This is a genomic window from Limnohabitans lacus (assembly GCF_030053395.1).
Lineage (GTDB): Bacteria > Pseudomonadota > Gammaproteobacteria > Burkholderiales > Burkholderiaceae_C > Limnohabitans_A > Limnohabitans_A lacus.
Genome location: NZ_JASGBH010000004.1, coordinates 1 through 51,971 on the forward strand (window position 1 = coordinate 1; position 51,971 = coordinate 51,971).

Annotated in this window: 69 protein-coding genes (1 of these 69 running past the window's edge); 12 read left to right on the plus strand and 57 right to left on the minus strand. The window is 54.7% G+C overall.

The window, feature by feature from the left end:
- Positions 1–152: 152 nt before the first annotated feature.
- From QLQ16_RS06500 to QLQ16_RS06560, 14 genes are all read right to left on the minus strand, one after another.
- Positions 153–1,250 (minus strand): restriction endonuclease subunit S, encoded by a 1,098-nt coding sequence (locus QLQ16_RS06500; protein WP_283223882.1) that lies wholly within the window; start codon positions 1,248–1,250, stop codon positions 153–155.
- Positions 1,201–3,117: an HsdM family class I SAM-dependent methyltransferase gene (locus QLQ16_RS06505; protein ID WP_283223883.1), complete on the minus strand. Its 1,917-nt coding sequence runs from the start codon at positions 3,115–3,117 to the stop codon at positions 1,201–1,203. The genes QLQ16_RS06500 and QLQ16_RS06505 overlap by 50 nt, the downstream gene beginning before the upstream one ends.
- Positions 3,118–3,337: 220 nt before the next feature.
- Positions 3,338–3,700, minus strand: a complete 363-nt coding sequence (locus QLQ16_RS06510; RefSeq protein WP_283223884.1) for an SGNH/GDSL hydrolase family protein — start codon at positions 3,698–3,700, stop codon at positions 3,338–3,340.
- 166 nt (positions 3,701–3,866) lie between these two features.
- Entirely contained in the window at positions 3,867–5,090 is a 1,224-nt protein-coding gene (locus tag QLQ16_RS06515) for a DUF1173 family protein (RefSeq protein ID WP_283223885.1), read from the minus strand.
- Positions 5,091–5,116: 26 nt separating this feature from the next.
- Positions 5,117–5,686 (minus strand): TrbM/KikA/MpfK family conjugal transfer protein, encoded by a 570-nt coding sequence (locus QLQ16_RS06520; RefSeq protein ID WP_283223886.1) that lies wholly within the window; start codon positions 5,684–5,686, stop codon positions 5,117–5,119.
- A gap of 22 nt (positions 5,687–5,708) precedes the next feature.
- Positions 5,709–6,128, minus strand: coding sequence for a hypothetical protein (locus QLQ16_RS06525; RefSeq protein ID WP_283223887.1), 420 nt, complete (start codon positions 6,126–6,128; stop codon positions 5,709–5,711).
- 146 nt (positions 6,129–6,274) lie between these two features.
- Positions 6,275–6,985: a StbB family protein gene (stbB, locus tag QLQ16_RS06530; protein WP_283223888.1), complete on the minus strand. Its 711-nt coding sequence runs from the start codon at positions 6,983–6,985 to the stop codon at positions 6,275–6,277.
- Between the two features lie 15 nt (positions 6,986–7,000).
- Positions 7,001–7,549, minus strand: coding sequence for a hypothetical protein (locus tag QLQ16_RS06535; protein ID WP_283223889.1), 549 nt, complete (start codon positions 7,547–7,549; stop codon positions 7,001–7,003).
- Positions 7,546–8,064 (minus strand): lytic transglycosylase domain-containing protein, encoded by a 519-nt coding sequence (locus tag QLQ16_RS06540; RefSeq protein WP_283223890.1) that lies wholly within the window; start codon positions 8,062–8,064, stop codon positions 7,546–7,548. Before QLQ16_RS06540 ends, QLQ16_RS06535 begins: the two co-directional genes overlap by 4 nt.
- Positions 8,065–8,075: 11 nt before the next feature.
- Positions 8,076–9,107, minus strand: a complete 1,032-nt coding sequence (locus tag QLQ16_RS06545) for a relaxase/mobilization nuclease domain-containing protein (protein ID WP_283224118.1) — start codon at positions 9,105–9,107, stop codon at positions 8,076–8,078.
- Positions 9,108–9,109: 2 nt separating this feature from the next.
- A complete protein-coding gene (gene mobC, locus QLQ16_RS06550) occupies positions 9,110–9,796 on the minus strand; it encodes a plasmid mobilization relaxosome protein MobC (RefSeq protein WP_283223891.1) in 687 nt (228 codons plus the stop codon).
- 115 nt (positions 9,797–9,911) lie between these two features.
- The gene (locus QLQ16_RS15810) at positions 9,912–10,487 is read right to left on the minus strand and encodes a phospholipase D family nuclease (RefSeq protein ID WP_431310389.1); all 576 of its coding nucleotides are present in this window, start codon (positions 10,485–10,487) and stop codon (positions 9,912–9,914) included.
- Complete coding sequence (locus QLQ16_RS15815) at positions 10,484–10,807, minus strand: VirB3 family type IV secretion system protein (protein ID WP_431310390.1); 324 nt, start codon at positions 10,805–10,807, stop codon at positions 10,484–10,486. The genes QLQ16_RS15810 and QLQ16_RS15815 overlap by 4 nt, the downstream gene beginning before the upstream one ends.
- A gap of 9 nt (positions 10,808–10,816) precedes the next feature.
- Positions 10,817–11,134 (minus strand): TrbC/VirB2 family protein, encoded by a 318-nt coding sequence (locus QLQ16_RS06560; protein WP_283223893.1) that lies wholly within the window; start codon positions 11,132–11,134, stop codon positions 10,817–10,819.
- 620 nt (positions 11,135–11,754) lie between these two features.
- On the opposite strand from QLQ16_RS06560, the gene QLQ16_RS06565 reads away from it, so the two are divergent.
- The 3 genes from QLQ16_RS06565 (at position 11,755) to QLQ16_RS06575 (ending at position 12,796) form a co-directional block, all read left to right on the plus strand.
- Entirely contained in the window at positions 11,755–11,985 is a 231-nt protein-coding gene (locus tag QLQ16_RS06565) for a DUF8778 family protein (protein ID WP_283223894.1), read from the plus strand.
- Positions 11,972–12,298, plus strand: coding sequence for a type II toxin-antitoxin system PemK/MazF family toxin (locus tag QLQ16_RS06570; protein WP_283223895.1), 327 nt, complete (start codon positions 11,972–11,974; stop codon positions 12,296–12,298). Before QLQ16_RS06565 ends, QLQ16_RS06570 begins: the two co-directional genes overlap by 14 nt.
- Before the next feature lie 300 nt (positions 12,299–12,598).
- Positions 12,599–12,796 (plus strand): hypothetical protein, encoded by a 198-nt coding sequence (locus tag QLQ16_RS06575; protein WP_283223896.1) that lies wholly within the window; start codon positions 12,599–12,601, stop codon positions 12,794–12,796.
- Between the two features lie 623 nt (positions 12,797–13,419).
- Here the strand turns inward: QLQ16_RS06575 and QLQ16_RS06580 are convergent.
- The 5 genes from QLQ16_RS06580 to QLQ16_RS06600 are packed head-to-tail and all read right to left on the minus strand — an operon-like array spanning position 13,420 to position 15,253.
- On the minus strand, positions 13,420–13,725 hold the full coding sequence (locus QLQ16_RS06580; RefSeq protein WP_283223897.1) for a hypothetical protein: 306 nt from the start codon (positions 13,723–13,725) through the stop codon (positions 13,420–13,422).
- Between the two features lie 21 nt (positions 13,726–13,746).
- On the minus strand, positions 13,747–14,028 hold the full coding sequence (locus QLQ16_RS06585; protein ID WP_283223898.1) for a hypothetical protein: 282 nt from the start codon (positions 14,026–14,028) through the stop codon (positions 13,747–13,749).
- Positions 14,029–14,063: 35 nt separating this feature from the next.
- Positions 14,064–14,606: a hypothetical protein gene (locus tag QLQ16_RS06590; protein WP_283223899.1), complete on the minus strand. Its 543-nt coding sequence runs from the start codon at positions 14,604–14,606 to the stop codon at positions 14,064–14,066.
- Positions 14,607–14,624: 18 nt separating this feature from the next.
- Positions 14,625–14,993, minus strand: coding sequence for a type II toxin-antitoxin system PemK/MazF family toxin (locus tag QLQ16_RS06595; RefSeq protein ID WP_283223900.1), 369 nt, complete (start codon positions 14,991–14,993; stop codon positions 14,625–14,627).
- Positions 14,993–15,253 carry an AbrB/MazE/SpoVT family DNA-binding domain-containing protein gene (locus QLQ16_RS06600; RefSeq protein WP_283223901.1) on the minus strand — a complete coding sequence of 87 codons (261 nt, stop codon included), beginning with the start codon at positions 15,251–15,253 and terminating at the stop codon, positions 14,993–14,995. The genes QLQ16_RS06595 and QLQ16_RS06600 overlap by 1 nt, the downstream gene beginning before the upstream one ends.
- A gap of 454 nt (positions 15,254–15,707) precedes the next feature.
- Here QLQ16_RS06600 and QLQ16_RS06605 point away from each other — a divergent pair, with 454 nt between their 5' ends.
- From QLQ16_RS06605 to QLQ16_RS06615, 3 genes are all read left to right on the plus strand, one after another.
- Positions 15,708–16,181 carry a hypothetical protein gene (locus tag QLQ16_RS06605; protein WP_283223902.1) on the plus strand — a complete coding sequence of 158 codons (474 nt, stop codon included), beginning with the start codon at positions 15,708–15,710 and terminating at the stop codon, positions 16,179–16,181.
- Positions 16,182–16,298: 117 nt separating this feature from the next.
- On the plus strand, positions 16,299–16,595 hold the full coding sequence (locus QLQ16_RS06610) for a type II toxin-antitoxin system MqsR family toxin (RefSeq protein ID WP_283223903.1): 297 nt from the start codon (positions 16,299–16,301) through the stop codon (positions 16,593–16,595).
- Between the two features lie 2 nt (positions 16,596–16,597).
- Positions 16,598–16,999, plus strand: coding sequence for a type II toxin-antitoxin system MqsA family antitoxin (locus QLQ16_RS06615; RefSeq protein WP_283223904.1), 402 nt, complete (start codon positions 16,598–16,600; stop codon positions 16,997–16,999).
- Between the two features lie 191 nt (positions 17,000–17,190).
- On the opposite strand, the gene QLQ16_RS06620 is transcribed toward QLQ16_RS06615, so the two are convergent.
- From QLQ16_RS06620 to QLQ16_RS06645, 6 genes are read right to left on the minus strand one after another with little or no spacing between them, the layout of a single operon-like run.
- Entirely contained in the window at positions 17,191–17,688 is a 498-nt protein-coding gene (locus tag QLQ16_RS06620) for a GNAT family N-acetyltransferase (RefSeq protein ID WP_283223905.1), read from the minus strand.
- Positions 17,685–17,966 (minus strand): type II toxin-antitoxin system TacA family antitoxin, encoded by a 282-nt coding sequence (locus tag QLQ16_RS06625; RefSeq protein ID WP_283223906.1) that lies wholly within the window; start codon positions 17,964–17,966, stop codon positions 17,685–17,687. Before QLQ16_RS06625 ends, QLQ16_RS06620 begins: the two co-directional genes overlap by 4 nt.
- Before the next feature lie 22 nt (positions 17,967–17,988).
- A complete protein-coding gene (locus QLQ16_RS06630) occupies positions 17,989–18,330 on the minus strand; it encodes a DUF6900 domain-containing protein (protein WP_283223907.1) in 342 nt (113 codons plus the stop codon).
- Positions 18,327–18,716, minus strand: a complete 390-nt coding sequence (locus QLQ16_RS06635; RefSeq protein WP_283223908.1) for a hypothetical protein — start codon at positions 18,714–18,716, stop codon at positions 18,327–18,329. The genes QLQ16_RS06630 and QLQ16_RS06635 overlap by 4 nt, the downstream gene beginning before the upstream one ends.
- Positions 18,713–18,964 carry a hypothetical protein gene (locus tag QLQ16_RS06640; RefSeq protein WP_283223909.1) on the minus strand — a complete coding sequence of 84 codons (252 nt, stop codon included), beginning with the start codon at positions 18,962–18,964 and terminating at the stop codon, positions 18,713–18,715. Before QLQ16_RS06640 ends, QLQ16_RS06635 begins: the two co-directional genes overlap by 4 nt.
- Positions 18,961–19,668 (minus strand): DNA methyltransferase, encoded by a 708-nt coding sequence (locus QLQ16_RS06645; protein ID WP_283223910.1) that lies wholly within the window; start codon positions 19,666–19,668, stop codon positions 18,961–18,963. Before QLQ16_RS06645 ends, QLQ16_RS06640 begins: the two co-directional genes overlap by 4 nt.
- Positions 19,669–20,341: 673 nt before the next feature.
- Between QLQ16_RS06645 and QLQ16_RS06650 the strand changes: the two genes are divergently transcribed.
- Together QLQ16_RS06650 and QLQ16_RS06655 are read left to right on the plus strand one after the other, a co-directional pair.
- The gene (locus QLQ16_RS06650; RefSeq protein WP_283223911.1) at positions 20,342–20,641 is read left to right on the plus strand and encodes an H-NS histone family protein; all 300 of its coding nucleotides are present in this window, start codon (positions 20,342–20,344) and stop codon (positions 20,639–20,641) included.
- Positions 20,642–20,889: 248 nt separating this feature from the next.
- The gene (locus QLQ16_RS06655) at positions 20,890–21,369 is read left to right on the plus strand and encodes a hypothetical protein (RefSeq protein ID WP_283223912.1); all 480 of its coding nucleotides are present in this window, start codon (positions 20,890–20,892) and stop codon (positions 21,367–21,369) included.
- A 260-nt stretch (positions 21,370–21,629) separates the two neighbouring features.
- Here the strand turns inward: QLQ16_RS06655 and QLQ16_RS06660 are convergent, their stop codons facing one another.
- The 7 genes from QLQ16_RS06660 to QLQ16_RS06690 form a co-directional block, all read right to left on the minus strand.
- Complete coding sequence (locus QLQ16_RS06660; protein ID WP_283223913.1) at positions 21,630–22,106, minus strand: hypothetical protein; 477 nt, start codon at positions 22,104–22,106, stop codon at positions 21,630–21,632.
- Positions 22,107–22,172: 66 nt separating this feature from the next.
- Entirely contained in the window at positions 22,173–22,454 is a 282-nt protein-coding gene (locus QLQ16_RS06665) for a hypothetical protein (RefSeq protein WP_283223914.1), read from the minus strand.
- Positions 22,455–22,601: 147 nt separating this feature from the next.
- On the minus strand, positions 22,602–22,937 hold the full coding sequence (locus QLQ16_RS06670) for a BRO-N domain-containing protein (protein WP_283223915.1): 336 nt from the start codon (positions 22,935–22,937) through the stop codon (positions 22,602–22,604).
- 2 nt (positions 22,938–22,939) lie between these two features.
- Positions 22,940–23,680 carry a hypothetical protein gene (locus QLQ16_RS06675; RefSeq protein WP_283223916.1) on the minus strand — a complete coding sequence of 247 codons (741 nt, stop codon included), beginning with the start codon at positions 23,678–23,680 and terminating at the stop codon, positions 22,940–22,942.
- Complete coding sequence (locus QLQ16_RS06680) at positions 23,677–25,455, minus strand: hypothetical protein (RefSeq protein WP_283223917.1); 1,779 nt, start codon at positions 25,453–25,455, stop codon at positions 23,677–23,679. The genes QLQ16_RS06675 and QLQ16_RS06680 overlap by 4 nt, the downstream gene beginning before the upstream one ends.
- A gap of 74 nt (positions 25,456–25,529) precedes the next feature.
- Complete coding sequence (locus QLQ16_RS06685) at positions 25,530–25,985, minus strand: hypothetical protein (protein WP_283223918.1); 456 nt, start codon at positions 25,983–25,985, stop codon at positions 25,530–25,532.
- 198 nt (positions 25,986–26,183) lie between these two features.
- On the minus strand, positions 26,184–27,470 hold the full coding sequence (locus tag QLQ16_RS06690) for a hypothetical protein (protein WP_283223919.1): 1,287 nt from the start codon (positions 27,468–27,470) through the stop codon (positions 26,184–26,186).
- Positions 27,471–27,496: 26 nt separating this feature from the next.
- Between QLQ16_RS06690 and QLQ16_RS06695 the strand changes: the two genes are divergently transcribed.
- Positions 27,497–27,880, plus strand: coding sequence for a zinc ribbon domain-containing protein (locus QLQ16_RS06695; protein ID WP_283223920.1), 384 nt, complete (start codon positions 27,497–27,499; stop codon positions 27,878–27,880).
- Here QLQ16_RS06695 and QLQ16_RS06700 read toward each other — a convergent pair.
- The 16 genes from QLQ16_RS06700 to mltG form a co-directional block, all read right to left on the minus strand.
- On the minus strand, positions 27,836–28,681 hold the full coding sequence (locus QLQ16_RS06700; RefSeq protein ID WP_283223921.1) for a hypothetical protein: 846 nt from the start codon (positions 28,679–28,681) through the stop codon (positions 27,836–27,838). The genes QLQ16_RS06695 and QLQ16_RS06700 overlap by 45 nt on opposite strands.
- Entirely contained in the window at positions 28,678–29,673 is a 996-nt protein-coding gene (locus tag QLQ16_RS06705) for a phage Gp37/Gp68 family protein (RefSeq protein WP_283223922.1), read from the minus strand. Before QLQ16_RS06705 ends, QLQ16_RS06700 begins: the two co-directional genes overlap by 4 nt.
- Complete coding sequence (locus QLQ16_RS06710; RefSeq protein ID WP_283223923.1) at positions 29,666–29,905, minus strand: hypothetical protein; 240 nt, start codon at positions 29,903–29,905, stop codon at positions 29,666–29,668. The genes QLQ16_RS06705 and QLQ16_RS06710 overlap by 8 nt, the downstream gene beginning before the upstream one ends.
- A 13-nt stretch (positions 29,906–29,918) precedes the next feature.
- Positions 29,919–30,167 carry a hypothetical protein gene (locus QLQ16_RS06715; protein ID WP_283223924.1) on the minus strand — a complete coding sequence of 83 codons (249 nt, stop codon included), beginning with the start codon at positions 30,165–30,167 and terminating at the stop codon, positions 29,919–29,921.
- A gap of 65 nt (positions 30,168–30,232) precedes the next feature.
- Positions 30,233–30,466, minus strand: coding sequence for a hypothetical protein (locus QLQ16_RS06720; protein WP_283223925.1), 234 nt, complete (start codon positions 30,464–30,466; stop codon positions 30,233–30,235).
- A gap of 214 nt (positions 30,467–30,680) precedes the next feature.
- Positions 30,681–31,385, minus strand: coding sequence for a DUF2786 domain-containing protein (locus QLQ16_RS06725; RefSeq protein ID WP_283223926.1), 705 nt, complete (start codon positions 31,383–31,385; stop codon positions 30,681–30,683).
- Between the two features lie 2 nt (positions 31,386–31,387).
- Positions 31,388–32,026 (minus strand): H-NS histone family protein, encoded by a 639-nt coding sequence (locus QLQ16_RS06730; RefSeq protein ID WP_283223927.1) that lies wholly within the window; start codon positions 32,024–32,026, stop codon positions 31,388–31,390.
- 267 nt (positions 32,027–32,293) lie between these two features.
- Complete coding sequence (locus QLQ16_RS06735) at positions 32,294–32,884, minus strand: STY4526/YPO1902 family pathogenicity island replication protein (protein ID WP_283223928.1); 591 nt, start codon at positions 32,882–32,884, stop codon at positions 32,294–32,296.
- Positions 32,881–34,617 (minus strand): hypothetical protein, encoded by a 1,737-nt coding sequence (locus tag QLQ16_RS06740; protein WP_283223929.1) that lies wholly within the window; start codon positions 34,615–34,617, stop codon positions 32,881–32,883. Before QLQ16_RS06740 ends, QLQ16_RS06735 begins: the two co-directional genes overlap by 4 nt.
- Positions 34,614–34,817, minus strand: coding sequence for a hypothetical protein (locus QLQ16_RS06745; RefSeq protein WP_283223930.1), 204 nt, complete (start codon positions 34,815–34,817; stop codon positions 34,614–34,616). Before QLQ16_RS06745 ends, QLQ16_RS06740 begins: the two co-directional genes overlap by 4 nt.
- 1 nt (position 34,818) lies before the next feature.
- The gene (locus QLQ16_RS06750) at positions 34,819–35,685 is read right to left on the minus strand and encodes a ParA family protein (protein WP_283223931.1); all 867 of its coding nucleotides are present in this window, start codon (positions 35,683–35,685) and stop codon (positions 34,819–34,821) included.
- A 169-nt stretch (positions 35,686–35,854) separates the two neighbouring features.
- Positions 35,855–36,589: an ankyrin repeat domain-containing protein gene (locus tag QLQ16_RS06755; protein ID WP_283223932.1), complete on the minus strand. Its 735-nt coding sequence runs from the start codon at positions 36,587–36,589 to the stop codon at positions 35,855–35,857.
- Positions 36,590–36,593: 4 nt separating this feature from the next.
- Positions 36,594–37,403 carry a TatD family hydrolase gene (locus tag QLQ16_RS06760; protein WP_283223933.1) on the minus strand — a complete coding sequence of 270 codons (810 nt, stop codon included), beginning with the start codon at positions 37,401–37,403 and terminating at the stop codon, positions 36,594–36,596.
- Between the two features lie 4 nt (positions 37,404–37,407).
- Positions 37,408–38,412: a DNA polymerase III subunit delta' gene (locus QLQ16_RS06765; protein WP_283223934.1), complete on the minus strand. Its 1,005-nt coding sequence runs from the start codon at positions 38,410–38,412 to the stop codon at positions 37,408–37,410.
- Positions 38,409–39,050, minus strand: a complete 642-nt coding sequence (gene tmk, locus QLQ16_RS06770) for a dTMP kinase (protein ID WP_283223935.1) — start codon at positions 39,048–39,050, stop codon at positions 38,409–38,411. The genes QLQ16_RS06765 and tmk overlap by 4 nt, the downstream gene beginning before the upstream one ends.
- Before the next feature lie 39 nt (positions 39,051–39,089).
- A complete protein-coding gene (gene mltG, locus QLQ16_RS06775; protein ID WP_283224119.1) occupies positions 39,090–40,106 on the minus strand; it encodes an endolytic transglycosylase MltG in 1,017 nt (338 codons plus the stop codon).
- A 118-nt stretch (positions 40,107–40,224) separates the two neighbouring features.
- Between mltG and ygfZ the strand changes: the two genes are divergently transcribed.
- Positions 40,225–41,178, plus strand: a complete 954-nt coding sequence (gene ygfZ / locus QLQ16_RS06780) for a CAF17-like 4Fe-4S cluster assembly/insertion protein YgfZ (protein WP_283223936.1) — start codon at positions 40,225–40,227, stop codon at positions 41,176–41,178.
- Between the two features lie 19 nt (positions 41,179–41,197).
- Here ygfZ and QLQ16_RS06785 read toward each other — a convergent pair whose 3' ends face one another.
- Positions 41,198–42,055, minus strand: coding sequence for a YbgC/FadM family acyl-CoA thioesterase (locus QLQ16_RS06785; protein ID WP_283223937.1), 858 nt, complete (start codon positions 42,053–42,055; stop codon positions 41,198–41,200).
- A gap of 4 nt (positions 42,056–42,059) precedes the next feature.
- Entirely contained in the window at positions 42,060–43,022 is a 963-nt protein-coding gene (locus QLQ16_RS06790; RefSeq protein WP_283223938.1) for an alpha/beta hydrolase, read from the minus strand.
- 155 nt (positions 43,023–43,177) lie between these two features.
- On the opposite strand from QLQ16_RS06790, the gene QLQ16_RS06795 reads away from it, so the two are divergent.
- Positions 43,178–44,314 (plus strand): iron-containing alcohol dehydrogenase, encoded by a 1,137-nt coding sequence (locus QLQ16_RS06795; RefSeq protein ID WP_283223939.1) that lies wholly within the window; start codon positions 43,178–43,180, stop codon positions 44,312–44,314.
- A gap of 13 nt (positions 44,315–44,327) precedes the next feature.
- Here QLQ16_RS06795 and QLQ16_RS06800 read toward each other — a convergent pair whose 3' ends face one another.
- The 5 genes from QLQ16_RS06800 to QLQ16_RS06820 all read right to left on the minus strand — a co-directional run bounded on the left by QLQ16_RS06800 (position 44,328) and on the right by QLQ16_RS06820 (position 49,780).
- On the minus strand, positions 44,328–44,762 hold the full coding sequence (locus QLQ16_RS06800; protein WP_283223940.1) for a hypothetical protein: 435 nt from the start codon (positions 44,760–44,762) through the stop codon (positions 44,328–44,330).
- A 184-nt stretch (positions 44,763–44,946) separates the two neighbouring features.
- A complete protein-coding gene (locus tag QLQ16_RS06805) occupies positions 44,947–45,336 on the minus strand; it encodes a TfoX/Sxy family protein (protein ID WP_283223941.1) in 390 nt (129 codons plus the stop codon).
- Positions 45,337–45,350: 14 nt separating this feature from the next.
- On the minus strand, positions 45,351–46,298 hold the full coding sequence (gene trhO, locus QLQ16_RS06810; protein WP_283223942.1) for an oxygen-dependent tRNA uridine(34) hydroxylase TrhO: 948 nt from the start codon (positions 46,296–46,298) through the stop codon (positions 45,351–45,353).
- A gap of 21 nt (positions 46,299–46,319) precedes the next feature.
- Positions 46,320–47,405, minus strand: a complete 1,086-nt coding sequence (locus QLQ16_RS06815; RefSeq protein WP_283223943.1) for a patatin-like phospholipase domain-containing protein — start codon at positions 47,403–47,405, stop codon at positions 46,320–46,322.
- Positions 47,406–47,410: 5 nt separating this feature from the next.
- Entirely contained in the window at positions 47,411–49,780 is a 2,370-nt protein-coding gene (locus QLQ16_RS06820) for a Tex family protein (RefSeq protein ID WP_283223944.1), read from the minus strand.
- Positions 49,781–50,169: 389 nt separating this feature from the next.
- Between QLQ16_RS06820 and QLQ16_RS06825 the strand changes: the two genes are divergently transcribed.
- A complete protein-coding gene (locus tag QLQ16_RS06825) occupies positions 50,170–50,391 on the plus strand; it encodes a hypothetical protein (protein WP_283223945.1) in 222 nt (73 codons plus the stop codon).
- Between the two features lie 22 nt (positions 50,392–50,413).
- Here the strand turns inward: QLQ16_RS06825 and QLQ16_RS06830 are convergent, their stop codons facing one another.
- Both QLQ16_RS06830 and QLQ16_RS06835 read right to left on the minus strand, forming a co-directional pair.
- Complete coding sequence (locus QLQ16_RS06830) at positions 50,414–51,316, minus strand: SDR family oxidoreductase (protein WP_283223946.1); 903 nt, start codon at positions 51,314–51,316, stop codon at positions 50,414–50,416.
- Positions 51,313–51,971, minus strand: partial view of a glutathione S-transferase family protein gene (locus tag QLQ16_RS06835; protein WP_283223947.1) — the 3' portion only. It continues 277 nt past the right edge of the window; 659 of the gene's 936 nt are visible here — the last part of the coding sequence; its start codon lies off the right edge, out of view — the gene reads right to left on this strand; it ends in the stop codon at positions 51,313–51,315. The genes QLQ16_RS06830 and QLQ16_RS06835 overlap by 4 nt, the downstream gene beginning before the upstream one ends.

The following is a 51,971-nucleotide window of genomic DNA, read 5'->3' on the forward strand; positions in this document are numbered from 1 at the left end:
CTATAGGCTCAAGGAGGCGGCGGCGCGCTTGGTCATCCAAGCTGACGCGTCATAATCTGAGGGCGCTGCCTGGGGGAATTTGGGGTGGCCACGGGTGGGGGAATTTGGACTGACCATCAGGGGTATGGAAACCGAGTTGGCCAAGACAAAACTCATGCCCGGCCTTCTGCAATCCACTCAGCCAAGTCAACACCATCACCAATAAATTTATCTGAAGGTGCCAGAATGACTGCTTGTAGCGTTTCTGCGGTAAGCACCTTGATCTTCACAGAGACACGCTCGAAGGCACCATTGACCCATGCAGGAACACACTCAATAGCCGGGAGTTTCAGATCACGCAGAGTCTTGTTCGCCTGCCTGCCATAGCTGTATTTGTAGCGGTTGGCCTTAATGCATGTTGCGTAAAAGAGCATGACATCAACAGACATCTTCGTTTTAGGGCGAAGGTAAAAAAGGTCTCTTCCACTGTAAAAAGGTTCAACTTGCAGGAAGGTTTCAAGAACAGAACCTCCCCCAGCTACCGATAAAACACCGCCCTCAGTAGGCTCCATTTCTGAGAGTTTTTGGACCTTAGCGCTCACACCGTTATTTTGCGATGTTCTGGCCACAAAGTTGATGCCATGCGGATTGACATCCATAGCATTGAGTTCCAGATTCGTCCCGTAATTGACCTCGAACAACTCACACAGGCTCACAGTAGATGTGCCAGCTTTGAGGTGACGCCGTTGAATTGCCTTAACCGGAAAATTCGGAAGACCCCCAAAAGTTGAATCGAAATCAATTGGATTTTTAACCCAATCAGGCGGGGTGTTTGGCAGCTCTATGGATTTAAGGCGCTCCCCTTTTGGTTTGCGTCCATAAGAAAATTTGCCTCGATTGAGCGTTATCGCTTTGGCGTAGAAAATCTTTTCCGCCAGAGACATTTCCCGCTTGGGTAGGAGAACGCAAACATTACTGTTGGCAACAAACTCAAAGGTGGAAACATAGGCATACGTGTGACTACCTTCACCATCCGTCGATACAAAGAGCGTATAGATCGGATGCCTGTGTTCGCTGGGCACCGAACTGCGCTCAACCCATCCAGCCAGTGTTCTTTGCTGGGTTTTTGCTGGTCTCAAATAAGCAATGCTGGATTTGGTTTTGGTATTGGATACCGTGACGCGACTGCTGACCAATCCCGCTTTGATCAAGAATAGATCATCAAGCCTTGTCATGGAGTGCCTCAGAACTTCCCGGACTTTGAATTTCAAGCATGAGGTTGTAGAGGGCAAAACGCATCACATCACGTTCAAAATCTGCTTGCGTTATGGTGCTGTAATCTGTTTCCAGATAGGCTTCGCACAACCATTCGTCCTCAGCTGTAACCGAGTGCAAAAGACTGGAGCCCGTGACAACGGTTCTGTTGAGGAAAGCATCTAGCCATTGCTCTCGAATTGCCTGCCATCTTCCCGCGCTGTCCTCACGCCTGCGTTTGGATTTAACAAAGCCATCTTCGCGCCAGTAGCCAAACCAAGTTTTTTTCTTTGGGTCGTGTGCAACATGTGCGCGAAACACCAATGCACACGTGTTTGCGCCTTTGTCGTTGAAGAGTTGATTTGGCAACGACATAGAGGCTTCAAGTGAGTGAAGCTTTAAAAGATTTTGTTTGACCGCCAGCCCCTGACCACTGTCATACATGGCACAGCTCATAGGCACAATCGCAATCGCTATGCCATTGGGCTCCAAACATCCAAGGGCCTGCCCGACAAACTGCAACTCATCTATGCCACTGCCATCGTTGAATGGGGGGTTAAGCAACGCAACAGTGGGCCTGAATGGTTTAACAAGATTCGTGGACTTGAAGCAGTCCTCATGGAAAATATTGGATTTCCCATCCCCATGAATAATCATGTTGGAGACGGCGAGGTTAAAAATGTGTGGTTGGTACTCCACACCCACCAATTGCTGCTTTTTGATACGATCAATTTTGTCTTTATCGCCATTGGCGGCTGCCACCATCTTGCCCATGGCCGCCACCAAAAATCCACCCGTACCGCAGCAATTGTCCAGTACAACAGAGTCTTTACCGACGCCCGCCAAGTCGCACATCAGCTGGGTAATGTGAGCCGGTGTCAACACAATACCAAGGCTGCCGTCATCGTTGGCGTACTTGAGAAACTCTACATAACAGCGACTGACGATGTCATGGTACTCATTGCCCTTGACGAATGCGTAAACATGCTCTTCAACTTCTTGCACCAACTCTTTGAAATAACCATCACGAATCAAAGCTGGACTGCGACGAATAGAAGAAAATTCGTCACGCAGACCGGCAAATTTGTCCATCGATTTCGATGCGGCTTTCTCTAAAATTTTGGACAGTTGCTGGATCATCGTATCCAACACGTCTTCAGAATTGGCGTGAAGCCGGTAGGACCTTCTGAAAGTGGCATCCTCCAAGGCTAACAAGATGCCGCTGAACAGGATGGCTCTTTGTTTTTCTGGAATGCGTTTGCCGTGCAGCTGTTTATTGAGTCCACCCACGTATTCAAGCAAAGCGGAATAGTCAACCCTGAACCGCTGATTTTTAAGCTGTTCGAGGTAAGTCGGGAATGCCTGCAGACCGCACCCCTTAAGAATTTCTTTGTGATCCTTTTCACCTCGTAGCTTGACGTAGTGGGAGACCGTGAGCTCTTCCTGAGTTTGCCCGCTGACCCCGATATACAACACGTCAAATGCTTTGGAAATACAGTCGGCATACAGTCGAGCGCCATCAACGGCGTAGTCCGCATACCGATCCAGACTGTCACTGACATGCTTTGTGATGTCCGCCTTGCATTCGATAACGACCACAACATCTTCTTGACTTTCGTCTCTGATGATGTAGTCGGGATAGCCAGGACCCGTTCCACCGCTGCGTTTACTTGCAGCAGTTAAGAGTTTTTGGATCTGGGGTTTGGCTGACTTTTTAGGCTCGACAATGATCGCTTGACCCCCATCGTAATAGCCCAGCCTGTTCATGGCTTTAAAAACAAGTTGCTCTGTCAGCCCTTCATTTTTCGATTGACCAGATCGACGCGGTTTTGACTTTGGACCTACCACTTTGTGCTTTCTTTGAGTGTGTATTTCGACTTGCATCGCAAGCCCAGTACAGATCAAGTGACCATTTTTGCACCTGCGAGATTATCGGGTATACCACCTCTTTCTGACTGACTTTGAAAAAAATAACGACAAAATACGCCACACCACGGGAAACTACCTGGCTCGTTATTTAACCAGGAATCGGATCAGACTAAACATTGCCGTCAGCCTTCGTGGGCAACTCCGGCATTTCGACAACAATGCGCAGCGCCGCAGATCACTGTTTGAAAACAAGGCTGGCAATCCGCTGGTAACCGGCCTTAGAAAAATGCACGCTGTCAGCGTGCAGCTGCTCCACTGGCCGCTCGTAAACCACATCACCGTGCATCATGGCCACGGCTTGAACTTGCGCTCGAGCCGGAAACTGGGGACCAGGCGCAATCCAGATTACGCGCTTGGCGTGCGCCACCGACTTTCTGGCACGGGCAAGGTACTGGTATGTCATTGGGTCTGGTAATTTTCCATCGTTTGAGCCAAGAGAGATCAGTACCACCTCAAACGCAGAGGCGATAGGCTCAACAGTTGCCGAGAACTGTCGCACCCATTGCTTGGTACTGATTCCATTGAGTGCGGCCACCATGCATCTTGCCTGTTGTGCGGTCCCGACTGCGATCGAATCTCCCAAGATCAAACAATTGGGACCAGCATCGACTTTTGAGTGATCCGCGCCTTGCGCAAAGACTAAAGACGAACACAGGGCTGTCAGACCGGCAACCACAGTGGCCGTACTCCGAAAACGGATCGGGCTAAGCATTGCTGTCAGCCTTTTTCGGCAACTCAGGCATCTCTTGTTCTCCCGCCCGCCAAAACCACAACGGCATATCGTCCGAACCGATCTGTTTGACCAGCTCATCTTGGTCTTCCTCTGTGCCTCCTGGTGGCAAAACGCACAGCGCTGTAGCAACGCTTGTGTCGGTGAGCACCGCATTGGCCATGTGCGCACTGATGGGCAAATTGAACCTCAGACATTTCCAAAATACGCGCTTTTGTTCCGTCAGGCGGTCGATCAGGCTTTTCTCGTAAATCGACTCAAAGGGTATCCAGTTCTGCGTCACATTCATGGCTGCCACCTCGTTGAGCAATGGCATACCTGCCGAGTCAACCGTGAACGTTCCAATCAAGATCAAGTGGCTGTCCGTCAGGTTTTGATCCCACATGGAAAGTGCCGTTTTGAAGTGCTTGATCATGCGTTTGTACAAGTCTTCATTGACCCTGAATGGGCAATCCATGGCCCCTTTGAAGACCGCCTGATACCCAAATTGAGCAGGACGCAGCTCGTACAGCTCGCCGACCACCAGACCTAGGCGCGTGGTTGTGCCCGAACTGCTAGCCAGTTGAGCCAGTCGAAGCATCCGGCGACTGCGAATATCCGCCTCTCTCGCTGGGTCATGGGGCTCTGGCACATACAACATGTCGCCCAAGGGCTGTGACTTGGCCACTTTGCCGGTCGCGGCCTGGTTGATGTATTTGTACATCGTGCCGTAGGTCCGTTTGCCCTGCATGGCCGGGTACCACTTATCCAATCCAGCCGTGTGCCAAAGGTAGTGCAAAAGACCTCTGAGCGTCAGTTTGGTCCCATCACTTTTGACGCTGTCGGCCGGCGTGTCTTTAGGTGTGGGGAGCGTGCGACCGCTGATTTTTGACAGGGCGAAATCCAGTTTCAGTTCCACCGTGTCTGTCAGGGCGTCCTCCAAGATTGCGTGGCCCTGCACTTGCGCCAAGCCACTCAAACCCGGTGGCGGCTCGTAGTGGTCGCAATCACTGGCATGTTTTGAACCAGCTTTGGGCATTCTACGTAATTCGTAGATTGCACGGCTGGCGATTTTGGCCACGTACAGCTCAACCGGCGAGATCCGGTTGCATCCACACAGTGGCCTTGTCCCATTGGCATACGCATGCGCGAGAATTTGCTGAAAATCTTCGTCCCCTGGGTAAAACTCCCTGGAGCCAATCCGATAAACGCGCTTCATGGAGCCCCCTTGAATGAAGTGATCGATCAGTTGCTTTGTTGCGCAGCGGCCGCAGCAGCTGCTGCTTTGGCCAACATGTCGTTGTGTGCCTGTAAGGCTTGCGGGTAGTCTTGAGCCTCAACCCAATGGCCGCCTTGCATGGGGGTGCCCACGTACACGGGTGCGACTGCTTGTTGCAAGCCATTTCCGTAATAAGCCACGCAATACGTTGGCATGACATTCCCGATATAGGACTCGCCATCACCCATGCTCGTGAAATTGGCCTGATTGATGTTGGCAGCATCGCAGCGCCCTGCCCCATGGATGATGGAGTTTTTGTAAGCAGTCATGTGGGGCTGCGAAACGATCGGGCACATGTTCAGGAAATTCAGACGACCGCGCAGCGTGTCACCAAATCGCCTGAAACTGATAGAAAAATACCTTCTAATCGACGGCAAGCATTCTGACGGGCGGGCGCTTGCAGCCAAGCACAACAATGCCTCGCAGGCGAGTTTTGCGTCCCCATCCAGTTGCCCTTGTGCCTGTGCAGGCGCCGCGGCTAAGTGAGCCAGCAAAGCCGCCGCCAACCCCATGCGAAGAATTGGTTTGTGTTTCATACGATGTAACCTTTCATGATTTTCAAGCCATATGGGCCAGTAAGGCGCCCACAAATGCCGCAATAAAGGACGTAGCACCAATTCCCCCCAACCTGAGCAACCAATCCCGATTGAGCTTGTCAAACAACTGGTTAAACGCCAAGGTATCGGCCACAGCTCGTTTGGCCTGCAAAGTCACCATGGTGTTGGTTTCGCGCGAGAGTTGTTCAATGTAGGCCTGCGCAAAGGAGCCCAACCGTTTGGCCGACTGTTCGGACAAATTGACATCGGCCAATTCGCTCATCTTGAGATCCAAGGTGTTTCGCCAGCGTACAAAATCGTTGGCACTCAACGCTTGCCCAAGGGCTTGAACTTGTCCTGCCACCTGCTTGACCTGGTCAGACAAATCAACGACATCGCCCAAGATTTCGGCGATCAATTCATCGCGTTGACTTTGTGTCAAGGTTGATTTGCTTGGGATGGCCGGTGCAGTCGTTTGCGATCCCAGCGCCCGCGCCGCAGATGCCGCGTAAGCATCGCCACGAGCATCCACGCCCCCTGCCTCAGGGTAGCCACTGCCCGAGTCATCCTCACCCTGTTCATGCCCCCTTACCCAGCCTGGCATGACAGCATCACTCGCTCAAACACGGCATCCAAATTCTGATTGACACCCACAGCCAGTCTCCGAACGGACAAGCGCTCGGCCAAGGCCAATTTTTCTGCTGGATCACTGGCGTTTTTGATGGCAGCTTTGAAATCGGTGGGATCATTGACCACGTCCGACAATGAATCGCCAGAATTCCTGATCAACGCGAAGACATCGTTTTTGTAGATGACCGCCTGTGGATCTGTCATGCACAGGTGCATGGCATCCACAAAGTTAAAAATAGGCTCAAACGTGGTTTGCACATCCAGCCCCGGCTCGACCAGGTTGAACACCACAAAGATTTTGTGAGCAGGCACGCCCAGATTGGCCAGCTCCACAATGCATTCGGTGGTGTCGCGCTGCTGCTTCAAAGCCGGTACCGCAGGCACCAGGTACAAATCAAAGTCCTCGTGGCTTTCATGGTACTGGCGCATGAGCGCCAAGAACTGCTCCACGTTGCTTGCCCCCACATCGACAATGGCATCGTCCTCGAGCTGGAGATCACGCTGCAGCTTTCCGAAATCGGCACCACGGATCGTGTTGTCGCTGGCACTGTCTGCGTTGATGGTCTCAACAGCAACAATGCCCGCACCGGGCATACGGGGGCTGAGCAAATGCCTGGCAATGGTGGATTTGCCCACATTGCCAGAGAAGTTCAAAACAGCGATTTTCATGAGAGACCTTTCAGATCAAGTTTTGGCGAACACAGATTTCGGTTTGAAAAATTGGTCAAGATCCGCACGCCGTGCGTCTGGAGCCGATTTGGTACGTGGCGCTTGGGCCCGCGCAGCATCAATTGCATCCGTTGCAGGCTGTGGCTGCGGTTTGCGCAAATCAGGCGAAGCGCTTGTGACCGTCAACTGATGAGCAGCTGGTAGGGGTGATGGGCCGCTGAGGCCTGTTTCTGGTTGCGTTTTGCTTGGGTGATCTGGCAAGGCACTGCTTTGCACTTTCGCAGGGCACCACACCGCCTTGCCGTCCATCTGAATGAACAGTTGTCTGCGCCACCAGATCCTTGCACGGGACAAACTTTTTCTGAAAGTTCCCATAGACGCGCTCATGCCTGCTTGCTGCATGCGCAGCATGATGACCTCGTGCCTCTGGCCAGATTGAACGGCTCGCTCAATTTCAAGCAAACGTTGGCGCACCGCTCCTGCGTAGCTTTGCCGCAAAAGTCCAGATGGGCCGTCAAATAGGCCATCGAATGGGCTGTCGAAGGAGTCATCTGTCGTATTCATGGCTCTCCTTGGGTTTGCACATGAATTGATTTTTCAGGCCACCGGCTTACCGGGGGAACACGGGTTCGAAACACCGACGCGACATAGCCATTTCGAACGCCACGCTCTGGATGCCCGGTGTTGTAAGAGCTGAGTGCGGCCACCAGAGCTTGCTGCCCGGGACCGTAGGTCTTGGAGGCCTTTTGATAACCTTGCAGCAATACAGCTTGCATGGCTCGCAAATTGAGACAGGGGTCAAAGACGGTTTCCACCGTTAATCCAAGCCATGACAAATTGCGCGAGTTGATTTGCCCCAAGCCCATGTCAATCGACAGGCCTGCGGCCACCAGCATCTTGGCTGTGGCCACCGCTTGCTCGCGGGATGTGGGTTGAGGGGAAAGTCTGTATGGGCCGTTGATGCCGATGGCAAACGGATTGTTGCCACTTTCATGTTTGACCAGACGCAGTGCAGTGTCAGGATGCACCATGGGCGCACAAGCAAGCGCAAGAGAAAGCATGAGTTCGGGCATCAGCATGGCGTGTGCTTTCAACGAATGCCTGGCTGCCTGCGCAAACGCACCTGAACGCCGTGTTGCTCCAAATAGCCTTGCAGGCCTTTGGCCAACTGACGGTCCTCGGTCTGCTCGCTGGTGGCCAGTGCCTTGGCCATCTCAACATAGGCGTGAGAGACCGTTTTTTCGTTTTCTTGCGCCCTGAATTTGTGAGCCGCCTGAGTTTGGGAAGTCAGCTCGCGCATCGGCTCTTCACCCCGATCTTTGATTTGACGGACCGCTTGGCTTTCTCCTTTTTTGCGCTGGAGCCGAACGCGCCGTCTGGTGGCCACCGCATCAATCCCTCGGCTGTTGAGGTGCTTGGCAAAAATCAGCCGCCAGTTTTCCAGATCCGCTTTTTTGGGGTTCAGTCGCTTGCCGTCGTGTCCCGCCATCTTGACCGCTACGTGGGTATGCTGGTGATCGGTGTCCTCGTGGTGAACCATGACGTACAAGTGGTTGTCCCCAAAAAGCTCTTTGACAGTTGCCCGTGCTGCCGCCTTGACTTGCTCCCGATTGATTCCATGCGGCATCGACAAAATCATGTTTAAGGCCTCACGACGCTGCCGACGCACGAGCGTGGTGTCACCCTTGAAATCCTGGACTTCAGCGGGGATGGGCGTGCCGCTGAAAGCAAACAACTCTTTGAGACGACGGCGAGCGTCTTCACCCTGGACCGTTTGGCCATCGTCCGTTTCGATCTCCAGTTCGTCCTCGCCCTTTTTTTTGTAACGTCCGCCTCGAGCGATGTAGTCAATATGGGCACCAATGCGCCGCATATCCGCGCCACCACCCGTGATTTTGACCATCACCTGCGGTGCCTGGCGAACCATGGCAGCCACGTGAGCACGGACCCTTGCAGCGGTCGCTGCGGACGCGGCCGCTCCAGCGCCCCCAGAATGAGCACTGCTTGCTCGAAAGGGGTTGGAAAGGACTGCTTTCTTTTGCACGCTGCGATGGTTGTCGTCCCAGAGCAACTCTTCACCCCAATGCACCAAAACGCGGTCGACATACACTTTGCTGGCCATGGTCAATCCTTGAGCTCGATGCGCCAGCGCTCACGCGAGAGTGCCAAGGCGTTGGCGCACGTTTTGACATGGCAGTCGAGCTGCGCAAGGCACTGGCGAATCTCCAAATGGGTCGCCTCAAACTCCGAATAAGCGCCCTCACCTGGTCGACTGGTACTGACTGCTTGCGCGTTCAGTTGCTTGGCAATCTGGTTGAGGTTGTTTCCAATGCGCATGAGCGACAAATTCACAGCCCCCATATCCACCGTCTCTTGTTCGCTAAAAACCGCAGACTTGAGCAAAAAGGCCCTCAACAACTGAGTGACCAGGCGCTGAGGACTGACCCGTCTTTGCTCAGCCAACCGCGTGACCGCCTCCAATTCACTGGCTTTGAGCCTTAGGCGCAGTCTGGATGGCTCGTGAGCCTCTTCTTGGATGCCAACAATGGCTTGACCTGGCGGAGAGATAAGTCCAATTTCTGCCGGGGCCGATGGGATCTGCCGCTGTGGATCATTCTTCAGGTTCCCAATCAACTGCTCAAATTTCTGTGCAACCACCCAGCGCAACCCTGCTTTTTCGGTCAATCCGTGGCTTTTGCACCATTGCGCAAAGTCAGCCCTCAACGCCCCCAGATTGACTCTGATGCGGTCATCGTCATCTATGACCTGAAGATTGAGGGCATCGGGCTTGGCCAGCACAGCCGCGACCATGTCACGGATTTCGTCGTTGAGCGATACGTCTTGTTGGATGCAAAGCGCTTTGAGCACACCACAAAGGCTGCCCAGGCGGATACAAATTCGTGCATCCCTGTTGTCGACGATGGTGTCAGTAGCCCGCACGGAAAACCACCGACTGCGCGTAGTTGCGCGTGAAGTGCTTGAGATAAATGGCTGCCAAGGCTGGGTTGTCCCAATTGACCAGCACATTTTCTGAATTTTTGCTTTCCGCGGCGGCGCTGTAATTGAAGCTGCCCAACTGGACATGTTTGCGGTCCACCACAATGGACTTGTCGTGGTGAATGGCGAATGCGTTGGTGACCCTGACGTCCACACCTGCTGTAGCCAGTGAAGACAATGCGGATCGCGCCTTTGCGCTGTGGTCTTGATTCAAGTTATGCGCTTGGTCGACCACCAGTTTGATGTCCACGCCCCGCTTGCGAGCCGCCAACAAAGCCTGCGTCACAGGCGAACTTGTAAAACTGTAGGCCAGCATGTGGATTTCTCGCTGAGCTGTGGCAATGGTTTTGATGACCAAGGCCTGAGCGCCCTCATTGGGAGAAAAGGAGACTTCCAAACGGCCGCTGGCTTCGGCATTCAGTCCTGAATTGGCCGGTAAAACCGGACACCACAAGGAGACCATCAAAGCGACGAAATAACGGCCAGCGTGCCGTGCGGCTGTCATGGCGCTTTGTGTTTTTTGATGCGCAATGGGCTGTAACTGATGCCGCCCCAAATTTGCGGATTTCCCTTTTGGGCACGCAACCGAAAGCGCAAGAACTCTTGCTTGAAGCGCCAGCCATCTTTTTTGCTGATCAGGCGCAGCCAGAGAAATCCAGTCAAAAAGATCAGGATAAAGACCGGTACCATGACGTAAATCCGCGCAATCACAAAGATGGCCAATGGCATGAGCGTGGTCAGTGACAAAACGACGATCGGCACCAAGGGCACCCCGCCGATCATGGGCGGGCGAGTTGCACCCTTGAATACTCGGCATTCAGGCATGGCCTTGCCTCAGCTGAGCATGGTGGATGACAAATAGCTGGCACCACCGCAGCAAAGACCACCGATGAACAAGCCTTTCAAGTCGGTCAACTTGGTTTGCTCGTGGTACATGAATTTGTAACCTGCAAACGTCCAGGCAATGATCATCAAAAGACCCGTGATGCCTGTAAGGACCGCGTACAAAATATTCAACTTATTTGATACCCAGCCACCACCACCAGAGCTGACCGTGACCTGAGCGATGGCGGGCGATGTAGCGATTGATATGCAAGTGGTCAGAACCATCGACTGAACGTGTTTCAATCGTGAGGCAGTGTGGGTGTTCATGGGTTTCTCCGCAAGAAGACCACGAGGCGCGAGCCCATGGCCCTCGATAAAAGGAGAGCCGGGGAGGTCAATCCCCGGCTCAAGGACATGGTCCGCTGAGGAGATCAGCAAACCGTGCACCGGGGTCAACCAGTGCACGGAATGAACTTTGAGCGTTTGTCAAGAATCTCGCGACAAACAACTGTGCGAGACCCCCCAAATAAATTACAAGATATTATTCACAGGGTGTTTTGTGAAAAGTTCAATAAAAACAATAGCTTGCTGAAATATTGCCCAAATATTCAGCAACTCGAAGGGCGGCTGAACGGGGCTGCAACACGGCGAGTAGACGGCTGTCTGTTTTGGACAATAAAAAACCCGCAAAGCCAGTAGCCATGCGGGTTACAGAGGATGTTGAGCGTCCGAAAGTCTGCGGATTGAGCCCCCTAAAAACCGCAGACGAAGCTAGACAAAAAGCATATTATCAGAAAACGCGCTACAAACAACTTGTTTTTTGTTGGCGAACAAGTTGCAAGATACCTTGGGGGTTTTACAACTTAGCCTCCTGGACTTGTTTCGTGGGGCTTCGGCTTGGAGCGCACGGCCGTACAATGTATACGTATAACGTTTTTGGAGCAATCATGCACAAGAAAATGACCATCACGCTCGATGAGGCGGTCTACGAAGGACTTTGGCGAACGATCGGTAAACGCAAAATGAGTCAGTTCATTGAGGATTTGCTTCGCCCACACGTCCTGGGCAGATCCCTTGATGACGGATACAAGGCCATGGCGCAGGACCAAGGGCGTGAAGCCGAAGCGATGGAGTGGACCAGCGCTCTCTCGAAGGACATGGCCAATGAAACGCGGTGAAGTCTGGTGGGTTGAATTTGATCCAGCCATGGGCACGGAAATCAAGAAAACCCGACCTTCGGTCATCGTCAGCAACGATGCCGCCAATAGGAATTTGGCCAGAGTTGTCGTTGTCCCATTGACGAGTAATACGGGTAGGGCCTATCCAGGCGAGGCATTGGTCAGTATTGCAGGACAGTCCAGCAAAGCCATGGCCGACCAAATCATGGCGGCAGACAAAACGAGGCTAAAAAGCCAACTTTCAAGCTTGGACAAAGCAGATATGCTGGCGGTGGAAGACGCCATCAAGATCCATCTTGGATTGCCGAGATAAGGGGCTATCAGCCCAAAATTTACGGCACGCTCACACGCTTTTGACCGGTAACCGCGCTTTGCGCAGCCAACACACACTGCATTTCCATTGTCCCTGGCTGATATCTACACCACCCTCAGGCGGCCTTTCTTTGCAGCACCATGCACAATAGCGAAAATATCGCGAAGAAGTGTTGGACATTTGGTTTGTCGCGGTTGACGCCGGTAATTCGGTAACTCCCATCTCAGCCTCCACATGGTCAAGCATTAAGTGTTCTGGTCAATCATTGCACAAAGCCAAGCCCCAAGCCATCACATCATCATGAACTCACCTAACCTCATCGCGCGAGAAACGGCCATTGCCCAGATCAATTTTTGGACTTGGCTTGAACGGCGATACGTTGATGAATTGCGCCAAATGACGTTCACAAGCCCAGTGCGCTTAGAAGTCAAAGCAATGATTGAGGAATTTGATGCCCGGCCCGCGTCTGGTATTGGTCAATTCCAGATGATGTTGTAAAAATTTCGGGTATCCGGATTTTGATGTTGGTAAAGCCTCAAATCCGCCCTGACTCGATCAGCTCGATTAGTGTTGGAATGTGGGCTCCGAAGTTGCGCTCAACTTCGTTTCCTTCGTGTGGGTACCCCTACTCTGCTTAGCAGCGCCATTCAACGAAATTGCTTTGCTGTAGGAAGTGAAGCAACCGCAAACAATTCGTTCATCCTCCAAGTCACGCTCACTATCGTTTCATCAGGCGGCACTCGGATCGTCGGATCTCTCAACGCAGAGGTCAGACAGTCAGCGACTTGTCCTTGCTCCATCGGGCGGTCGTGCAATCCACATTGGAGCGATAACGCAAACAACATTGCCCGATCTCGGTCCGATAAATCCGAAAAATTAGGCCAAAGCAATTGAAGACGGTCAATTGAACTTTCCGCTATCGTTCGACCTGTACATTGCCCCATAAAAACGATGACACAGATCAGTGAAGCAGCAGCGAACCCACTCGAAAGCCAATTTTTTACTGACATTTCAACGCTCCTTCCATCCACCAAGTTCTGCTAGCTTCCAAATCAAGAACGAAAGCGTGAACGCACTCAATAACACAATCAAAAGCCAAAAAGACCGAGCCCCCAAAATTGTCAATTTGGCATCAGCGACTTGCAGAACGAATCGTCGCCAGCAAGATAGCCATCGAATGTCTCAGCCACTAATTTGTGAAGTGGGTCGCTGTCGCTGAGCATTTCTTCCCAAATACGTCTGTACTTTGTGGCTGTATTTCTTGGCGGCCCAAGACCGAATCGCTCGGGGTTGAGGGCGTATGTCACTACATTGGTCATAACAGACAAGATGACGTTGACAGCACTTTGCTTTGCTCGCGCATGTGCGGTTGCAAGGTATGCCTCATGACGCCATGCGTTGGCTCGCATAAGTAACTGGTCTTGCATGACGGTCCTCAAGTTTTCCCTTCAGTTCTGAACGAGGTTTTCGCGGCGTTTTCGCTGCGCATGGTTGAATTGGGCCTCAGCAAATGCCACATAGACGCGCCCAACCGTGGCCCCGATAAACGTTTTCGCACGCCAAGCACTGAATGACCAAGCTTCACGTTCTTGGCCATCGGGACCGATTTCCATCCGTGCCTCACATGTTGCCGAAAAGTGACTTTTCGCGGCTTGTCTTGCAAGGGTGACTCCCAGCGCCGCAGTCGCCACGGACAAGGCAAGAATTGCAATCATCATTTCCATGGTCATACTCTTTCCTACATTTTCTTTGCGATAAGAACAGGTCACTGCGTGCGAACCGCTGCCGCACGTTCGAGCCGCGCAGCACCGACCCAGCCGATCGCCCCTTTACAGCGACCCGAGAGCACCGTGATCCGGTAAACATCGGTCCCGGAGAAGCGAGACGACTCAAGAATCTGCGCGGTATCGCCGCGCAGAGGCTGGCAGAAAGCCTTGACTGTCATCGGCGTCAGCGACTCGAACAGGCTGTCGGAGCTATTGAACTGCAGGGCGTCGCCCAAGGACGTGGGCGCCGCAATTGTCGCCTCGATGCGCGAGGCGCCCGCCCAGCCCTTGGTGCCGGCGCAGCGCCCGCTGACGACGCGAAGCGGGAACACCTCGGTTCCATAGGCCTTCTGCGGGCTGCCGGTGATCTCGGCGAGATCTCCACGTAGCGGTTGGCACGTTGCAAAGCCAGCGTCGGCCGTTGGGCCGGCCATGAGTGTGCTACTCGTAGTGAACTTGACTGCGGCAGGCTCGGCCACCGATGCGCCAGCGACAGCCGCCATGCATGCGGCCAGCAGCGCGCGGTAGTAGATGCAGGACATGTAGGTTTCCTTGTGTGTTTAGACGCAGATCGAAATGATGCCGTTCAGCTCTTCGCATGCCGACTCAAATACCGTTGGGGGCACTTGTTTCCAAGCGTGCGGTCGAGCACCACGGTCGCGCCAGGCGAATGACTTGGGCTGATGCGCCAGCACGTAGCAGACCTCTCCCTTGGGTGATGTGAACTTGACAGCAAAAGGATTGGTTTCGTTGCTAGGCGCATGAGTCATTGGCAGTCCAATAACGAGATTGGTACGCTCATTGAACGCCTTGGAAGACAACACCAACATAGGATGCTCGTCCTTCATCTCCGCACCGACCTGTGGATTGAAATCTATCCAGATCATGTCGCGGCGATCTGGCACCCAGAGCTTGCTCGGAGTCGCCATCAGAACACTTCAGCGCCGACGCGGCCGGCTGCCATGACTTCGCCGCCGTGAATGGCCGGGTCAAACGCTTTGAGCTTTTGGGCCAGTGTCAACTTGGGCTTGCCTGCAGTGCGCAGGAACACGCCACCTTCAACCACCTCTACATGGATTGGCAGGCCGCGAGTAAAACGCGCAGCCTTGGCCACCGGGGCGGTGATACGCACCGCAAGGCCATTGCCCCACTCCTGAACCGTCTGCTCAACCGAAACTGCTGCTGTCATTTGGACACCTCATTGAAATGTTGATACAAGTGTATACGCCACATCCAGCCGTGTCAACAGGTATCAACATTCGTCATCTTCAATTGCAGTCAATTGATCTGTGGCCAAGCAAAATGGCTCCCCCCAAAAAATCGATTGAACAAATGGGACAAAGTTGTCCCTAAACTGGCCCGCTGGCCTATCCTGCACTTTATTTAGAGAGTGTTTTAAGTGTCTGGTTTTCGGTCTTCTTCGACTTCGACTTACTTTGGAAATCTTCGATTTTTCAAAAATGGCACATCTGCAACACTTTCAGCCACGTCGAGACACATCGGACTCGTTTTCAGCCCCAGCCTGCTCAAACGTGACACATGGATGCCGTGTCCTTCAAAAAAATGGCAGGAAAAGAACACCACAAAGGCCGCTTCAATGCCAAAATTTCTCATCGGCCACTTTTGCTGTCCGTCCCCTCAAAATGAAGCCTCGCGCCGCCAATCAATCCCTCTCAAGCCACATATTCGAGAACCTGGATGAAATCGAAAAGTTGATTGCCTTCGGTGTCTACCAGGACTCGATCTGCCAGCAGCTTGCCCACATGGGGCAAGTACCGACGTTGGCCACATTCAAAACGTCACTGGCCCGAGCACGCCAAAAGAGCAAGCGGCAGCTTGATCAAAAAATCCTGACCAGCCAGCAAGGCCTCAAGCGCCAAGTAAAGGACTCCCCTCCCCCGGGCAAACGTTTGAGCGCCGACGAATACGGACTACTTGAGCAGACTGGTGGTTTGCCATCGATGCCGACTCAAGTGATAGCAATGGAAAGCGTCGCGCAGCAAGCACTGTCGAAACTGGCGCAGTTCAATTTGACGGATAGCGAGATCGCCGAGATGGTCGCCCTTTGCGATCGAATCAGCAATCGAAACGCCAGCACACCTGCCGAGGGTAAGTGAGGCGCTAGCCTATACCGCCGATTCGCGCAGCGAGTCGGCATTGATAGAGGATGCCAAGCGGAACTGAGCGAAGCGATTTTCCGAACTGAATTTAACCAAATAGGTTATAATTCGCCAATGGAAAAATCTACGCCACACTGCAAACTCCCGGTGATTCGGGCCTTGGTGGCTGCCGGCAAAGTTCGGGCAACCCATTCCGCCCGGGTCGGAGCAACGGCATTGGGTTTGAATGTTCCCAACATGCTGGCCGTCGTTCAAGCATTAACGCCAGCTGATTTTTACAAAAGCATGACCACCCATGCTGATCACACAGTGTGGCAAGACGTGTACCGTCCCAGCACGCAAGTGGGCGACGTGTACATCAAATTGACGGTTATTGATGACGTATTGATTGTGTCCTTCAAGGAGCTATGACCATGAAATGTCCTGTTTGCGGTGCGGCCGAATTGATCCATGACACCCGCGATCTGCCTTATACCTACAAGGGTGAAATCACCGTGCTTCCTGCGGTGACGGCTGACTTTTGCCCAGCTTGTGATGAATCCATCACTGACATGAACGAAACTGAGCGCGTCATGCGCGAAATGCAGGCGTTTAACAAGCAGGTGAACGCGGCCATTGTTGACCCTACATTCATCGTCAACGTGCGCAAGAAGCTCGACCTCGGCCAGCGTGAGGCAGCAGAACTCTTTGGCGGTGGCGTTAATGCCTTCTCGCGCTATGAGAACGGCAAGACCAAGCCCCCGCTGGCCCTGGTCAAATTGCTCAAGCTGCTCGAACGCCACCCCGATTTGCTCAGCGAAGTGAAGTCCGCCTGACACGGCACCGCGACAGCACAGAAAGCCGATTCACGCAGCGAGTCGGCTTTCACAGAGGATGCAAAGTGGAACTGAACTGAGCGAAGCGATGTGCAGCGCGGCGGAGAGGGCTTTAGCCTTCTCCAAGAGAATGACCATTGCGAAGCAACTGACACCCTGCGGTCCCAGTGCACCCAACATCATCTCCAGGGTTAAGACCGCCGGACGGTTGCCAACGGCAAGAAAAGGGTAAGCGGCGAATCGGGCGAGGCCATGAAGCCGTGATGCAGGTAAAACGCAGCAGCACGCTCGTCCTTCGCGTCCACCAGCAGAGCGAAGGCTGCAATTTCTGATCGGGCCGCACGGTCAAGAGCATCAGCCAACAGAGCACCACCAAGACCTTGCCCTTTGAATGCCTGATCGACAGCCAAGCGGCCCATACGAACGGCTGGCACAGTCGGATAGCGTGGTAGCTTCTTACCGGTGCTGGCCGGAAGGTCGGTCAGCAATAGACTTGCCGATGCCAAGGTGTAATAGCCAGCGATTTTCTGCCCATTTGCCAATGCTACGAAACAGGCTGCGACTCGACGTCGAATGTCCTGACCGACTTGTTCACGGAAGTAACGATTGAGCGGCTCCGAATCACTGCGGAAGACGCTGCGATCATGTGCCGCATCAAGCGGCGCAAGCTGAAACGGTGCTTGACTCATTCAGAGCGCAAGAGCTTGCTGCGACGAACGAAGGCACGCTCCAACGCTGGGGCCTGTTTCGGCGGCGACAACAGAGCCTGCGCGAAACATTCCTGATCGGCAAGCGATAGACGGATGACGTCAGCTTGCTCGATGGCGTGCTGTGCAGCGTTTTGGACTGCTGAAATCACGAAATCGGTCATGGTCCGACCCTGAAGTTCGGCGGCACGTTTGAGCAACGAATGCAAATCAGTGCTGATTCGGGCTTCGAGTCGGGCAGTAGAAATGGCAGCAGGCATAGTTTGTCCTCCAAGTGCAATACTACGGCAAATTGCCGTACAAATCAAGGCGATACATCCTGTGGCCTGCGCCCAGCACTGGTTTAGCTATGGCCACCACCGCCGATTCGCGCAGCGAGTCGGCATTGACAGAGGAGAACGCCCTCGCCAAAGCCTCCCGGACAGTCCAAACAGCCACCTCCTGAAAATCCAGCCGGTCTCGTCCTCGCTCTTCAAGCGTTTCAAACGACAACCGCTGCCGTGCCAGCTCCGAAAGCTGTGTTCGCTCTGCGGCCGTCAGCAGCGCCCACGGGCCGGGGACCATGCGCTCAAAAAGCCAATAGTCCACCGCATCAAATTCGGAAAGTTCTTCTTCGTCGTTCATCCCAACCTCGCAACATACCGAGCGTATGAATAGCCCTGCGTATCAATAAACAAAATCGGCCGCCCGGTGGCCACCACCATGACGCAAGCCCTCGCATTGGCCACGGGAATGGCCAGGAACAACCCTTCCAGCCAATCGGTGTCCCGGCACAAATTTCTTGCAAAAGCATCAAACCCAAGCGGGTCCATGTCGATGCGTTTGAAGACATAAACCACCTCAAGTTCGCCACCGCCTAACTCTGACAAGTTCCGTGCTTTGCACGCAAAACTCAAGGGGATGGGCAACTTGAGAACAGTCACCGGTCCGGCTGGACCGGTGAACTGTTCAGAAGTCAACGACAAGCGCAAGCTGATCGCATCATTGCAAACGTCCACCAGGTAAGTCATGGTTTGTTGCCTTTCAATTCAGCGGCAACCCACCTCGCCAGGTCCACCAGGTTGACTTCACCAGCAGCCACAGCACGCAACTCGTTTTCATCAAGAATTTTGATGAACCTCGATGCCCGGGCCAACAGCTCGCACTGCGCGACAACGCCCCACAGCTCAAATTGCGCCAGGCTCTCCAGTGCCGATAGGTCGTGTCGTCCATAGCCGCGCAAATAGTCACAAATACGGTTTTCGATTTCGGCGCTCATGCTGCACGCTCCATGTAACAGACGCTTGCAGAAGTTGCCCGCTCTCGGTCAAGGTAGGCCGCTTGGCCTGCGCTGTATCCGTTCAGCCGACGCACGGCCGCGCCGTGATAAGTTGGGTCCAACTCAATGCCCAGGTATTGCCTGCCAACTGAGCGGGCGGCAACCAGGGTTGAAGCTGAGCCAGCAAATGGGTCCAGCACCAACCCACCACGGGGACAAAACGACTCAATCAGCGGCGTGAGCACGCTCAGGGGCTTTTCTGTTGGGTGATGGCGGTTACCCGAATAATTCCAATCGATCACATCACCAATCGGGTGTTCAGGTGGGCGGGGGCTGCCTTTTGCCAAGAGATAGGCGTTTTCGTGGCTGTAGCGCATGAGACGCGAAGCCGAGGCATAACGCTTCGGGAAAGTGATGTGCCCAACGATGCGAAACCCTGCGGCCTTCCAGGCGGCATAAAACAAATCAGTTTTGGTCCAGCCGTAGAAGCTGACGCACAACGAATCAGGCTTGAGCACTCGATACGCCTCCCGAAAGGCAGGCATCAGCCAATCGGCCTCGATGTCGTTTTTGATGCTGCGTCCCTCGCGGTCTTTGTAATTGACCAAATAAGGCGGGTCGGTCAGGATGAAATCGGCGCAAGCCGGGGGCAGCGTGGGCATGACGCGGCAGCAGTCGCCCAAAATGATGCGGTTCGTTTGCATGTGAACACTCCGAAAATGTCAGCGGTGGAAACATTCCTTTGGAGAATTCAAACCACCATGCACCCGGTGCCAACACAACGAAATGAGCGCATGCCCGAAGCAGCCCCCGGAAATGGCTGGGAGCTGAGGCTGGGCACGTATAAATAGAGAGTGGGTCCCGAAGGGACGACACGAACGGCTTTATGCCGTGACCAGCCTCAGCAGGCGCACCTGACGAGAACTGGCCTGGCCGCCCGGCTGCGACAGGATGGCTTGCCATCGCAGCCGGGTGGCCAGGCCAGCTCTCGACGCGCGAAGCGCAGGTGACGGGCATCGAAGATGACCGACGCGCCGGTCCCAGCCAGAGCCGGGGGAAGATTCGGGCATGCGCTCATTTCCCCCGCAGACCAAGATCTGTATTCGATTGAAACCCCGCCCTGCGGCACAAGCTGCATACCAACCTTGCACCAGGAGTAGCGAAGCGGATCACTGGTGCCACGAGGCGGAAGATTGATAATCCGAATTTATCTGCTTACTTTCTTCTATTTTGAATCTGAGCTTTGATAGGTCGATCAACAGCAAACCAGATGGACTGACTGTGTACGTGAAAAAATATTCTTTTACGAAAATATGTCTGGCATTTCCAAAGTCGATTGTGTATATTCGAATATCCATTCACTCATCATGACATAACATGACCTTAAGCTACAAAGAATTATTGGCCCAACGCGAAAGTCTCGAGCAGGCCATTGCACAAGCCAGGCAAATTGAAATCGCCACTGCCATAGAAAAAATTCGTGGCATCGTGGCCGAATACGGTCTGACGGCTCAAGATATTTTTCCATCACGTGCAGGCAAATCAGGTAAGCGCGACAATGTAAAAAAAGTTCCGGTGAAATACCAAGACTCGACTAGCGGCCAAACATGGACGGGACGCGGCAAAGCCCCAAAATGGCTCGAGGGCAAAGATCGCTCGCTGTATTTGATTGCTTGAGTCACGCTGTCAACATCCAGAGACACATGCGATAGAGGCTCAGCCCTCTGGGCTGATCTCCCCTCTCGAACCCCGCTGATGCGGGGTTTTTTATTGCTGGGTTGACGGCATGTGTGGCCGAAGAAGCTGGGCCTGGGTGGCGATGATGAAACACAAGCCCAATGGTTGACTAAAATACCAAGCAGACACTATACGGCATCAGCCAATGATTGCAGGCACAGTCACAATCATTCAACAGAAGGAACACCATGAAAGTGGATTTGTCAGTTATCAGTGAATCTTCCAGTATCAAGCAAGCGGTACAGCGTTATATTTTTATGACATCTGTCTATGGATGGCTTACCGTAGGTTTAATTATTGCATCAAAAAAACAATTGCTTCACGAATCGCAAATAGTTAGAATTATAGAAATAATATTCAATGGTGGGCTGGACTTTGAATTCTTTGCAATTGTTTTTGTTTCAATAATATTTTCCAATGGAGTTTTTTCATTTGTATACCCCATTGAATCAAGAAAATTTGCACTGAAGGCGATTGGAGTTATCATTCTAACGCTAGGAGAGTTAACTTCTTGTATGTTTGTCCTTTACCATATTTTATTTAATGGAACATGGATACACACCGTTTTTGCTATGTTTATTTGGTTTATTTTCGGTGCGATTGGAATTATTATTTCCGATCTTCGAATTTTCACTCTGTTTTTCAAAAAGATAATACATGATATTTAGATTTAAAATACAAACCCACAGGTTAAGCGAGGCAGATAGTTCAATAAAAAATCATGGTAATATTTGTTCGTTCCAGCATACCACCCAATGCAGGTATACATCCAGGCAAGAATTATAATCCAATTAACTGATTCCAGTTTAAATCTCATCCAAATTTTAATTACCACAACAGGAACTATCACCAACAAAAACAGCAAAATCAAAATTGCCTGTGTCAGCGCATAAGAAAATCCGAAAATATTCATACAAATAGCCATGACTCAATCCTTTTCAATAGTTAATAAATCAAACTCTTCAGTCGATAGTGAAAGCTCCTCATAATCTTGTAGGATTGCCGATGGATTTGGATGAAATACAGATGAAATACATCTCTGTCCCGCTATAAGTCCAGTAGGCCAATTTTGATCTATTCCATTACGGTATAAATACAATGCATCGCTTTCAATGCCTTCCAACATGAACCCAGGAACATTGTGCATTCGATCAGCTAAAGATTCAATCTCTACCAACGATTTAATTTTCTCTTCAATTGTGGAGTCTTCTCGACAACCATTCTGAGCCAGACTCCGAATATTCATAATTGCCAAACTCAACGCAGAAAGATTCAGCTCAAATTGCTTTAGTGATTCCAGATGACGAAGTACATTTTCCGCCTTGTCTTTATCGAGCGAATCAGAGTACTTTATTTCGCCAATGATTAAATTCACTATATCACTAAATTTTAATCTGTTATTCATACACATTTATCCTTGCATTCAAGCTGTAAAAAAATTAACCATTACTCAGCCTTCATTCTCGTTGAATTACAGAAACACCTGCATAAGAAGTAAAAAAATAACAACCGCAAGGCAAACGATTCGAATGAACCTCGCTGAAAATGTATCTACCTGCATGCTGCGAAATCCTGTCAGCAAACTCCCGACACCAACCATCACCTGAATTGACCAGCCTGGCAGAGGGATATGAACACCCAGCATCGCCACCAGCAGCGGCGTTGTTACGATCACAAATACGCAACAGGCCGGAATAAGCCACGGTGCGTTGCGATCAAAGTAGGTTTCTTTGACTTCCTCTGCAATTTGCATTTCTCTCTCCCTTGAGCTTTGCTCATCAAAACCAGCAACCGGCTGGCACGGTCTTTCCTTCAATTTAACCGGGGCACTTCAGCTGACCCTTACGATTCAACCCAAAAACTTTTGAAAATCCGGATATCCAAAAAATTTAACCATTAATCAGGCTTCAGTCTTGGTCGATAGAGATTGCAGTTGAGGTACCACTTCATTGACCACCCAAAACTCAAATTTGGGCACTGGCACCGCCAATCGCCTGGTCAGCTCCAAAGTTTCTGCAAGCGTCAAAACTCGAACACCTCGATCTCGCCCAAGTCGATCTTTAATTGACAAATATTTTGGAATCCAGTCTGATTTGGAATACCGCATAACTACATTAGGATTTTTAAGCCCATGTGCAAAACAAATGTCACGACCAACAAACCAAAAATTTGATTGTTCGTCCATGACTACCCGGACGTCATGATCTTCAAATTGAAATGTGAACACTGTGTTCATGATTACCCCAGGAGTTTCTGTAGATCTTGTTGATAAAAGGCTTGGAGTTGAGCCTCAACTTGTCCCGGCACCAAACGCACACCGCGTGCTATGCCGAGCTCCTCAGGCTGCTCAATTGCACCTGCTGCAGTCAATGCTTTGACGGCGCGTGATATGGCGCTGGAGTCAACGCCAGCACCCAACTGAGGGCGATACAGGCGTTCTAATTCTCTTGGCGACAGCGACACTTGAATGTCCTGTTGGCCATCCACCAAGGCGCTTTGCAGCGAATGCAGCACCACCATTTCCGCCTTGTTCTTGGCAATCCAGTTGAGCTCCAGCCATTGGCGATCTGGCCACTCAGTCGACTGCCACCGCTCTTGCAATGCGGGCCAATGAAGCCAGAGCTTGCGCGTGACGTTGTCAACGTGAGGCCGAGCCAAAAGCATTCCTTCATCCAGCAAGTCACTTAAGGCCTGTCCAATTGACCGCTGTGAGCAACCAAACAGCAGACCAAACCTCCGCGCAATGTCGTGGGCCGAAATGGACTTGTACGACAAATCGGTTCCGAGTCGTTTGGTCATCCGGTGGTGCTCGCTTACCCGCCACAGCACAGCCGCCTGCGCACGCGACTCAGCCATCCAGGTCAGGCGCAAGCACCGCTCATGGCTTGGCATGGCGACAAAGTCCAGCCAGGCCTGCACAGCTGCATCTGACAGGTCGCCTGTTTGCAGCGGTCGTTCTGGTGTCACGGTCGTGTTCATGATGATCCCTTGGTGTGTTTGAGTGCCGCCAGCATCTCGCGTGCCTTGGCCAACCCCGCCTTGGCGGCCTCAGTGCGTTCGACGGGGACAGAAGTCGTTGCGGAATCGGTTTTGCGTGGCACTTCGCCCTGATTGACCTGGTCGGACTTTGACCGTTGAGCCAAGGCCTCAAGACGCTCCCTGCGAATTCGAACGTCTTGCGCTCGTTCAAAAACGAGGCCTCCTGGCGTTGTCTGGTGAGTCTCAACCAATCGCCGCAAATAGCTCAGATTTGATTTCACACCCCCTCTGGCCAGGCAGCCAGCCAACTCGTCAAGGATGATTTGCGCGTCGTCCAGTTGTCCGGTTTTAGCAAGCGAGTTCAAAATTCGAGCGCCCTGCTCTTGCTCAACTTTGGTCAACGCGTCAGGCCAGATCCAGCTTGAGCTTTGAGTCCTCTGCTCTGCTTCAGGCTTCTTCAAAAGAGGAACCACCACCACTTCATCGGTGGTTGATCCCACTGGCCTTGCTTGAAGCGCTACCGGCATGTTTCGACTGTTTGGCGGTGAAATGTCCGGTTTTGTAGGCACCAGCTCGACTTTTGCCGGAGCTTCGGTTGTGGTGGTTGTTTCAATGTAGTCTTCTTTGTAGTCTTGGCGCACGCGCGACGCGTGCGCATGTAGGCCTGTCAAAACCGGACAACTGAGCACGTCAAAACCGGACATTGGTCGTGCTAAAACCGGCCATCTACCTTGCGGAAACCGGACATCAAGTTTGTCGGAATCCGTCATTCTTGTTGCCCGGTTTTGACATGCGGCGGGATCTGATAGCTCAGGCGGGTCTGATGATGGCCCGATGACTGGGTCTTCGGGTATTGGTTGCGGTAAAATTGCCAAGTGGCTAAGGCTTAGCCACTTGGCAGAATTGACGCAATCATCCGAAGCACTCATATCTCTATGTTTGTCAGTTGCCCGGTTTTGACCTGCGGCAGGGTTGAATGGGTTTTGCGTTGCATGGACCAGCAGCTGGTTGAGCATCTTCATGTCGATGCGCAAATAGATCTGCTTTCTGGGATGGGTCATCAAGGCTTCATGCAAAAGCCCAAGTTGGCATAATTTGTGCTTTGCGTCGCGTTGCTGCGATGCCGACAATCCGGTTTCATCTTGCGTGCTGTCCACCGCCATACGGAACCAATCGGTGTCCCATGGCAGCTGCGCTGTTTGAACCTTATCTTTGTTGGCCAACGGTTGACGATCTACAAAGCGGCGCTGGATGGCCAGGGCCTTGGACAAGTAGATGGCGCTTGTGCAGGTGCTGGTGATGCCCATCAGCACTCGGTAAAAAGCAAAATTTCGACCCAGCATGCTGCGTATGTGTTGTGTGTCGGACCGGATATCCAGCAGCGACCATTGCACAGGCTCTGAGCGCACCAGCTGCGCAAGGTGGGCTCCCAGCACGCCAGGCACAACTCGGTAGCAGTTGCGAGCGGGAGCGCCTGTTCTGGCTTCCTCGATGAGTCCCAGATGGACCAGTGTGTTTCGGACCGTGACCTGTTCGTGTTTGCTCAGCCCGATTTCGGCTTCCCACTGTTCTCGACTTTTGAAGACCCAGCCATCGTTGTCCAAGACATCCGTGCCACGGCGTGTCCAGTAGACCAGTTGACTCAAGAACAAGGCGGCCTTGGCATCGCCCGTGATGCGAGCAAAGTTGATGTTGAAGGCAATGGGCTTGCTGGCTTCCAAAAACGCCGTGACTGGCGTTTTAAGCGGTCCAGCCCCTGCTCCTTGCTCTGGCACTGGTGCATTGACCTGGGCAGACCCAGGCACCACTGCCTGTGTTGGGGATGGGGGTGAAGTGCTTGTCATGCCGGTCAGTGCGCTCTGGCCCACGGCGTGGCCATGGAGGATGGATTGGAGCTGGGACTGAAAGATGCCGGTGCCGATGATCGTTGTGTTCGTCTCCTGGCTGCCAATAGGATTTCATGTGAGACCCTGTCGAAGTCAATGCGCATTTCAAGGCGAGCCGGGAAAGCGCATTTACGCTCCTGAATCATGTGTTTATCCAACAGCGTTTTGCGAGCGGTTATTTGTTCACGCCGAGATAATCCAGTTCGATATTCAAGCTCGGTCGCATTCACCTCAAACCACCCATCTTGAGACAAGGCATTTTCTTGCTGCTCAAGGTACGCCGAGAGCAGCAATGCAGCCAGCGCAGATTGCGTGATGTCAACGAAGGTGCGGTGAAAGGCTATCGGTGGCTGAGACACCAACAGTGCCAATTCGGATTCATGCTCCAGGGCATGGAGCAGGTCTACAGGTTGATTCATTTGGAATTCCTTTGTTCAATCTAACGGGCATCTATGGGCTATTTCCGAAGGGGTGGGAAGTCTCTCCTGGGGGGTATGATGGTGGCGGGCGCGAAGTTTGCCGACAGAACGCCCACCACCCGACTTCCACCCCACCCACTTTAAAGGAGAGACTTCCCATAATTACTTCCAAGATAATTTCAGACAGCCTTGAAAGCTTCACAAATTTCGGCACAATGAATCAACGAGTGTCAAATGCTGGAGAACTCGGTCTTTTTGCTTGGATTCATCAGCCGGCATAAAAACTATCAGGTCTTTCAACTTGTAGCTTTGATCTTCAAAGGTTTTCCCGAAAGCAAAAGCATAGGTGTATGTCCCTGATGGGTAATCTCCGTTGTAGACCATGTATCCCAGTGGAATTGGCCATGCTGTGACCGTCTTTGAATAATCTCGGATTGTTCTTTCATCTGATAATTCGTGTTTGACTAAACGCATCAGAACTTTTGGGTTTTTTACGCACTGCTCATACCTTATAAGAAGTAGCGAATCTGGGAAGAATTTGGCCATTTCTGATGCCGGCGGAAACCCAAATTTCTCCGAGTCTACGCTTGCCGCTCCAGAATCAGCGCTGTCCGCAATTGCAATCATTTCGTCAATGTCCTGACCAAGGGTGTGCTGTGAATAAAATATGCCACCGAACGTCAACGAGATAAATGCCGCAATAGAAAGTACAATGATCCAATTATTCTTAATGCCAAGAAAACTCATTGTTTCTTCCGGGTCTTTTGCTTTGAAAATATTCAGCAAAATAAATGCGCCGCCAATTAAATAAATACAAAAAGCAATTTGCGGCCAAATATTTTCTGAAAAAATTTTGGATATGACAATCATCATAATCAATGGCGTAGCAAGTAAGCCAAACAGATAGTTATCATTGACCATGGTTGATTTCTTCAAACGGATCAAACCATAAGAAAAAGCATATAAGACAGCTCTTTTTGCGAGGTTTTTTGCCTCATCTTTTTTGATTTTTGCAGTCATGTTTTGTCCTGTGGTGAGACTTATCAGTTCTGAAAACCCATCGTCAAACCGATGCGTTATCAGCTGAGCAAGATTCGATAATTCAATACACATCTCAGCATGTGACCATTGCTTTCTGGGCCACCAAGTCAGACCGCTCCTGATGAGGCGTCTGTCATTGGGTTTGATGGTGTATTGGAGAGCGCCGTCTTCTCGAAACAAACAAGTGTTCAACGCCCAGTTGAATTTCAGGAATGGCGAGCATTCAATCGCCTTCGCCAACTTGAAGGCGGTCTCTTGCGGCGCAATGAACGTGACAAATGGCGTGCTTGCCTCCTCTGGATGGCCCTCACACGACCACAAGGTGTAGGTGTCGGGCAAGGCATTCAGTGCATCGCAAAGCGGGCGCACGCCAGCTTCAATCGGTGCCAGGATTGCCGGGCAATTGGGATCAGTTCCTGGATACAGTTCAGCGTAAGTTTTCATATTGAGTTCTTTAGAATGAGTTCGCCATGATCCAGTGCATCCATGCGTTTGCATGGATCGCAGGGGTGGGAAGTCTCTCCAATGGGTATGATGGTGGAGGGCGCGAAGTTACCAAGCCAGCGCCCACCACCCGACTTCCATCCCTAACCTTTAAGGAGAGACTTCCCATGACAGCTCAACGCATTCGATTAATCAAATGCCATGTTTGCGGCAAACCTATTGCATCCGATGCAAATCCATGCACCGAATGTGGGACCAAAGATCCTTTCGGGTGGGTAGCCGAAAAAGAAAATTTGGAGAGAGTAAAAAGCAAAGCACTGCTCACCAGCGTGCAAATTACAGGTTTTTTGTTTTTCATTTTCTTATTAATCAAGTTTTGGGAACCGCTGCTGAATAAGTTTTCGCATTGAATCAAAGTCACCATCAACACCACTGCGGTTAAGACCAAAAAACCGAATAGATTTGTTCAAATTTTCTGCTGCGGAATCAAATTCATGACTGGCAAGCCGACAAATGGTTTCAAATTCATGATGTTCATATGTGAAGCGCGCATCCACATGCCACACACGCCCTGATTGCAGTCGAGACTTGCACCTGCCGAGATCTGGTACGACCTCACCGAGCGCATTTAAAAGTGATCTTGCATCCTTAGCCGTTGCCCAAAATGAGATGGATGGCGCTCTGGTGTATGACCACGGGTTTTGTTTTGCCTCAAGGGCATGTCCTTTTGAGACATGGAAAACCTCAAACAAACCCGTTCCTTGCATCGCCTCAACAAGCGATTTGAGGTGCTCGTTTCCTTCAAAATCCAAATTGTTTGCATGTGTTCGTTGAGGCTTGTCTTCAGACATGATTTGTTCAGCGACCGGGGCTACGAATTTGTGATCTGGCTGATTAGTTTGTTGGGTCATGTCAAACCCTGGCCACGGCCGTGGGTAGTCTTTCGGCATACGCATCGCTTGGTGGGTTTCCAAAATGCCCTCCAGCTGCGTGAAAAAATGATCGTTGGCTCTGATCCACCCGACCAGCCAAGGGTGAGATGTCACAAACTCAGGAACCCGCTCATGTAAAAGCTCGAGGAGTTCCCTGTTTTCATCAATGCGCTTGACCAAGCCGCCTGTGCTGCCCCGCTCTATGGCCAGCTCTTCTATCGCCTTCACTTTGCGGTTGGCGTTTGATTGGCCAAGTATTTGCATCAGGAAATTTTTCATTGAGGAACCTCATTAAATTCACGGCCATCGAGCATTCGCCCAGCCGCCTTCTTACCCACCCAAACTGTTTGTTCTTCACCTGCGAAGAAGTCAACACCCTGGGAACCATCATGAAATGTGCCGTCACGTCGCACATAAGCCGTACGCTTGCTGGTGGCCAGAATGGCCGTACCTTCGTCACAAAATTGCCACTCGCCGTGCTGTTTGAAAAAGAAGGGAACGGCGGCGGTCAAACATTGATCACGCAGCGAACGGACCCACTTCGGGTGCATGGGCCTGGCACCATGACCTGATTCACCGCCAACAATGACCCAATCAATACATGGGTGATGGTCGGGGGGCAATGGCTCAAAATGTGTTTCGTGGAATCCACCACCTTGGAGCACATCAAGGACACGCGCACCGCTTTGCACCTGGGTCAGATCGACTGTCCCCAGCAATGGCTCCATGCTCAGAAACCGCTTTGCAGCTGGGGTGTCCAATAGTTTCAGGATGTCCCTGTCGGCTTCTTCCTGATTGCATAGGGTTGCGCCCAACCAAACGTTCGGGAATGAAAATGCAAACGACGTAGATATGGCTGCACCGAAGGTGGCCACCAAAGCGGCATCACCCGCTTGCTTCAACATGTTTTGTGCATTGCCTATTCGCTTGGTCAATAAAAGCCAGTCCAAATTTGGCGTTTGCAAAATCAGTTTGAAAAGATCAGCACGCCACTCTTGCGGAACGGTGTTGTCGAATATATCGGCCAACGATGCACAAAACACCCGGTAACGGACACCCAAGCGCCCCGCCTCGGAATTCCATTTGATCGGCTGTCTCCAGTTGGAGTCACTGGTGCGATGACGCTGTGCATCAACACCCCACTTCACCATCCCGCTGCGCTTGGCCCAGCCTTCCGCGTAACAGTGGTCACACGCGGGCGAGACCTTGGTGCATCCAACCCAAGGATTGAATGTGTGATCTGCCCACTCTATTTTGGTGTTTTCAGCCACGATCGCCTGCCCCTCTCACGCCCGTTTCAAGACGACTGTCACACTGTCGGAAATTGAAATAAGAGCGAAGAATGATCGGCAAAGGGGCAGGTAATCGATCTGGGTCAATAGTCTGGCCAGCAAACTGAAGCGCAGCAGTCATGAAGTAAGCGTTGTGGGGACTGATTTCAACGCCATCTGCAGGCACGTCAAAACCAAGATGCTTGAGGATTTCAACGGGAGACAGTTTCATTTCGTGCTGCCTGTTATTCGGGCCTCTTCTGTCGGGCCACTTCTGTTTTTAACTTTGGCACGATGACTTGGAACAACAGAAAAGTAGCGATGAAAAACAAAACAGCGTAACCAACGAGTTTCGCTGGTACTCCCACGTCCACCGCCACATAAGCCCATGCAAATATGGCGCTGAGCATTGCTGCAATTGCAGTTTTTTGATCCAACACCAATAAGAAAGTCAAAACTCCAGCAAACATAGTGAACAAAGCAAAATAAATCATTGAATATCTCCAAAAATCATGTGTGTGTGAGTGTGAAATTGACGACCTGTGTTTTCAATCTCTGTTCATGCTGTGATCCTTTCAAAGTAGTCAACTTGGCCGCCCATGCGCCCCGCCTCAGCATTCCATTTGATCGACTGTCTCCAGTTGGCCACACCGGTGCGCGGCGTTTGCCCTGATCCCTGTTTTCGTTCGTCAATGCACTTGACCAAGCCGCCTGGATTGCCCCGCTCTTCTATCGCATTAACTTTGCGCCTGGCGTTTGACTTGCCAAGGACTCGATGCGGGAAATTTTTCATTGAGGAGCCTCGTTGTATTTTCGGCAAGCCTGGCGCACCGGAAGGTTTAAATCAGGATGGAACGAAGCCATCGAACAGTTAACGAAGCCGCTTCGCGGGGAGTACGAAACGACCAGAACAATTAGCCCTATCGCCAACGAAACCATCAACGCCAATGCGATGCAAGCAGACGACGGTGAAAGTGGGGCCTTATGACTAGGAATTGACAGATCGCTCATAACCCGATCCTTGCGCAATCGTAAGATTGGTGACCCATGCCATGGTTCAACCGGACATCCTTGCTCAGCACGCTGCCCGCCCAGTAATCGGCCAAGTCTCGGTCGCTGAGGTGTTTTCCTTCATTGCGGTTCTGCGTTTTCAGTGGCACCAGCTCCGGATAACGCACAGCCAAGAATGCATTCACAGCTTCGGCGTGTGGCGTGTTGTCGGCCAGTGCACTGATGGTGCCGCTCACTGAGCGCACCCAGCCATCGCAGAATAAATCGGCTCTTCGCGTCTTCGTCACGGATTTGCAGCGCTTGAGCTTGGTCTGGATGTGCTCAGCTCTCGCTTTTTTGATTTGCCGCAGAAGCACAGTGAATGCGTATTGAGCGATTTCCGGCGCTGGCCCGCAGCCAATAAAACCCCAGTGCCCTGCATCCCAACGCGGGTGAAAAAGCAGCCGACACCCAAAGGCGGCAGAGACAGTTTGTGCCAACTCGTTTTCCCATCCAGCTGGACGGTTCCGAGCACCGGCTTTGGCTTGCATTTCATCTGCCTGGGCCGCTTTGACATCAAGGTCACTGATGCCATGCAGCTCCATCAACTTCTGGGCTTGCCGCAAAGCAATGGCCGCTTCATGCTCATTGGAGCTGCTCGTGAGCGCCATGCATTTTTTGATCTTGTCCAAAATCTTGCTTTGATCATCTGTATCGCGCATGGTCAGTCCTTCATGTATTTTTGGTCGTCTGGGCTGCTGACTCGAAATTCAGATATGGGGTGGCCACACATCTCAAGCGCTTGGAGCCATTTGGGTGTCCGTCCTACACCGGTCCACGTATGACCGCTTGGACTGCGATACCTGATCACCCCGCTGCTCCGCTTTTTCTTCTTCTGTGGTTGCGCACCAGCCATTGCATGAGCCATAGAACCGCCCACTCCAATGTCGCCGCGTGAAACTTCGATCGCAGCTTTGAGGTGGTCGCCACACAGCATTTCGATTTCGGACAAACGGCATGCAACTGCGACGACAACTCCTTTATTTTTGTTGACGTGTGCGGCAATCACATCACGCGCATTTTTGAATTGCCACACTTCATCAATGACAACAATGCCATTCAACGCTGGCAGCAGGCCATCGTGATGATTTGGGGATAACCCATCAAAATACTGAATCCCTTTGGTGGTGCTGGCGTAATCCAATGCGATCGTCGATTTCCCTGAACCGGAAATTCCAAACAACGCCACGACCCCACCACAATCATCAGCACAAGCACTAACCAGCTGGGCAAGGGTCGACTTTGACTCAGGTGCGTGAATAATGGTGGGTGTAAAGCGGTAGGGGTATGTTTCTTTAATCATGTGGAACTCGCTTTCGTATCTGATTCATGGATGGCGATCGAGTACAACTTTGTCTCGCGCCCATGTGACTGAACGTGTCCGGACTGAACCAGGTCATGCATGAATTTGTTGACTTCCTGCAGGCTCCAGGTCGGCATCCAGTGGTTGGTCAGCTCAAACGCCGACATGGGACGCTGCTTGTCCCGCAGTGTTCGAAGCAACATCTGCTGCTCCATGGTCAATGACGAGTGCACCATGCCCATCTGCGTGCATCCCAGAATTGGAGAATTAATTCGCACCATCACGACCGTCCTTCACAATGACCTGGTAGAGGCTGTTGAGCCCGTGCTGGGGGAACTGTTCAGCCAAACTGATCCAGCGATCGGCATCGCACTGTGTGAACTCCTTGCTCACCTGTTGCCAAACTTGATGGATCTCGGTCAATTCCGAGTCGGCAATGATCTTTGGACGTGTTTCCCCAGAAACCCCAAGCTCCATGCGCAGCTGCCTGACTTCGTAGCGGCTGACCTTGAACAACTGATACAAAAGCCCAAAATGCGCCTGTCGCAAAATGCAATAGGTCAACGAGGCCGTGCGGCGCTGACGCTCTTCTGCATGCAGGGCCGAAACGACCAAGGCTGACAGGTCGGCCCAAACGGTCATTCGCTCCAAGGCCGCCATCACGGCCGTGTCGCCATCGGTCTTAGACAGCGCAGAGCGCATGGCCTGAGGGAGTTTTTCTGGTTTGAGCATCAACTCGGCCAGAACGGCCCGTGCAACGGCTGGGGACATGATGGACACCACGTGCGGTGATTCAGCAGTCACTGAATTGGTCGGCTCACTGGCCGACTTGGACAAATGGGCAGGAACTGCGCTCATGACCGACTCCCCAAGGCCGCATTCCAGTTTGCACAGGCATCCAGCAGGGCAATGGCATACCGATGCAGCGGATGATCCCGGCGCGTGATGAGCATCATGAGCAGATTAAATCCTGGGATTTCTTGACCGCCCAGGCGAGTGGCCACAGCATCGAGCAGTGCTTCACGCACCAAGATGGCATGGGCAAAGCTTTCGGGGCCAGTTTCCTTGAATGCGCATACTGGTGCGTCCGGCCCGACCAAGGCGGGCAGAATGTGGCCATCCCCTTGCCCAGAGATTGCCGCCAAAAACCACCAAGCCTGCACGGCGATATCTTCAGGTGAGTCACCCAGTCGGCCAGGTTCTGGAAGCTCGACGTAAAAGGTGTAGGGCATATGAGGAGACAGCGCCTCATGGATCAGATGCGTGATGCCAGCAACATCGCCAAAAGACAGCAACTCAGACCAGAGCACTTTCTTGGCCAGTCCTTTGTTGCCTTCTTTTTCCAATAAATCCAGCTCAGCTTGCGTCAGCGGTCCGCCATGCAAGGATTCTTGTCCTGTCGGGGCAGATGCAGACTTGGGGGCGCGAGGGATCAGGCCTCGGGCCACTGACACACCGGGGATGCCTGGCACATCGGTGGCGCGAGAAGCGCCAGAGCCCATCAAGCGATTGAGGTTTTGCCGGGCGGCATCAGAAAGTACGGGCTTGGGAGTTGGGGCGCGTGCAGGCTCTGAAGGGTTACCGTTGCCCGCAGAGTCAGACAGATCACCAGCGCCTGTCGTGGAAACCTGATCCTGCGGGGTTTGTTCACCCGTTGCAGCGCCTTCGCCCGATGAAGCGGGCGCTTCAGCGATGAGATGGAACTCATCCAAGGTGCGGATGGCACTGGCTTGGTGGCTGTGCATGGCCTGCAGCATCCCTTGTGTCGACACGCCCAAGGCCGTGGCCACAGCGCTCACCACGGCGCTCAGCAGGATTTCAGGGCTGTACTGGGTGTGCTCAGCCACGCATGCGGCCACGGCCTGGTCCAACACCGCCTTGAAGTCTTCACCATGGCGCGATGAGTCAAGAGCCCACAGGTCCTGCATACTGGTGAGCTTGGGGCGCAATGTATTGTGGACATGGTCAAACCCAAGATGCGGCTTCCATGCGCCCAGAGCCTGCAAATACTCCAGGGCGAAATCTGCAGCATTGATTGTTTGACGTTCAACCTTGACACCACGACTGGTGAGCAACTCAGGTAAGTTTCTCGCGCTGACAGGTTTACCTGTTTCAAGGGCAATCTGGTCACGCAAGGTGGCGATGCCTTCTGCAAGATCCCAAAAACACATGGCCTCGCGGCCCGTGTTTTCGACCAGGTGGGCGGCAAGAATCTCTGACTCGCTGACCCACGGGATTTCGTGAAAGTCCAGCTTGCCCCACTTTTGCGGATCTTCCTGAGCCAGCTCTTGCAGGGCCTTCAGGCGTGTTTTGCCACCCCGGGCCAGCATGTACTGCAGGCTGCCTGGTCTTTTGGTGATGTAGAGCGCAGACTCCAAACCACGAGCGCGGATTGACTCCTTGATCTCATCGTATTTGGGGTTATCGTGACGGCGCGGGTTTTTCTCGTAGAAAAGAACTTCATTCACAGCCAACTGGATGATGGATGTGACATGGATTTCTGACGGTGACTTTGCAGCAATCACGCGGTGCGAGGCCGCGGCCGTCATGGCCGTTATTTGTTCCGCAGACAGACGCTTGGGGCTGTTCATGACGTGGCCCCTTCGGTTTGCAAGCGGATCAGCTGGGCAAGTCTTTGTTCTTTGATCCGACGAATGGCAAGCAAGACTTCATTGACCTCAGAACCAGAAAACTGAAAGTCACCAAGCTCCAATTTATCGGCGTCCCACCAGATAGCAACACGGGTTAACTCGTCGCGGGCGACATCGATTTCAAGCTGCAGGATGTCCATTTCAGACTCCTTCTGTGGTTTTTGGCTCTTGCGCTCCCGGAGGGACTCCGTCCGCCCACATACCTTTGAGGTGCGGTAGCAACTCATGCAACAGTTGATGCATGACTTCATAGCCGCTGCGCCCGTTGCCGTTCGGTCTGTCAAATAAATGCACCGGGCAATTCATGCTGCGCGACGTTGGGTAGACCGTCGACGCGGGGACCACGGTGTCGAGCAAGCGGACATTGGGGTGTTGCCGAAAATCGTTGCGCACCGCTTGGGCTACGCCCATGCTGTTGCGAGTGCGGTCCATACTGTTGATGAGCAAGCACAAAACCCCCGAGCGCAGCTCAGCCGAGAGATCTGCCATCGCATTGAGCTGCTGCATCATCTCGAGAGTTCCAGACAGGAACTCGCTGTAGTTCATCAGATCGGGCTTGATTGGGCTGATCATGATGTCGGCTGCCATGGCTGCTGTTCGTTGCAGCTCGCCGGTAGCGCCCTGTGTGTCGATGATGACGATTTCGTAGTTGTCGCGCACGACCGGTTGGCGAACTGCTCGCTTGAGCAAGATGAGCCGGTCTTCCCGCTGCTTGAGCCAGTTTTGCGTGGCATCAGTCATGTTGGACAAGATGATGTCCAAGTTGGGGGTTTTTGTGTGGCTGATGTCCCGTGTTGTGATCAGGCCACCTGAAGAGATGACCTCAGCCATTCCAGTGCTGGCTGGCCTATCCATCAAGAAATACTTGCTCAAAGATGGCTGAACGTCGCCATCGATCAGTAGGGTTCGAAGACCCAGAGCTGCAGTGAGACCTGCTAAATTTGCGGCTACAGTGGTTTTGCCCACCCCGCCCTTTGTTGAAACCAGCGATACAACAATCGTTGCCATGTAAATCCCCTTGGTTGACCATGTCCAAGGGAAAGTTGCAGAGCCGGTGAAACGTCAGAGTTTGCTTTTTTAGCTACTATGGACGCATAAGATAAGACAAGCAAATCTTACGGACCCATAATATACATCGTACGAACTTAATAACAGGAGGTCGAATGCTTCCTAATGTTCATTTAACGGGGGTGATCACCAAACCGCGATCGTTCGACTGACGATTGCCCAATCCAGATGAATCAGGCACTGGCAATGGCTTTTGACTCACCTTTGGAAGGTTCTGCAAAATTTGAATGGCATCTTTGCGGTTGCCTTGCTTGGCAAAATCCAAAGCGGTCATGCCCAATTGGTTTTTAAGGGTGGCATCAGCACCTTCATCGATCAGCAACTTGACCACGTCGGGTGTGCCGTACATGGCCGCCATCATCAAGGGCGTGGTTCCATTCGGAGATTCAGCATCGATGTAGGCACTGTGGTCGATCAATAACTTGGCAATGTCAGCATGGCCGCCACTGGCCGCGTAATGCAGGGGTGTCCAGCCGGTCTTGTTGACATCGGCATCTCGCCAAATGAGCAGTTCAACCAAGCCTTTTTGACCCCGAAAAGCGGCCAACATCAATGGACTTTCGTCCTTGTCGCTGCGCACTTCAACTTTGGTTTTTTCGGATCGAATGAGCACTTCGGCCGCGTTGGGTGACGGCACTTGCAATGCCAGCATCAAACCGTGACGGCCTTGCTCGTCCAATGTGTTGGGGTCAAAACCACGGTTTAAAAGTGATGAGACAGTCTTGGCGTCATCAAGCCGCAAGGCTTTGAAAAAATCCTCATAGGAACCTGCAAGTGAATTCTTGAATATGAAAAAATATCCAATTAAAACAATTAACTTTTTAAAATATTTAAAGCTAGACATCACTTTAAGTTACTGAAATTTTAGAGAATAAACGGTTGAAATTTTGGCTGGTCAACGCTCCAATGGCCTCTGGACTCGAACCTCGCAACTCGGCCAATTGCTTGGCCACAAATGGCACATACGATGGGTTGTTGGTCTTGCCCCGGTAAGGCACGGGCGCCAGGTACGGGCTGTCGGTCTCGATCAGCAAACGGTCATCGGGCACGAACTTGGCCACTTCTCGCAAATCAGCGGCGGTTTTGAACGTCAGGATGCCAGAAAAGGAGATGTAAAAGCCCAGGTCCAATGCAGCCCGGGCCACCTGTTGGCTTTCGGTGAAGCAGTGGAACACTCCACCGGCGCAGCCTGCCCCACCCGTTTCGCCCTCTTCCTTCAGGATCGCGATCGTGTCGTCAGAAGCCTGACGGGTGTGGATCACCAGCGGCAATTGGGTGTGACGCCCTGCCCGGATGTGGGTGCGAAAGCGATCACGCTGCCATGCAATGTCGGCCACGGTGCGACCGCCTTTGCGCTCGTCCATCTGATAGTAGTCCAGACCGGTTTCGCCAATCGCCACCACGCGGGGGCGCGCTGCGCCGTCCAGCAGGTCTTGAAAGCTGGGTTCCCGCACGCCCTCGTTGTCAGGGTGCACCCCCACGGTGGACCAAATGTTGTCGTGCGCCATGGACAAGGCATGCACGGTGTCGAACTCTTCGAGCGTGGTGCAAATGCACAAGGCACGGGTCACTTGCGCCGCCTGCATGGCGGTGCGGATGCTCTCAAACTGGCTTTGCAGCTCGGGAAAGGTCAAATGGCAATGCGAATCGGTGTACATCAGTTCAGACCTGCGAGCGCAGGGTTTGTTGGGCGTCGGCGGTCAGCGATTCCAACATCAGACCGGCGTTGAAGGGGTGCTCAGCAGTGCGCGCCGATTGCATCAGGCGTTTGAACCAATCGGTCAAAACCATGACCGAGGCCTTGCTGGCAGGCAACTGGGTGTCCTGGAAAAACCGGGGCACAGCCCCAGACTGGCGCAAAACCAGGTCGTGGCAGAGTTTTTGAAGCGCATCAATGGCCTGAGCGGGACTCAAATCGTCCAAATGGCGCGCATCGCCTTGGTGCATGGCCTTGGGTAAGGCCGCCCACCATTCGGGCGACAAACCGCTTTCGGCCTGGCGCAAAACATCGGACGGCCGTCCGCCTGCACTGCGCAGCAAAGCCTGCGCAACGGATTCGGGCACGCCTTGGGCTTGGAGCCAAGGCAGGGCTTCGTTGGCCTCAGGCCACTTCATGGTGTGGGCCAGGCAGCGGCTGCGGATGGTGGGCAAGAGCAAATGCGAAGCCTCGGTGGCCAGCACAAAGCGCACATGGCCCGGCGGTTCTTCCAAGGTCTTGAGCAAAGCGTTGGCCGTCACGATGTTCATGCGCTCGGCCGGGAAGACCAGGACCGCCTTGCCGCGCCCTCGGGCATCGGTGCGCTGCGAAAACTCCACCGCATCGCGCATGGCTTCGACCCGGATTTCTTTGCTGGGTTTGCGTTTTTTGTCGTCAATGTCGGCTTGCGCCTTTTCAGACAGCGGCCAGCCCAGTTCCATCATCTGGATTTCGGGCATCAACACGGCCAGATCGGCATGGGTGCGCACCGCAATCGCGTGGCAGCTGGGGCAGTCGCCGCAAGCACCCTGCTCACTGGGCTTTTCGCACAGCCAGGCCGAGGCCAGCGCCAAGGCCAGCTCGTATTGACCCAAGCCCGATGGCCCTTGCAAAAGCCAGGCGTGGCCGCGTTGGGCCAGCAGATCGCGGGTCTGGCGAGCGATCCAAGGCGCATTCAAAACAGCGCTCATACCGAGCTCCTGTCGAGCCAGGGCTGAATCACCATGGCCACATCAGCCCCCACCGCTTCGCGACTTTGGGCCGCGTCAATGCGGGCGAAACGCTTGGGCATTTCAGACAGTCGCTGCGCATAACCCGCACGCACCGCCGCAAAAAAGTCAGCGGGCTGAGACTCAAATTTGTCGGGCACGCGGGCCGAGGCCAATCGCTCGGCCGCAATGGCCGGGTCCAGATCGAACCAAACGGTGAGATCCGGTTGGCGCAACATGCCCCCTGGCGTTTGCTGCACCATGCGCTCGAGCTGGCCGAGCACTTGCCAGTCAAAACCACGGCCACCGCCTTGGTAGGCAAAAGTGGCATCGGTGAAGCGGTCACACAAGACCACATCGCCCCGGGCCAGAGCAGGCTCAATCACCTGAACCAAATGCTCGCGGCGTGCGGCAAACATCAGCAAGGCTTCGGTCAGTGCGTTCATGGGCTCGTGCAGCACCAACTCGCGCAGCTTTTCTGACAAAGGGGTTCCGCCCGGCTCGCGGGTCAGCACCACCGCCCTGCCCGCTTGGCGAAAAAGCGCGGCCACGCTGTCGATGTGGGTGGATTTGCCCGCACCGTCGATGCCTTCAAAGCTGATGAACAAACCGCGTGTCATGAAGTGGTCAAAAGTAAAAGTCCGATTGTCGCCGCTAACTCAGTCCGCAGACTGGCGTTGGCCACGCTGGTAACGGTTAACGGCCCGGTTGTGCTCGTCCAGCGTGGCACTGAAATGACTGCTGCCGTCGCCCTTGGCCACAAAATACAGCGCTTGCGTTTTGGCGGGTTGCACAGCGGCCAGCAAAGCGGCTTTGCCGGGCATGGCGATTGGGGTGGGTGGCAGGCCGTTGCGGGTGTAGGTGTTCCAAGGCGTGTCGGTGCGCAAATCTTTGCGGCGCAAATTGCCATCAAATGCCGCACCCATGCCGTAAATCACCGTGGGGTCGGTTTGCAGCAGCATGCCGATGCGCAGGCGGTTGTTGAACACGCCCGAAATTTGTGGCCGGTCAGCGGGTTTGCCCGTTTCCTTTTCCACAATGCTGGCCAGGATCAAAGCTTCTTCGGGTGATTTGACAGACACCAGAGGCGACCGCACTTGCCAGGCTTTGTCGAGTTGTTTGTCCATGGCCCTCATGGCCCGTTTCAAGACGGCCAGATCGCTGCTGCCTTTGGCGTAGCTGTATGTGTCGGGGTAAAAACGGCCTTCTGGGTGCAATTGGGGGCGGCCCAACTGCGCCATCAAAGCCTGATCGTCCAAGGTCTGACTGTCGGGTTTGAGTTGGTCGGATTTGGCCAGGGCCTGACGCAGTTGACGGATGTTCCAGCCTTCCACAATCGTCACGGTGCGCAGGCTTTCTTCACCGCGCACCAGCATGGACAACAGCCTAGCGGGCGTGGTCTGACCGCTGAATTCGTAACTGCCAGCCCGCATTTGGCGCGATTGGCCCGACAGGCGAAACCATGCGTACAGAGCCCAGGGCGGCACATCCGCCCCGGCATCGACGGCCATTTGAGCGATGGCTTTGGGTGCGGCGCCCGGCTCAATGGACAAATCCAGTGTTTCAGCTTGGCCGGTGCGAGCGCCCATCGGCTGGTTCACCCAGTGGTATGCGCCGGCGGCAAGCGCCACAGCCAACACGAGCAAAACCACCAAACCCTTGAACAAACTTTTGATCACCCGAGGCCTTTTGAAATACCGTGAAAATAGCCGCAACGGCCCAGTTCAAACGAGGCTTGATCATAATTCAGGGCTTCTTCGGCTTCGCAGGGCCGTTCACCTCACGTCAATCACCATGTCAAACCCGATGACCCCCTTTGCAGACTTTCCCATGCTCAACGGCTCGGCCGCCCTGCCCCATCTGGGCGTGATCCAGGCGCAAGGCGAAGATGCAGCCAACTTCCTGCACAACCAATTGACCAACGATGTGTTGCTCTTGCCGGTGGGGCAATCTCGATTGGCTGCTTTTTGCTCGGCCAAAGGCCGCATGCAAGCCAGTTTTGTGCTCACCAAGACGGCGCCCGACACCGTGCTGCTGGTCATGCCCCTCGATTTGCTGGCCCAGACGCTCAAGCGCCTGTCCATGTTTGTGCTGCGGGCCAAGGTCAAGTTGAGCGATGCCTCAAGTCAGTGGCAGCTGCGCGGTTTACTCGGCGACAGCGCCAAAACCTTGATCAGTGAAGCGTCGCCTTGGCACACCGTGGTCCTGGAGGGGGCTCACACTGTGGCCCTTTACCCAGCTGTTGTGGGCGGTGTGGCCGTGTCACGTGCCCTGTGGGTGGCCCCAACAGCGTTGACCTTGCCGTCCTTGGCAGACATCTCGACGGATGTTTGGCTATGGGCCGAGGTCATGAGCGGCGTCACCTTGTTGACCCAGCCTGTCTTTGAGGCCTTCGTACCGCAAATGCTCAATTACGAATCGGTCGGGGGCGTCAACTTCAAAAAAGGCTGCTACCCCGGTCAAGAAGTCGTGGCCCGAAGCCAGTTTCGCGGCACCTTGAAGCGGCGTACAGCGCTGGTCCACAGCCCCGTGGCGCTTGACGCTGGTCAAGAGGTTTTCACGCCGACAGATCCCGAACAAGCTTGTGCCACGGTGGTCTGCGCAGCGTCCAGGCCCGATGGGCAAGGCTTTGTCGCCTTGGTCAGTGGCACCTTGGAAAGCCAAGAAACAGGCTGGCGACTGGGCAGCGCCGACGGGGCAACACTCGCCATTCAACCCCTGCCCTACGCTTTGCTGGCAGACATCTGAGCATTCAACTGAAGTTCGCTCAAAGCTGACAAACCATCTCGATGTGCGCGATACCGGCTTCTTCAAAAATCAAGCCATGGGGCACAAAGCCTGAGCGCTTGTAGAAGCCTTCGGCGCTGCACTGCGCATGCAGCACGACTTGCGTGTCGCCGCGTTCTTTGGCGGCGGCCATCAGGGCATGCAGGACGCGTCGGCCCAGATCGCTGCCGCGCATCTGTTTTTTGACGGCCATGCGGCCAATGCGGGCCACGCCCGGTGCGTGTTGCAACAGACGGCCTGTGGCCAGAACCATGCCCATGCGGTTGATGACCACGCAGTGCAGTGCGGTCTCGTCGTCGTGATCCCATTCCATGTCGGCCGGCACTTTTTGTTCTTCGACAAACACCTCGGTGCGAAGCGGCGCGGCCAGCTTTTGAAAGTCGTGCCAAGAACCCAGATGCAGCTGCACCATGTCTTCGCCGCGTTCAAAACCTTCGAGCATCTCGCGCAAGGGGGCGGGGATGGACTGGCTCTTTTTGGCCACCGGGTCGGCGTAGACATAAACCAGCTCGCTGGTGATCAGCAGTTCATCCCCCCGGAAAATCGCACCCACAAAAGTCATGGACGAGTTGCCGATGCGCTCGCAGCGCATGCAAACGTCAAGATAGTCGTCCATCTCGGCGCTGGCGTGGTACTCGACGCTGGCCTTCTTGACGTACAGGTCGCCGCCCAGTTGGTGCATGGTGTCGGCATAGGGCATGGCCAGGTTGCGCCAATAGTCGGTCACGGCCGTGTCGAAGTACATGAGGTAGTGACCGTTGAAGACGATCTTTTGCATGTCCACTTCAACCCAGCGCACCCGCATGCGGTGAGAAAAACGAAAATCTTGGCGTTTCATGGGTTCAACTTTCAAAAGCGTGTTTCAAAGCCCGGCCCGCATCGGCATGGGCCTTCAGAGCATCGGGGATGGCGCGGCCCATGGTGATGAAGCCATGGATCACGCCCCGGTAAATCTCCAGATCAACAGGCACGCCCGCCATGCGCAGCGTGTCGGCATAGCGCACGCCCTCGTCGACCAGAGGGTCGCATTCGGCCAAGCCCATCCAGGCCGGGGCAAGGCCGCTGTGGTCGGGGGCGTTGCCGGGGGCAAAGCGCCAGTCGCCTCTGTCGGCCTGGTCGATGTAGCCGTCAAAAAACCAGGCAATGGTTTCCTTGTCGAGCATGAAACCCTCGCCAAACGTGTGGTGCGAAGCGGTGTCTTGTTTGGAGCCGCAGCCTGGGTAAAACAGCAGCTGCAAAGCCAGCTTCAAGCCTGCATCGCGGGCCATCAAGGCGCACACGGCAGACAAAGTGCCGCCTGCGCTGTCGCCGCCCACGGCCAAGCGCGTGTTGTCCAGGCCCAGGCTGTCGCCGTGTTGGAGCAACCAGTTCAGCGCGTCCCACGCGTCGTGCACGGCCGTGGGAAAGCGGTGCTCAGGCGCAAGCCGGTAGTCCAGCGACACCACGGCGCAGTGGCTATGCCTTGAGAGTTGTCTGCACAACACATCGTGCGTGGTGAGGCTGCCCACGGTGAAACCGCCGCCATGGAGGTACAGCAGCACGGGCAAGGCCGTGTCGCTGTGCGGGGCGTACAGGCGTGCAGGCATGGCGTGTCCATCGCGGGCCGGGATGCTGATGTCCTGAACCCGGTCCACATGGGGCGCAGGCTGCAGGTCCAGAATCGGCCCGCCGATGTCATAGAAGGTGCGGGCTTGAGGGGCCGTCATGGCGTGCATGGGCGGGCGCCCTGCACGCTGAACGCGGTCGATCAGCGTGCGCGTGGCCGGGTTCAACAAGGATCTGGGGTTGGTGTGGTGGCTGCTCATGAGGGCTGGCTTGGGCCCGATCCGGGTGTTGCCAACGTGACGGGCTTGGCGTTGGGCCGGATGGACAAAGGCGGTTCCTGAATCAAAATGAACGCAAATCGTACAACGCCCCGCACAAGGGGTCTGTCACCTGCTCACGCTTTGGAGAACTTTGCATGTCTTTCATCAATTACGTCACCCAAATCCAGATCGACTTTGGCGCGATCAGCCTGCTCAAAGCCGAATGCGAGCGCGTGGGCATCACCCGCCCCCTGATCGTGACCGACGCGGGCGTCAAAGCGGTGGGCATTTTGGACAAAGCCCTCGCCGCCCTGCCCGGTCTTCAGGTCAGCGTGTTCGACCAAACGCCGTCCAACCCGACCGAGGCCGCGGTGCGTGCCGCTGCCGCCGTCTACAAGCAACACAACTGCGACGGCCTGATCGCCTTGGGTGGCGGCTCGTCCATCGACTGCGCCAAGGGCGTGAGCATTGCCGCAACGCACGAGGGGCCGCTCAAGACCTACGCCACCATCGAGGGTGGCTCGCTCAAGATCACCGACCGGGTGGCCCCGCTGATCGCCGTGCCCACCACGGCCGGCACCGGCTCCGAAGTGGCCCGGGGTGCGATCTTGATCGTCGATGACGGCCGCAAACTGGGTTTTCACAGCTGGTTCATCGTCCCGAGAGCGGCCATTTGCGACCCCGAGCTCACCCTGGGCCTGCCGCCCATGCTGACCGCTGCCACCGGCATGGACGCGGTGGCGCATTGCATGGAAACCTTCATGGCCGCGCCCTTCAACCCGCCCGCCGACGGCATTGCGCTGGACGGTCTGCAACGCGCTTGGGCGCACATCGAACGCGCCACCACCAACGGCCAAGACCGCGAGGCGCGTCTGAACATGATGAGCGCCAGCATGCAAGGCGCCATGGCCTTCCAAAAAGGCTTGGGTTGTGTGCACTCTTTGAGCCACAGCCTGGGCGGCGTGAACCCACGCCTGCACCACGGCACTTTGAACGCCATGTTCTTGCCTGCCGTGGTCACCTTCAACGCGTCTGCAGAAACGGTGCAAAAAGACAATCGCTTGAACCGCATGGCCCAAGCCATGGGCTTGCAAAGCGGCTCGGACATCCCCGAGGCCATCAAAGACATGAACGCCCGTTTGGGCCTGCCCACTGGCTTGGGCGCGATGGGCGTGACGGAAAGTCTGTTCGATCAGGTCATCACCGGTGCGCTGGCCGACCACTGCCACAAGACCAACCCACGCATCGCCTCGGCGGGTGAGTACCGAGACATGCTGCTGAGCAGCCTCTGATCTCGCGCAACGCTCAAATCTTGCCCAGTGGGCTGTCGATCTCGGCCTCGTGGGTGAACTTGACCTGCCCATGGAGACTCAGGACGTACATGTCCTTGACGCGGACGACCTCGACTTGCTCGGCCGCATTGCGCAAGACGACCGGCCGCATGTCGCCTGAGGTGGTTTTGACCACGTCGAGCGCCATCGGGAATGGTCCATTGGGCAAAAACAAATCGGCCTTTTGAGGCTTGTCCGTTTCTGGGCCCAGCACCACAAAAGCCCTGAGGGTCTGGTCCGGGTTGTCCATGTGCGGATCGAAGGCGAAAGCCTCTTCGAACAGGCGCATGCACCGTTGTTGGGCGGGCGACCACACATAGCCTGCAGAGCCTATGCAGCCGTGCGTGTCCTTGCCATGCCCCGTCATGGGCACCGTGCTGGCGGGTGTCGAGGGGGAACAAGCGCTCATGAGTACAAGGCCCAAGATCGCCACAGAGCGAACAAAAATGTTGGAGCCGGCAAATTTAGGGCGTGCATGCGACAAAACTCTCAAAACATCACCTGTTGACAAAAATGCAATGAGCCCGATTCTGTCTGCAAATCTGACCGACGCACCCAAGGAAGCTGCGTCATTTGTGATCAGAAGTTAATGCTCAAGCTAGGGGGAATTTTTTGCGCCGCCCTTTGGCGCGTTCACTTTGCAGCACCTTGAGCGATTGCGCCCTCAAAGCCGCATTCCAAGATCGCCGAGCCCACATGGCGGCCAGTTCGCGCTCATCCATGATGGCTTCTGGGGCCAGGTGGTAAGACAGCTTGACCGGCTTGCCCTTCATGGCAAAGACAAAGGGACCGAGCTTTTGCGCCTCGAAGAAATGGCGATTTTCATCGTCCACCTTGAGGTAAAGCTGGTTGGCCACCACCAGGCCGAACATCAAGCCATCGTGGTAAATGCCGTAGCCACCAAACATGCGCTTGGCCTGGATCGGGCCCAAGTCTTCAAAGACCTCGTGCAAAAAATCGATGAACTCGTTGCTGTTGGCCATGAAGCTGGCGTGCCTTATTCCGGCGAAGGCATCTTGGCGCCCACATGGACCTCGCCCCGCGCTTCGGCCAGTTCCACCTGACGCTGGCGCTCTGCCAGTTTGGTTTTTTGCTCGGGCGTGCGCTGGTCGTGGCAGTGGGCGCAACTCACGCCCAAGACGTAATGAGGCGACTGCTTGTCTTCTTCGCTCAGCGGCCAGCGGCATGAACGGCACAGCTCGTGGTGACCCAAACCCAGCCCGTGGCTCACGCTCACGCGTTCGTCAAAGACAAAACAATCGCCTTCCCAAGTGCTTTGCTCGGGCGGGATTTCTTCGAGGTATTTGAGGATGCCGCCTTCGAGGTGGTAAACCTCCTCAAAGCCGCGCATTTTCATGAGCGCGGTGGATTTCTCGCAGCGGATGCCGCCGGTGCAAAACATGGCCACCTTGGTCTTTTTGGCAGACTCGCCTTGCAGGTTTTCTTGGGCGTCCAGCCAGGCGGGCAGCTGCACAAAGGTCTTGATGTTCGGGTTGATCGCGCCCTTGAATGTGCCAATGGCCACTTCGTAGTCGTTGCGCGTGTCGATGACCACCACGTCCGGGTCGGCCAGCAAAGCGTTCCATTCGGCGGGCTTGACGTATTGGCCCACGGTCTTGTTGGGGTCCAGCTCGGGCACGCGCAAGGTGACGATCTCTTTTTTGAGCTTGACCTTCATGCGGGTGAACGGCGGCTTGGGACTCCACGACTCTTTGTGCTGAAGCGTGGCCAAGCGCGGATCGGCATGCAAAAACGCCAATACCGCCCTTACCCCAGCCTCGGGCCCGGCAATCGTGCCGTTGATGCCCTCGTGTGCCAAAAGCAGCGTGCCTTTGACGTCGTTGGCCTCGCAACAGGCTTGCAAAGGCACTTGCAGATCGGCGAAGTCAGGCAGATCGACGAATTTGTAGAGGGCAGCGGTGAGGAACGGGGTCGCGGAATTCATGCTGGAATTATCTCAGCCTGTTCACAAGGGCTGAAGGCGGGCCAGGTCGGGCTGCGTCAACCACGCCCCCAACTCATCCGCCATCTGCTGCGCCGCGCTGGCCGCCGCGCTCCACACCTTCACCCGCCCCGCCAAATCGCGGTCATAGGTCATGAAATCCGTGCGGTCAGGCAGTTTGCCGCCCGGCAAGGTTTTGACCCACTCGGGGTTGGGGGCCAGGACGATGGTGTGGTCTAAAAAAGGTGTCGCGCCGTGACGCCATTTCAGGGCTTTGTCGAGCCAGCCGGGCACCACGTTTTGCTGGAAGTGCGGGTACAGCACGATGGCGCGTTCGGGGCCTTGGGTGGGCGCGGTCCAGTTCAGGTGCAGGTGGTAGTCGGTGATGCCGCCGTCCCAATAGGCACCAGCGGGTGCGCCGGGGATGTCATGGACGGCTTTCAAGGCAAACGGGATGGAGCAGCTGGCCTGCAGCGCGGGCATGAAATTGCCCTCGGTCAAGGCCACCGTTTGGGTGCGAAAGTCTTGCGCGTCAAAAGGCAGGGCTACGCCTTGCACAGAAAACACCACCCGCGCCAGCCAGCCGCCCAGTGCTCGTCGGCTGACGGCGTTGGTGATGTAGGCCCCGGCGTAGCCCAGTGGCGTGGCCACAGGGTGTTCGCGGTGCAAGATGTGCCGCCCGCGTGAGGTCACGATATGCAGGCGGTATCGCGGGTGGTTCAGCGCCTCATGGATGCGGCCGCCGTAAAAGGCTTGCAGGCTCTGGCCAAAGGCCTCGCTCACCTGCTCGGCGCTCACGCGCTTTTTGCCCGGCAATGGTTCGTAGTGCTGGTGGATGTAGTCGTGCTCCAGCCGCTCGAATGCTGCGACCGAGTCATTCAAGCAGGCCGTCGCCATGCGCCACGCGCCAATGGATGCACCCACCAGGTCCACAGCTTGCGTGCTTTGGGCCAGCCACTCGCCAAAGATGAATCGGTCCAGAGCGCCCAGGATCAGCCCTTTGGGGCCGCCCGCCGCACCCGGGATGACACCAATGTGCTCTGGCCGCAGTCCGTGCTCACGGATGTGGGCCAGCGCCTTGGGACCTGCGTGGATGTGGAGGGCTTTCATGGGGTTTATTTTTTAAGGCCTTGCAGTTTGGCAAAGGCGCTGGCCATGGCCGAGCCCGAACCGGCTGCGGGGGGCGAGGTGTAACCCCCGCCTGAACCACCACCACGCTGGCGGTTGTCCCGCCCTGCCCCTTCAAACTTGTTGTCTCTCGGGCCATCGCGCCTTGCAGGTGCAGCGTCCAGCTTCATGGTCAGGCTGATGCGCTTTCGGGCCACGTCGACTTCGAGCACCTTCACTTTGACAATGTCGCCCGTCTTGACCACTTCGCGGGCGTCGCTCACGAACTTGTTGGCCAGTTGGCTCACATGGACCAGGCCGTCCTGGTGCACGCCCAAATCAACAAAAGCGCCAAACTGGGCCACGTTGCTCACGGTGCCTTCCAAGGTCATGCCTTCTTTCAGGTCCTTGATGTCTTCGACGCCATCGGTCAGGCGTGCGACCTTGAAGTCTGGGCGCGGGTCGCGGCCAGGCTTTTCCAGCTCTCCCAAGATGTCTTGGATGGTGATGGCACCGAATTTGTCGTTCGCAAACAGCTCGGGTTTGAGCGTTTTGAGCACCTCCGAGCGGCCCATGATGTCCTGAATGGGCTTGGCGGTTTTGACGATGATCTGCTCGACCACAGGATAGGTTTCGGGGTGCACGCCCGTCATGTCGAGCGGGTTGTCGCCACCGCGTATGCGCAAAAAGCCCGCGCTTTGTTCGAAGGTTTTGGCGCCCAAACCGGTCACTTTGAGCAAATCTTGGCGGGTTTTGAACACACCATGGGCATCGCGCCAGCGCACCACGGCCTTGGCCACGCTGCCCGACAAACCCGACACTCGGGTGAGCAAGGGGACGCTGGCTGTGTTCAGGTCCACGCCCACCGAGTTCACGCAGTCCTCCACCACCGCGTCCAGCGTTTTGGCCAGCTCGCTTTGGTTCACGTCGTGCTGGTACTGGCCCACGCCAATCGCTTTGGGGTCGATCTTGACCAGCTCCGCCAAGGGGTCTTGCAAACGCCGGGCAATGGATGCTGCACCGCGCAGGCTCACATCCACATCGGGCATTTCTTGTGAAGCAAATTCACTGGCGCTGTACACCGAAGCGCCCGCCTCGCTGACCACGGCTTTTTGAATTTCCACGCCATCACGCAGGCGGGCCAGTTGTTTGATCAGGTCGCCCGCCAGCTTGTCGGTCTCGCGGCTGGCGGTACCGTTGCCAATGGCGATCAGGTTCACGTTGTGCTTTTCGCAAAGCTTGGCCAGAGTGAAGAGCGAGCCTTCCCAGTCCTTGCGGGGCTCATGGGGGTACACGGTAGAGGTGTCCACCAGTTTGCCGGTGGCATCCACCACGGCCACCTTCACGCCCGTGCGGATGCCCGGGTCCAGTCCCATGACCACACGGGGGCCTGCGGGCGCGGCCAGCAGCAAATCGCGCAGGTTGTCACTGAAGACCTTGATGGCGACTTTTTCGGCCTCTTCACGCAAGCGGGTGAACAGGTCGCGCTCGGTGGACAGGCTGAGTTTCACGCGCCAGGTCCAGGCCACGCATTTACGGATCAGGTCATCTGAGGGGCGGGCCGCATGGCTCCAGCCCAAATGCATGGCAATCTTGCCTTCGGCGATGCTGGGCTTGCCCGGCTCGGGTTCGACAGGCAACACCAATTTGGCGTCCAGCATTTCCAGTGCACGGCCACGGAACACGGCCAAAGCACGGTGTGAAGGCACGCGGCCAATCGGCTCGTCGTAGTCAAAGTAGTCACGGAACTTGGCCACGTCGGCGTTGTTCTCGTCTTTGCCGTCGGCCAGCTTGCTTTTGAACAGGCCTTCGTTCCACAGCCATTCGCGCAGGGCTTGCACCAGCGACGCGTCCTCGGCCCATCGTTCGCTGAGCAGATCGCGCACACCATCCAGAACAGCGGCCGTGGTGCTGAAGTCAGCCCCCTCAATCGCCCCTGAGGCCAGCACAAAGGCTTGGGCTTCGGCGTGGGGGTCGAGTGTGGGGTCGGCAAACAGCTTGTCGGCAAGCGGCTCCAGCCCGGCTTCGCGGGCCATCATGCCCTTGGTGCGGCGCTTGGGTTTGAAGGGCAGGTAAATGTCTTCCAGCTCTTGTTTTGTCGGGGCGGCATCGATGGCGGCCAGCAATTCGGGCGTCATCTTGCCCTGCTCTGTGATGCTTTTGATCACGGCTGCGCGTCGGTCTTCCAGTTCGCGCAGGTAACCCAGTCGCGCTTCCAACTCACGCAACTGGATGTCGTCCAGGCCATCGGTGACTTCTTTGCGGTAACGGGCGATGAAAGGCACTGTGGCACCGCCATCCAGCAGCTCGACGGCGGCTTTGACTTGGTCGGGGCGGATCCGGATCTCAGCGGCCAACTGGCCCATGATTTTTTGCATGCGTACGGGGTGTGAATAAGACGAAGCGAGCGAGTTTGCCACAGAGCCATGAGGATCCCAATGATTTCAAGACGGTGGACGCTTTGGCTATTTTTCTATTTTTTGACAGATCTAATGGCGTTTTCTAATTAGAAATGGTCAATTGATGAATTTATTGTCTATAAATCACTATTGACTGTTTTAGTCCTCAAAATTACATTAAATGTCATAAATGACAATTTAAGATGTTTAAAACATCAACGGGAGGATGAATCATGAAAACTGCTAATTTGAGAAGAGTTGTTTGCTCTGGCTTCATGCTGATCGGGTTCGCACTTCTGACAGGATGTCACACCTTGCCGATGGAGCAGTATTCAGAATTCACGCCCTTGGCGCCTCACAAACGCATCATGAACGAGGTCAAGGTGACTTGGGAAACACGTGACGATGTGGCCCAAATTTGTGCAAAAGCCATCGGCATGAGCAAAGACGCCGCGTACTTGACACCGCCATTGGCCTGTGCTTTTTGGGATAAAACCGCCAAACAGTGTTCCATCATCACCGGCAAGACAACCAACCACGCCGTCATTGGTCACGAACTTAGACACTGCTTCGAAGGCCACTTTCACTGACCTTCGAAGCTGGGCGCGGAGATCAGCCCCGCAATGCCGCCTTCAATGCCACGCCAATTTCAGGCTTGGCGGCAAACGGGTCGGGCGGGTTGTTGCCCATGACAATGGCTTCCATGCGGCTTTGCACATTGCCCAGCGCTTGTGGGTGGCTGTAAATGTAAAACTGGCCGCTGGCGACCGCATCGAACACTTTTTGCGCCACATCGGCCGCTGACACTTTGCCACTGCCCACGGCTTTGTCGCTTTGGGCTTGGCCGATCAGCTGGCTGGCGGTGGGTTTTTCAGCCGCCAGATCGGCTGGTCGGTTGCGGTGGCTTTGGCTGATGCCGGTCGGCACAAAGTAAGGGCACAAGACACTGGCGCTGACCTGGTCGCTCACCAATTGCAAGTCTTGGTAGAGGGTTTCGGTCAAGGACACCACGGCGTGTTTGCTCACGTTGTAGATGCCCATATTGGGCGGTGTCAGCAAGCCAGCCATGCTGGCCGTGTTGACAATGTGCCCTTGGTAGGCTGGATCGGTCTTGGCGGCTTCGAGCATCATGGGGGTGAACAAGCGCACGCCGTGCACCACGCCCCAAACGTTGACGCCCAGCACCCATTCCCAATCGGCCACCGTGTTTTCCCAAACCAAGCCCCCTGCCCCCACGCCTGCGTTGTTGAACACGAAATGCGGTGCACCAAAGCGTGCTTTGACATCGGCTGCCAACTGTTCCATGGCTTGGGCATTGGCCACATCGACTTTGCGGGCCAGCACTTGCGCGCCTTGTGCGGACATCTCTGCGGCGGCTTTGTCCAGCGCGTCTTGCTGCACATCGACCAAAACCAGGTTCATGCCCAGCTTGGCGCCAATGCGGGCGCATTCCAGACCAAAGCCGGAACCGGCACCGGTCAACACGGCGGTTTTGCCTTTGAAGTTCTCGATCATGCGGCAGCCTTTTTGAGTGTGAATCCCACGCGGGGGAAGTGAACATGGACCGTGCCCGCACGTTCATCGGTGCGGCGCAGGGTGTAACGGGTGCGGGTAGCGGCGATCAGCTCGCCCTCGGTCGGCTCCAGCCCAAAGTTGTCGGCCGCAATGACCACGGTGCCGCCCAAGGCGATGCCATGATCGTCTTGGAAAACATCGGCGGTCAAAGCGGCCGGTGTCGCCTCTTGCGCCATTTCAAGCGCTTGAGCCGATGACATTTTTTCGCTTTGGCCGTGGCCGATGGCTTTCATGCGCTCCAGCCAAGCCAACACCTCGGGCGTGGCGTCCAGCACGCCCGCCACAGCGGAAGTGATGTTCTGAGTGAACCAGATCGGATGGTAAGTCGCGAAATCGGCCACGCAAGGCTGTGAGCCCAGCAAAAAGTCTTGGCCATGCAGCATGCTGGCGATGCGGCGCAAATAACTCTTGTACGTGGTGGTCGCGTCGGTGGACGACATGCGGGCTGCGCCACCGCGCATGGCGGCGCGGTCAGCCACAAAGGCTTGAACGTTTTCAGCAGGCGCACCCGCAAAAACCTGTGCCACGCCAGCTGGCTGGAAGTTGTAGGCCATGGCCGCTGTGAACAAAGCACTGTCTGCCCACTGCGCCACGA

What these genes read in the sequence shown, in the direction of transcription:
- QLQ16_RS06740 (WP_283223929.1), bottom strand. Translation starts at nt 34,617, where the DNA reads ATGAACAGCCCCAAGCGTCTGTCTGCGGAACAAATAACGGCCATGACG.
- QLQ16_RS06570 (WP_283223895.1), top strand. Translation starts at nt 11,972, where the DNA reads ATGAAACGCGGTGAAGTCTGGTGGGTTGAATTTGATCCAGCCATGGGC.
- QLQ16_RS06805 (WP_283223941.1), bottom strand. Translation starts at nt 45,336, where the DNA reads ATGGCCAACAGCAACGAGTTCATCGATTTTTTGCACGAGGTCTTTGAA.
- QLQ16_RS06645 (WP_283223910.1), bottom strand. Translation starts at nt 19,668, where the DNA reads ATGCAAACGAACCGCATCATTTTGGGCGACTGCTGCCGCGTCATGCCC.
- QLQ16_RS06675 (WP_283223916.1), bottom strand. Translation starts at nt 23,680, where the DNA reads ATGAACACGACCGTGACACCAGAACGACCGCTGCAAACAGGCGACCTG.
- QLQ16_RS06595 (WP_283223900.1), bottom strand. Translation starts at nt 14,993, where the DNA reads ATGGCGACTCCGAGCAAGCTCTGGGTGCCAGATCGCCGCGACATGATC.
- QLQ16_RS06620 (WP_283223905.1), bottom strand. Translation starts at nt 17,688, where the DNA reads ATGAGTCAAGCACCGTTTCAGCTTGCGCCGCTTGATGCGGCACATGAT.
- QLQ16_RS06760 (WP_283223933.1), bottom strand. Translation starts at nt 37,403, where the DNA reads ATGTACACCGATTCGCATTGCCATTTGACCTTTCCCGAGCTGCAAAGC.
- QLQ16_RS06795 (WP_283223939.1), top strand. Translation starts at nt 43,178, where the DNA reads ATGTCTTTCATCAATTACGTCACCCAAATCCAGATCGACTTTGGCGCG.
- QLQ16_RS06665 (WP_283223914.1), bottom strand. Translation starts at nt 22,454, where the DNA reads ATGCAAATTGCAGAGGAAGTCAAAGAAACCTACTTTGATCGCAACGCA.
- QLQ16_RS06790 (WP_283223938.1), bottom strand. Translation starts at nt 43,022, where the DNA reads ATGAGCAGCCACCACACCAACCCCAGATCCTTGTTGAACCCGGCCACG.
- QLQ16_RS06640 (WP_283223909.1), bottom strand. Translation starts at nt 18,964, where the DNA reads ATGAGCGCCGAAATCGAAAACCGTATTTGTGACTATTTGCGCGGCTAT.
- QLQ16_RS06605 (WP_283223902.1), top strand. Translation starts at nt 15,708, where the DNA reads ATGAAGCCTCGCGCCGCCAATCAATCCCTCTCAAGCCACATATTCGAG.
- QLQ16_RS06830 (WP_283223946.1), bottom strand. Translation starts at nt 51,316, where the DNA reads ATGATCGAGAACTTCAAAGGCAAAACCGCCGTGTTGACCGGTGCCGGT.
- ygfZ (WP_283223936.1), top strand. Translation starts at nt 40,225, where the DNA reads ATGTCAAACCCGATGACCCCCTTTGCAGACTTTCCCATGCTCAACGGC.
- QLQ16_RS06540 (WP_283223890.1), bottom strand. Translation starts at nt 8,064, where the DNA reads ATGCTGATGCCCGAACTCATGCTTTCTCTTGCGCTTGCTTGTGCGCCC.
- QLQ16_RS06535 (WP_283223889.1), bottom strand. Translation starts at nt 7,549, where the DNA reads ATGAATACGACAGATGACTCCTTCGACAGCCCATTCGATGGCCTATTT.
- QLQ16_RS06785 (WP_283223937.1), bottom strand. Translation starts at nt 42,055, where the DNA reads ATGAAACGCCAAGATTTTCGTTTTTCTCACCGCATGCGGGTGCGCTGG.
- QLQ16_RS06575 (WP_283223896.1), top strand. Translation starts at nt 12,599, where the DNA reads ATGAACTCACCTAACCTCATCGCGCGAGAAACGGCCATTGCCCAGATC.
- QLQ16_RS06725 (WP_283223926.1), bottom strand. Translation starts at nt 31,385, where the DNA reads ATGCGCGATACAGATGATCAAAGCAAGATTTTGGACAAGATCAAAAAA.
- QLQ16_RS06515 (WP_283223885.1), bottom strand. Translation starts at nt 5,090, where the DNA reads ATGAAGCGCGTTTATCGGATTGGCTCCAGGGAGTTTTACCCAGGGGAC.
- QLQ16_RS06820 (WP_283223944.1), bottom strand. Translation starts at nt 49,780, where the DNA reads ATGCAAAAAATCATGGGCCAGTTGGCCGCTGAGATCCGGATCCGCCCC.
- QLQ16_RS06745 (WP_283223930.1), bottom strand. Translation starts at nt 34,817, where the DNA reads ATGGACATCCTGCAGCTTGAAATCGATGTCGCCCGCGACGAGTTAACC.
- QLQ16_RS06695 (WP_283223920.1), top strand. Translation starts at nt 27,497, where the DNA reads ATGATCCAGTGCATCCATGCGTTTGCATGGATCGCAGGGGTGGGAAGT.
- QLQ16_RS06685 (WP_283223918.1), bottom strand. Translation starts at nt 25,985, where the DNA reads ATGAATCAACCTGTAGACCTGCTCCATGCCCTGGAGCATGAATCCGAA.
- QLQ16_RS06630 (WP_283223907.1), bottom strand. Translation starts at nt 18,330, where the DNA reads ATGAACGACGAAGAAGAACTTTCCGAATTTGATGCGGTGGACTATTGG.
- QLQ16_RS06730 (WP_283223927.1), bottom strand. Translation starts at nt 32,026, where the DNA reads ATGATTAAAGAAACATACCCCTACCGCTTTACACCCACCATTATTCAC.
- QLQ16_RS06590 (WP_283223899.1), bottom strand. Translation starts at nt 14,606, where the DNA reads ATGTCCTGCATCTACTACCGCGCGCTGCTGGCCGCATGCATGGCGGCT.
- QLQ16_RS06610 (WP_283223903.1), top strand. Translation starts at nt 16,299, where the DNA reads ATGGAAAAATCTACGCCACACTGCAAACTCCCGGTGATTCGGGCCTTG.
- QLQ16_RS06825 (WP_283223945.1), top strand. Translation starts at nt 50,170, where the DNA reads ATGAACGAGGTCAAGGTGACTTGGGAAACACGTGACGATGTGGCCCAA.
- QLQ16_RS06735 (WP_283223928.1), bottom strand. Translation starts at nt 32,884, where the DNA reads ATGAGCGCAGTTCCTGCCCATTTGTCCAAGTCGGCCAGTGAGCCGACC.
- mobC (WP_283223891.1), bottom strand. Translation starts at nt 9,796, where the DNA reads ATGGTCGCGGCTGTGCTGGCCAAGCCCGATGCCCTCAATCTTCAGGTC.
- QLQ16_RS06505 (WP_283223883.1), bottom strand. Translation starts at nt 3,117, where the DNA reads ATGCAAGTCGAAATACACACTCAAAGAAAGCACAAAGTGGTAGGTCCA.
- stbB (WP_283223888.1), bottom strand. Translation starts at nt 6,985, where the DNA reads ATGAAAATCGCTGTTTTGAACTTCTCTGGCAATGTGGGCAAATCCACC.
- tmk (WP_283223935.1), bottom strand. Translation starts at nt 39,050, where the DNA reads ATGACACGCGGTTTGTTCATCAGCTTTGAAGGCATCGACGGTGCGGGC.
- QLQ16_RS06600 (WP_283223901.1), bottom strand. Translation starts at nt 15,253, where the DNA reads ATGACAGCAGCAGTTTCGGTTGAGCAGACGGTTCAGGAGTGGGGCAAT.
- QLQ16_RS06670 (WP_283223915.1), bottom strand. Translation starts at nt 22,937, where the DNA reads ATGAACACAGTGTTCACATTTCAATTTGAAGATCATGACGTCCGGGTA.
- QLQ16_RS06815 (WP_283223943.1), bottom strand. Translation starts at nt 47,405, where the DNA reads ATGAAAGCCCTCCACATCCACGCAGGTCCCAAGGCGCTGGCCCACATC.
- QLQ16_RS06520 (WP_283223886.1), bottom strand. Translation starts at nt 5,686, where the DNA reads ATGAAACACAAACCAATTCTTCGCATGGGGTTGGCGGCGGCTTTGCTG.
- QLQ16_RS06580 (WP_283223897.1), bottom strand. Translation starts at nt 13,725, where the DNA reads ATGCAAGACCAGTTACTTATGCGAGCCAACGCATGGCGTCATGAGGCA.
- QLQ16_RS06715 (WP_283223924.1), bottom strand. Translation starts at nt 30,167, where the DNA reads ATGATTTATTTTGCTTTGTTCACTATGTTTGCTGGAGTTTTGACTTTC.
- QLQ16_RS06800 (WP_283223940.1), bottom strand. Translation starts at nt 44,762, where the DNA reads ATGAGCGCTTGTTCCCCCTCGACACCCGCCAGCACGGTGCCCATGACG.
- QLQ16_RS06560 (WP_283223893.1), bottom strand. Translation starts at nt 11,134, where the DNA reads ATGAACACCCACACTGCCTCACGATTGAAACACGTTCAGTCGATGGTT.
- QLQ16_RS06765 (WP_283223934.1), bottom strand. Translation starts at nt 38,412, where the DNA reads ATGAGCGCTGTTTTGAATGCGCCTTGGATCGCTCGCCAGACCCGCGAT.
- QLQ16_RS06625 (WP_283223906.1), bottom strand. Translation starts at nt 17,966, where the DNA reads ATGCCTGCTGCCATTTCTACTGCCCGACTCGAAGCCCGAATCAGCACT.
- QLQ16_RS06585 (WP_283223898.1), bottom strand. Translation starts at nt 14,028, where the DNA reads ATGACCATGGAAATGATGATTGCAATTCTTGCCTTGTCCGTGGCGACT.
- QLQ16_RS15815 (WP_431310390.1), bottom strand. Translation starts at nt 10,807, where the DNA reads ATGCCTGAATGCCGAGTATTCAAGGGTGCAACTCGCCCGCCCATGATC.
- QLQ16_RS06655 (WP_283223912.1), top strand. Translation starts at nt 20,890, where the DNA reads ATGAAAGTGGATTTGTCAGTTATCAGTGAATCTTCCAGTATCAAGCAA.
- QLQ16_RS06510 (WP_283223884.1), bottom strand. Translation starts at nt 3,700, where the DNA reads ATGGTGGCCGCACTCAATGGAATCAGTACCAAGCAATGGGTGCGACAG.
- QLQ16_RS06710 (WP_283223923.1), bottom strand. Translation starts at nt 29,905, where the DNA reads ATGAAACTGTCTCCCGTTGAAATCCTCAAGCATCTTGGTTTTGACGTG.
- QLQ16_RS06700 (WP_283223921.1), bottom strand. Translation starts at nt 28,681, where the DNA reads ATGAAAAATTTCCTGATGCAAATACTTGGCCAATCAAACGCCAACCGC.
- QLQ16_RS06720 (WP_283223925.1), bottom strand. Translation starts at nt 30,466, where the DNA reads ATGAAAAATTTCCCGCATCGAGTCCTTGGCAAGTCAAACGCCAGGCGC.
- QLQ16_RS06755 (WP_283223932.1), bottom strand. Translation starts at nt 36,589, where the DNA reads ATGTCTAGCTTTAAATATTTTAAAAAGTTAATTGTTTTAATTGGATAT.
- QLQ16_RS06660 (WP_283223913.1), bottom strand. Translation starts at nt 22,106, where the DNA reads ATGAATAACAGATTAAAATTTAGTGATATAGTGAATTTAATCATTGGC.
- QLQ16_RS06545 (WP_283224118.1), bottom strand. Translation starts at nt 9,107, where the DNA reads ATGGCCAGCAAAGTGTATGTCGACCGCGTTTTGGTGCATTGGGGTGAA.
- QLQ16_RS15810 (WP_431310389.1), bottom strand. Translation starts at nt 10,487, where the DNA reads ATGACAGCCGCACGGCACGCTGGCCGTTATTTCGTCGCTTTGATGGTC.
- QLQ16_RS06750 (WP_283223931.1), bottom strand. Translation starts at nt 35,685, where the DNA reads ATGGCAACGATTGTTGTATCGCTGGTTTCAACAAAGGGCGGGGTGGGC.
- QLQ16_RS06635 (WP_283223908.1), bottom strand. Translation starts at nt 18,716, where the DNA reads ATGACTTACCTGGTGGACGTTTGCAATGATGCGATCAGCTTGCGCTTG.
- QLQ16_RS06690 (WP_283223919.1), bottom strand. Translation starts at nt 27,470, where the DNA reads ATGAAAACTTACGCTGAACTGTATCCAGGAACTGATCCCAATTGCCCG.
- trhO (WP_283223942.1), bottom strand. Translation starts at nt 46,298, where the DNA reads ATGAATTCCGCGACCCCGTTCCTCACCGCTGCCCTCTACAAATTCGTC.
- QLQ16_RS06565 (WP_283223894.1), top strand. Translation starts at nt 11,755, where the DNA reads ATGCACAAGAAAATGACCATCACGCTCGATGAGGCGGTCTACGAAGGA.
- QLQ16_RS06615 (WP_283223904.1), top strand. Translation starts at nt 16,598, where the DNA reads ATGAAATGTCCTGTTTGCGGTGCGGCCGAATTGATCCATGACACCCGC.
- QLQ16_RS06650 (WP_283223911.1), top strand. Translation starts at nt 20,342, where the DNA reads ATGACCTTAAGCTACAAAGAATTATTGGCCCAACGCGAAAGTCTCGAG.